The organism is Mesorhizobium sp. B2-4-1, from assembly GCF_006442185.1.
Taxonomy (GTDB): Bacteria; Pseudomonadota; Alphaproteobacteria; order Rhizobiales; family Rhizobiaceae; genus Mesorhizobium.
Genome location: NZ_VFVN01000004.1, coordinates 218,917 through 274,640 on the forward strand (window position 1 = coordinate 218,917; position 55,724 = coordinate 274,640).

The following is a 55,724-nucleotide window of genomic DNA, read 5'->3' on the forward strand; positions in this document are numbered from 1 at the left end:
TCTCCTCCGATCTGTTGAGCGGCTACATCACCGGCCAGGTGATCGAGGTGAATGGTGGCCAGTTGATGCCTTGAGCCGCGACCTGCATACTGACGAACGGTATACTCTTGTCGAAAACGCTGAAGGGAGACGAAGGGATGTACGGTCTGATCGGCAAGATGCGGGCGGCCCGCGGCCAGCGCGACGCTGTCATGGACGTCCTGCGCGCCAGCACCGGCGCCCTGCCCGGCTGCCTGAGCTATATCGTTGCCACCGACCCGGCCGATGCCGATGCCATCTGGGTCACAGAAGTGTGGACTGACCAGGCAAGCCACAAAGCCTCGCTGCAGCTTCCCGAAGTCCAGGCGGCCATCGCCAAGGCGAGGCCCTTCATCGCCGGCTTCGAGTTCCAGGTGGAAACCAACCCCGTCGGCGGCTTTGGATTGGCTGACGACAAGACGGGCTGATCCGGGTGGACGACTCGACGCAGATCGTAAACATTAGCGATGCGAAGGCCAATCTTTCACGTCTCGTTCAGCGAGCCGCCAACGGCGAACCTTTCATTATCGCCAAGGCTGGCAAGTCATTGGTCAAGGTCATTCCTATGGATCAATCGGTGCCAGTACAATCGCGACGGGTTGGCTTTATGGCTGGTCAGTTTTCGGTGTCCGACCGTTTCGATCGCATGAGCGGTGGAGAAATCGAGCAACTGTTCGGCACAGACATCTGAGGCGATCGCTTTTCGATGCAGCGGGGGTTCGCATCCCTTACCGCTCAGTCTAAGACCAGAACATGGATTCCTCGCCCAAGCAGCCGTCTCCTGGCCAGCCGGCCGTCGAGCGCATGGCGCGCATGCGCAAGCCTTGGCAATGGCTGGCCCTCCTCGTCATTTCCGTGCTGTTTGCCGGTGCGCTCGAACTGGCCGCGCTGCCGGCGGCGCTGCTCATCGGGCCGATGCTGGCGGCTATCGTCGCCGGCACCAACGGCGCTACCGTGCGCGTGCCGCGGCTTCTGTTCGGCTCCGCCCAGGCGATCGTCGGCTGCCTCATCGCCGCTTCGATCTCGGCCGACATTTTTCGCGTCTTCTATGCCGAATGGCCGCTGTTCCTCGGCGCAGTGACAGCCACCGTCACGGCGTCCAGCCTGCTCGGCTGGCTGATCAGCCGGTGGCGCATCCTGCCCGGCACGACCGCCGTCTGGGGATCCTCCCCAGGCGCCGCCACCGCAATGGTGCTGATGGCCGGCGCCTTCGGCGCCGACCAGCGCCTCGTCGCCTTCATGCAGTATCTGCGTGTCATCTTCGTCTCGATGACGGCGGCCATTGTCGCCAAGATGTGGGTCGACACGTCAGGCGTCGAAATCCCGCCGATTATCTGGTTTCCGCCGATCGATGCCCAAGCCTTAGCAGCAACCATTGGCATCGCGCTGGTCGGCGGGCTGGCGGGAAGGCTTTGCCGGTTGCCTTCGCCCTCCTTTCTGGGCACCTTCATCTTCGGCGCGGTGATCCACCTTGGCCTCGGCGTGCCGATGCAATTGCCGCCTTGGCTGCTGGCTGTCAGTTACGCCATGGTCGGATGGTCGATCGGGCTGAACTTCACAAGGCCGATCCTGCGCCATGCGACACGTGCCCTGCCGCAGATCGTCGCTTCGATCGTGGCTCTGATCGCCTTTTGCGGCGGCCTCGCCTTCATGATCAGCCATCTGCTCGGCATCGATCCGCTGACCGCCTATCTCGCGACCAGCCCCGGCGGCATGGACAGCGTCGCCATCATCGCCGCCGCCGCCCAGAACGTCGACATCTCCTTCATCATGGCGCTCCAGTCGGCGCGTTTCCTGATCGTGCTGCTTGTTGGCCCGAGCATCGCGCGGCTGGTAGCGCGCGCGGTGAAGGAATAGGCTGCTCCGCCCCGGCTGCCGGCATACTTATGGATCGATCCTAATCCTCGTCGTCGCCCTCGGCCTGCGCGTCGCGACGCCAATAGGCCGTTACCAGGTGCCGGTCGCGGCCCAGGCCCCACTCCTTGCGCACGATCTTGCGGATCTCGCGGAAGTCGGTGAACTCGCATCCGGCCCAGACGTAGAGGCTATCGGCAAGCGCCATGTGGCTGCGCTCGCGCAGGGCGGCCGCCAGCAGGCCGGCGGTGCCGGCCGCGCGGTCGTGCCGGTAAAGCCAGGTGATTTCGATGTTGTCGCCTTGCGCCAGCGCGATGCGGTCGTCCGGGCCATCGACCTCGATGAGCGCCTCGACGCGGGTTGACGGCCGCAGTTCCTCCAGAATCCGGCCAATTGCCGGCAGCGCTGTGTCGTCGCCGACCAGCAGCAGGGTCGGCGCCGTCGGCGTCTCGCCGCCGCTTGGCCCGATCATGCCGATGACGTCTCCCGCCACCGCGTTCTGCGCGAATGTGGCGGCGGGCGTGTCATAGCCGGGGTGCAGCACGAAATCGACATCGAGCCAACCGCTTGTCGGATCCACCGCCCGGATCGTGTAGATGCGCACGGTGAGCGCATCCTCACCGGCAGGCCACACAAGCAGGCCGTCGGCGCCCATCGAGGGCCAAACGGGCGGCCTGCCCCGCGGCGGCAGCAGCAGCCGGATGTGCAGGCCGCCATGAGTAAACCGGCCAAGATCATCGCCTGCAAAGCGCAGGCGCTGCATATGCGGAGAAATCCGCGTTGACGACACAACCGTGATTTCGCGGAAGAAGAGTGGGGTGCCGGTGTCGCTGCCGTCGCCTTGCCAGCGCAGTCCGCTCGTCGTTCCAAGGTGCTGCGCGACGTGGCCGGCGACCGTCATCTTCATGTAGGACAGGCAGGTTTCGTCTACGGCCGAGACGCGGATCAGCATGGAGTCGCCCTCGAGTGCCGCGCTCAGCGAACCGTAGTACAGGCGAAGTTCCCATCGATCGGCAACACCGGTCTCGACCTCGAATTCGCTGTGCTCGGTGCGCAGCCGGTCCATCACCGACCTGATCGCCGCATCGCTGATCCGGGTTTGCGCTCGCAGTTGGTCCATCGTTCGCGTCTTTCGAAACGGTTTGAAGCAATCGGCCGCAGGAGGGCCGCGCCGGCAGCGGCATGCCATAGACGTTCCGAAGTTTCCACAGAAACTTGAATACATAGGTCATCTTATATATTGAACCGCTACGTCCCGTTGGCGGCCAGGTCCGGCCTCGGCCTGTTGGAAGGGCACGCACGTCGGCGACGACGTCAGACGGAACGTGGCCCGGCACGCGCCCGACTGTCGGCATGGCTTTCGGTACGGCTTGCCTCCGGCTGGCCGCTCCTGTATGAAAACCGCCATGAACACGCGCGCCACCACCGCTTCCCGTCAGACCGGCTTTGCCGGCGAGACCGTGCGCGCGCTTGCCTCGACGCTGCTTCTTCTCGGCCTTATCGGCGATCGCCGGGTTCGCTGAAGGAGCGCCCGGCGGTCGAGCCGCCGCGCAAGCGCATGCTCCTTGGCAGTCACATCAAGCGAATGAAAAACTGGTAAAGGCGCCACTCGCCACCCATCCGCCTGAAGGCGGATTCGAGGGTCGCCGGGAGAAACGACGATGAACGCACGAGAAGAAATCCGCGTAAGCGAGGCCCCGGCGGGCCAGCAGAACGGCGGCATGCCGGACGCCGCCCGCAAGTACCAACCCTACCCAATCGTCGGCCTCACCGACCGGACCTGGCCCTCGAAAGTGATCGACAAGGCGCCAATCTGGTGCTCGGTCGACCTGCGCGACGGCAACCAGGCGCTGATCGACCCGATGGGCCACGAACGCAAGGCGCGCATGTTCGCGCTGCTGCTCGACATGGGTTTCAAGGAGATCGAGATCGGTTTTCCTTCGGCCTCGCAGACCGATTTCGACTTCGCCCGCTGGTGCATCGAAGAGGGCAGCGTACCGGCCGACGTTTCGCTGCAGGTGCTGGTGCAGTGCCGGCCCGAACTGATCACCCGCACCTTCGAAGCGCTCAGGGGCGCCACCAACCCGATCGTGCATTTCTACAATTCGACCAGCGAGTTGCAGCGCCGCGTCGTCTTCGAGAAGGACGTCGCCGGCATCAAGCGCATCGCCACCGATGCCGCCAAGATGATCACCGACATGGCAGCGGGTGCCGGCGGCGGCTACCGTTTCGAATACTCGCCCGAAAGCTTCACCGGCACCGAGCTCGAGGTGGCGCTGGAGATCTGCAACGCGGTCACCGAGATCGTGAAGCCGACGCCTGACAACAAGCTCATCATCAACCTGCCGTCGACCGTCGAGATGTCGACGCCCAATATCTATGCCGACCGCATCGAGTGGATGTGCCGCAATCTCGACAGGCGCGAGAACCTGATCATTTCGCTGCACCCGCATAATGACCGTGGCACCGGCATCGCCACCACCGAGCTCGGCCTGATGGCCGGCGCCGATCGCGTCGAAGGCACGCTGTTCGGCAATGGCGAGCGCACCGGCAATGTCGACATCGTCACGCTGGCGCTCAACATGTACACGCAAGGCGTCGATCCGAAGCTGGACTGCTCCGACATCAACCGGATGAAGGATGTCTACGAATATTCGAACCAGCTGAAGATTCCCGAGCGCCATCCCTATGTGGGCGAACTCGTCTACACCGCCTTTTCCGGCTCGCACCAGGATGCCATCAACAAGGGTATGAAGGCGCTGAAGAAGGCCAACACGCCAGTGTGGGAGGTTCCCTACCTGCCGATCGACCCGGCCGACGTCGGCCGCAGCTACGAAGCCATCATCCGCATCAACTCGCAGTCCGGCAAGGGCGGCATCGCCTATGTTCTGCAGGCGGATTACGGGCTCAACCTGCCGCGCAACCTGCAGATCGAGTTTAGCCAGGCAATCCAGGCGATCACCGATGCCGAAGGCAAGGAAGTGCCGGCCAGGCGCATCTATGAGCGCTTCCTCGATACCTATGTCGACCAGCCGGGCGCCAGGCTGAAATTCCTCGATCACCACACCTATCCGGACACCGAGGTAAAGGGCCGGCGCGTTGTCGAGGCCGTCATTCTCGACGACGGCAAGGAGATGACGATATCAGGCACAGGCACAGGCCCGATCGACGGCTTCGTCGATGCGCTGTCGCGTCATGTCGGCGTCGATATGTCGGTGCTCGACTATTCCGAGCACTCGATGCAGCGCGGTTCGAACGCCTCGGCCATTTCCTATGTCGAGATGGAATATCCTGACGGCAAGCTGTTCGGCGCAGGCATCAACACCAACATCGTCGCTGCCTCGCTGGAGGCCGTGGTGTCCGCCGCCAACCGGATTATCGGCAAAAGAGCCGGTTGATACAGGCCTGGAACGACTTCGGGACCATCGTCGTTTAGCGATTGGTCCCGACTTTTGTGTCATTAACCACCGGGAAATTATCCGGTGTGGTACGTGATCGCATAATACGTGTATGCTTGTACGGTGGTGCGGTAACGATATGATCGCGCCTCAACCTGTGCCGACTTCGAGAGGATCGACACTTGCAGCATGCCACGCCTGCCGCCCCCGCAGTGCGCGAGACACTGGAGCGACTGCTTGCCAGCGAAACGTTCGGGAGATCCGAGCGCGCGCGCAAATTGCTTCGCTATCTCGTCGAGCGCGAGCAGGCCGGGGAAGCCGACAGGCTCAAGGGCTTTTCCATCGCCATGGATGTTTTCGGCAAGGACGGCGATTTCGATCCGTCCACCGATGCCGTCGTGCGGGTGCAGGCGGGCCGCCTGCGCGAACTGCTGCAACATTATTTCGCCAATGAAGGCATTGCCGAGCCGGTCCGCATAGCCATTCCGCGCGGCGGTTACGTCCCGGCCTACGAACTCAATGCCATCCGCCTGCCGCAAGCAGCGGAAGCCGCCAGTCACGCAGAGCCGACAGCCAGCCTGCCCGAACAGTCCGGTGCCGCCGATGATGCCGCACCCATGGCGGCCTTGCTCGGCCAGGTTCCTGCGGCGGGCCTCTCGGTGACGCGCCATCTCAGGTTCTTTTGGATCGCGATCGCCGTGGTTATCGCCATGTTGGGCGTTCTGATCCTGCGCCAGGGCGGCGGTGCCTTGCTGGCGGGAGGCGACATCCCGGCAACGTCCGAGACCGCCGGCGAAACCGGCAGCATCACGCCGTCGCCCATGGTCGAAGCGCTGCCGCTCGTCTACATCGCCCTCAGGGCCAACACTCCCAATGCCAGTCGCGTCGCCGCATCGCTGCGTGCCGGCCTGAGCGGCTTTGATACGATCGACTTCATCGGTCGCAACACCGACAAAGCCGATCCGGTCGCCGATGCGACGAGTTTCATTTTCGATATCCTGCCTGGACCAGACGCGGGCGACGTTACCATCGAACTGCAAAGCTTGGCGTCCGGACGGGTGCTGTTGTCGCGCAACCTGACCGCCGCCGACAGCGCACCAACCGTAGTCGAGGATCGCATATCCGGCATTCTCAGTGCGGCACTTCCCGCTTCTGGCACCATCTACAATTACATCGAGCAGTCCGGCGCGGAGACCGGCCTGACGCAGTGCCTGCTGCTCAACGACAAATACTATCTCGACCAGAACGCCAGGACTCACGAGACCGCCTATCGTTGCCTCGAAGCCCTTGCCAACAGTGGCGCGAAATCGTCACTGGTTTATTCGGAACTCGCCTCATTGCATTTGGAGGCCGTGACCGACCACTACGCCTACCCGCCGGACGCAACGATCGAGAAGGCGATGACGTTTGCCCATCGCGCCGTGCAGATGGGGCCGACCAGCCCGTACGCACATCGCTCCTACGGCTACATCAATTCGCGCCTCGGCAATGCCGACGAGGCCCTGCGATGGATGCGCAAGGCCCATGACCTTAACCCCTACGATCTCGCCATGGCCGCCGCCTATGGCTACGGGCTGGTTTTCGCCGGCCGGTACGCCGAAGGAACACCTCTTCTGGCGCATGCCGTGGATGCCTCGAGCGGCCACCCGACCTGGTGGGACTTTGGGCTTTTCGCCGGAGAATTAATGCTGGGCGATACCAGCAAGGCAGCGATAGCCAGCAGCGCTCTGAGAACCACTGCGGCGAAATCGCACTATCTCGCCGCCCGTCTGATCGGCGCCAAGATCGCCGGTCGGGACAACCAGGCACGAAGGCTGCTTGATGAGCTGATAACCGAATTTCCGAAATTCGCCGCCAATCCGCGCGCAACCTTCATCGACAGAAAATATCCCGCCGATCTGACCGAGCGGCTGGTCGACGCCTTGCGTGCCGCCGGGCTCTTCAACGCGAGCTAGATGTGAGCCATTCCAGGGCAGCTAGTGCCGGGTTCCCTTCCGGAGTTGCGTGAAATGAGGACTTAAAGCGGACAGCGAGTCCATCGAATAGTGAAAGGCCCAAAAGCGTTTCGCGTCGAAACGGATTCATGCGACACGCCTTAGGTCTTTTTGCTCGTGCGTGTCGTTCGCCCAAATCGAGGTCGCTTTTGGGAGCGGCATCCACCAGCAGCCGGCTCGCTGTTCGGCCAATCGCCTAATCGCGAAAATTTTACTGGCGAATGCTCTGGACTAGGAGCAATTCAGCCACATTTCCATCGCGCCTTCTCGAATAAAGCCTCAATCTTTCATGACTTCATCACTTTATGCCGACGAACGGGGTGTGGGTTCGAAGACCATCGTCCTGCTGCATGGTTTTGGCGGCAGCCACGATGTCTGGCGCGAGGTGATCTCCTTGCTGCCGCGTTCCGTACGCACATTGGCCTATGATCTGCCGGGACACGGCCTGTCGCTCGACTTTCCGTCGGCCGGACCGGCCAAGGTCGCGGCAAACGCCATCCTTGCCGACCTCTCCGCACGCGCGATCAAGCGCGTCCACCTCGTCGGCCATTCGATGGGCGGCGCGGTTGCCGCGCTGATGGCGTTGGCGGAGCCGGCAAAAGTCGCCTCGCTGACGCTCCTGGCGCCGGGCGGTTTTGGCCCCGAAATCAATGGACCGTTGTTGCGCCGCTTTGCCCGCGCGCAGGACCTGGCCGAAGTCCAGGCCTGCCTCGCCGAAATGTCCGGCCCTCGAGCCGCGCCCTCGCGTCGCATGGCCGAATTGCTTTGCGAAATGCGCGGCCGCCCCGGACAAACCGAAAAGCTCGTCGAGATCGCGGCCGCCATGACCAGGAGCGATCGACAGGGCGTCATCCCGCGCGAGCGGCTCGATGCGCTGAACATGCCGGTGATGGTGGCGTGGGGATCGGATGACGCCGTTCTACCCTTTACCCAAGTGGATAACCCGCCGGAGCGCTTCCATGTGCACCATGTGCTGGAGGCCGGCCATATGCTGGCCGAGGAAGCGCCCGACCTGATCGCCGAGATCATTCGCCGCAACAGCAATCGCCGCGTCGGGCCGCAACGGGTGAAACTGTCCGCCGCGGCCAGCTGACTTCTTCCGTCTGCGCCGCCAACGGCGACCCTTGATGCATTGATCTCGCCAGTGCATTTTGCCGGCGGCTGTGTTAACTCCATGTTAACCAAACCCGCGAGGCCACGCCCATGAAGGATGCAGGCGAAAAGATCATCGACCCGTCGAGAAAATTGTCCGATGCCATTCGCGATGTAAAGAATGCCTTTGCCGATCGCGACGACGTCGTCGTCGACATGCGCGAGGCGCATCGCATGCGGCTCGACCTTCTTGCCACCGAACTCGCGCCCGTTTTTGCCGACGTTCCCGCCGACATGGACAGTTTCGACTTCGTCGTCTCGTCCGGTCTGCAGCCGCGCCTGTGGATCGACGCCGTCAGCCATGTCGCCATGGGACGCGACCGCCGCACCTACCGTTTCCTGAAGGACACCCGCATCGGCCGTGTGGTGCTGGCCGAATCGAGCGAGATGAAGCCGGTTGCCGATTCCGTGACGCGCTATGTCGCCGAGCGGATCGTCGAACGTCAGAGAATGATGGAGGGTGGCGTCGAGGCTGCCGTTCCCGGGATGAAGCGGCACGTGGTGCCGGAAGCCGAGCCGCCTTTGCGATCGCCACCGCGCAGCAAGGGCTGGTCGGCCGTCCTGTCCGGCCTTGGCCTGATCGCCGCAGGCGCGCTGGTGGGACTGGCGGTTTCGATCGTGCTGTTCTGGGACCGTATCGTGGCGCTGGGGCTCAGCTTGCGGCCATAGCCGGTTGCGCCCCGAGCTCGAGCGTCTGCAGATCCGAAGGTGGTATCGCCGGCCCCGTCAAGCCGCGCCGCGTCAGGCGGATGCGCCAATCGCCTTTTTCACCGTCTATGTCGAACAGATTGTACTGCGCCGCCGGAGGCTTGCCGCCGGGAGCCTGGCCGGCCGCGGCGACGCCAACCACCGGGACCTTGGCGTCGCGCGGGCCGATCTGAAACAGCGACGGCAGATGTGAATGGCCATGCAGGACGAGCTCGGCACCGTGCCGGCGAATGATTTTGTGGAAGCGGGCGATGCCGAACAGCCGCTTGTGCTGCGGGACGGCGCCCCGCACCGGCGGATGATGGATCATGATCGCACGGAACAATCCTTGCTTCGCCGTCGCATCGAGTATTTTGCGCAGCCGCTCGGCCTGGCCTTCCATGAAGAAGCCGTTGGCCATGAAGGGTGCCGTGGCACGCGCCGTGGTGATGCCGATCAACGCGACATTGCCGCGCACGCGCAGATAGGGAAACGAATTGCGATCGACCGGACTGTTGACGCCGTCGCCCGTCATCCATGCCGCCCAGGACCGGCACACCTTGTCGAAGGCGCCAGGCACATAGGCGTCATGATTTCCCGGCACCACCGACACGTCATGCGGCGAGCCGAGCGTCTCCAGCCAGTGCTTGGCCATCTCGATCTCGCCATCGAGCGCCAGGTTGACGAGATCCCCGGTAACCGCGAGGTGATCGGGCGCGCTGGCCTTGATATCGGCCACGATGGTGTCGATCACCGCATCGTGCATGTGCCGGCGGCGGTTGCGCTGCCAGTTGACGTAGCCCAGCACCCGCTTGGAGGCGAGATCGCGATAGGTTACTTCAGGGAGTGGCCCCAAATGGATATCGGAAATATGTGCGAGCCTGAACATTTCTCTTTCATAGGCGACGCGCACGCGGCTTTCCACCCACGGTTTCGCGACTGATGACGACCGATCCCGAGAGCACTTTGCGCCAGACCGGCTGGCCGGGGCTGCGAGCCAGGCTGTTCCATCTCTACTTTGTGCTGCGGCGGCCAATGACGCTTGGCGTGCGCGGGCTCATCCACGAAACGGCATCCAACTCCCTCTTCCTCATCCGCCACACCTATGTGCCGGGCTGGCAGCTTCCCGGTGGCGGAGTCGAGATCGGCGAGACGATGGCCGAAGCGCTGGCGCGCGAACTGGCGGAAGAGGGCAATATCACGCTGACCGCTCCGCCGGTGCTGCGCTCGATGCATTTCAACCGCCGCGCCAGCCGCCGCGACCATGTCGGCCTGTACCTGATCGAAAAATTCAGCCAGACAGCCCCGAAACTGCCGGACCGCGAGATCGCCGAGGCCGGTTTCTTTCCGCTCGACCGTTTGCCCCAGGGCACGACGCCGGCAACGCTGCGGCGCATCGCCGAGGTTTTTGGCGGGAAGCCGCCATCACCCTATTGGTAGTTCAGGCAGCCGCCTTGGCGAACCGTGCCCTGTCATGCCCCGCGCCGTAGTTAATTTCCGGCCCCACAGGCACTATACGCGTCGGGTTGATCATTTCGTGGCTGCCGTAATAGTGCGACTTGATATGATGGAGGTTCACCGTGCCGGCTACGCCGGGCACCTGGTAAAGGTCGCGCAGATAGTTCGACAGGTTGGGATAGTCGGCGATGCGGCGCCGATTGCATTTGAAATGGCCGACATAGACCGGGTCGAAGCGCACCAGCGTGGTGAACAGCCGCCAGTCGGCTTCGGTGATCCGCTCGCCGACGAGATAGCGCTGATTCGACAGCCGATGCTCCAGCGTGTCGAGCGCGGCGAACAACTCCCCGAACGCTTGCTCGTAGGCGGCCTGCGTGGTGGCGAAGCCAGCGCGATAGACGCCGTTGTTGATGGCGGGATAGACCAGCGCATTGACCGCGTCGATCTCGCCGCGTAGCGCCTGCGGATAGAAGTCGAGGTTGGCGTCACCCCAAGCGTCGAAAACTGAATTCAGCATCCGGATGATTTCGGAGGATTCGTTGGAGACGATGGTCTCATCCCTTTTATCCCACAGCACCGGCACCGTGACCCGGCCGGAATAGTTAGGGTCGGCCCTGGTGTAGATCTGGTGCAGGAAGTCCAGGCCATAGAGCGTGTCACCTGTGGCTCCGTCCTGCGCCAGGAACGTCCAGCCATCGGCGCCCATGAAATGATGGACGACCGACACGGAGATGATGCCTTCAAGCTTCTTCAGCGCCCGGAAGATCAGCGTTCGGTGCGCCCAGGGACAGGCAAGCGAGACATAGAGGTGATAGCGACCGGGCTCCGCCTTGAAGCCGCGGCCGCGGCCGCGGCCTTCGGCAGGCGCCCCGTCACGAGTGATCCAGTCGCGCCATTGCGACTGCGCCCGCACGAATTTGCCGCCGCTGCCTTTGGTGTCGTACCAGCGGTCCTGCCATTTGCCTTCGACCAGCAATCCCATCGCTTGTCCTTTCCTGTCTAGAACATCATGTAGGGCTCCAAGTCGTTGCATGGAATCGCCGGGCGCTGAACAGATCGTCAAGCACGTCGCGGCGCCCGTTGCTCTCTACCTGCAAAACCGCCGATTGCAGCGGCGGGAAATTGATGCTAGCGGACACTCCGCATGTTCGATTTTGCTTTGATCCGGTTCGACCGACGACGAAAGGGCGCCCACGCTTGATAAAGCGCTGATTGGCGAATGCTGCCGTTTGCAGCAAACCTTTCCTCCTGTACCGGAACGCAAAGACCATGAGCCTTGCCGACGTAGAATACCTGCCGGAAACTCCGGCGCATGACCCTCAGATCGAAGCCATCAATGACGAAGCCTTCGGGCCCGGCCGTTTTGTGCTGGCCGCCTACAAGATCCGCGAGGCCGGCGGGCATGAACGCGCGCTGTCCTTCGTCGCCATGGACGGCGATCTCGTGGTCGCATCAGTTCGCATGACCCGCATCGCCGCAGGCGCCGGACGCGCGCTGATGCTCGGGCCGCTCGCGGTGCGGCCGGCCTTCAAGAATCTCGGCATCGGCCGCCGGCTGGTGGCGATCGCGCTGGAAGCGGCCGCCAAGGCCCGAGCGCCCGCCGTCATGCTGGTCGGCGACGAGCCCTATTATGGACCGCTCGGCTTCAAGCGTATCCCGCGCGGCCAGATATCGATGCCACGCCCCGTCGATCTCGACAGGCTGCTGTCGCACGAGATCATGCCGGGCGCGGTTGCAAGGCTCACGGGCGAGGTCTGCCATGCCGACCAGGCCAGGGTCGCCGAGCACTTTGCCGCGATGGCTTGACCATTCGCGCCGATTGCGCGCCTGATCCACGCCTGATTCTCATGTGAAAGGATGACGCCATGAATCCAAACGGTGAGGTCGCGGTTGTTACCGGCGGCGGCTCCGGCCTTGGCGAGGCGACGGCGCGCGCGCTGGCCGCCAGGGGCGCCCGCGTCGCCATCTTGGATATCGGCGTCGATCGGGCGGCCAAGGTGGCGGCCGAGATCGGCGGCATCGCCGTCCAATGCGATGTCGGCAGCGCCGACAGCGGTGTTGCCGCGCTTGCCGAGGTCGCGGCCAAGCTGGGCGAACCGCGCATCCTGGTCAATTGCGCCGGCATTGCCATCGGCGTGAAGACGATCGGCAAGGATGGTCCCCATCCGCTCGATCAGTACCGCAAGGTGATCGAAGTCAATCTGATCGGCACTTTCAACATGATCCGCCTCGTCGCCGACCGCGCCGCAAAGCTCGACCCGCTGCAGGGCGGCGAGCGCGGCGTCGTCGTCAACACCGCATCCGTCGCCGCCTATGACGGCCAGATCGGCCAGGCCGCGTATTCGGCATCAAAGGGCGGGGTCGTCGGCATGACGCTGCCGGTGGCGCGCGATCTTGCCCGTTCCGGCATCCGGGTCTGCACCATCGCACCCGGCATATTCAGGACGCCGATGATGGCCGGCATGCCGCAGGAGGTGCAGGATTCGCTGGGCGCCGCGGTGCCCTTCCCCTCGCGCCTCGGCGAGCCGTCGGAATATGCGGCCCTTGCCTTGCACATCATCGAGAACCAGATGCTCAACGGCGAGACCATTCGTCTCGATGGCGCCATTCGCATGGCTCCGAAGTAGCACTTGCCAGCCTGGCGCCATCGTCTGATAAGTGGAATAGTCAAATCAACTTAGCAGGGCGAGCATTTTGGCCGATCGAACGAAGGACGTGATCCGCGAGACCGACGCCGAGGCGGTCCGGCAGGCCAAGACACTCATGCGCCGCACCCGCTTCGGCGCCTTGGCGGTGTTGGAGCCGCAAACGGGTTCGCCGCTGGCGAGTCGGGTCGGCGTCGCCACCGACGTCGACGGCACGCCGCTGATCCTGGTGTCGCAGCTTTCGGCCCATACGCCCGCCATACTTGCGGACCCGCGCTGTTCGCTGCTGCTCGGCGAGCCGGGCAAGGGCGACCCGCTCGCGCATCCCCGGTTGACGCTGATCTGCCGGGCAGCGCGGATCGAGCGCGGATCGGACGCGCATGCACGCGCCGAACGCCGCTATCTCAACCACAATCCGAAGGCCAGCCTCTATGCCGGCCTCGGCGACTTTTCGATCTTTCGTCTCGAACCGCAGCGCGCCAGCCTGAACGGCGGCTTCGGCAAGGCCTACCTGCTTGATCGCACCGATCTCATCACCGACGGGCCGATCGTCGAGGAACTGGCAGCCAGCGAGCAATCCGCGATCGACCACATGAATGCGGACCATCTCGACGCCGTCGCCCTCTACGCGCATCATTTTGCCCGGGCATCCGGCGACGGCTGGGTCATCGCCGGATTCGATGCCGACGGCATGGATCTGGCCTCTGGCGACGATGCCGGCAGGGTCTTCTTTCCGCAGCCCTTGGTCACAGCGCATGAGTTGAGGCACGTCTTGGTCGACATGGCCAAGAGCGGCCGGGCGGCAACGTCGCCAAATAACCGCACTTAAATTACGTTTGATCAAAAGCAACGCTTGAGATTTGAATGAAATGTTCTACCCTTTGGCTGTGGCGCTGACTCGTTGGCGACCATTCACAACTGAGTTTATGGATTCAGGCACCATTGCCCCCATGGTGCCTCGATGAGCAAAGAGCATGGGGGATCGATGATCTCGACAAAGCTAATCGCCAACGCCGGATCGGCGGCCGAATTTCTGATGCTGATGGGCAATGAAAAACGGCTTTTGATCATGAGTTATCTGATCGACGGTGAAATGTCGGTCGGAGCCATCGCCGAGAAGGTGATGCTCAGCCAGTCCGCCCTGTCGCAGCATTTGGCAAAGTTGCGGGCGCTGGACCTTGTGGACACCCGCCGCGACCGCCAGATGATTTACTACTCCTGCAAATCCGACGCCGTGCGCGAACTGCTTGCCACGCTCGACGGCATTTTCGGCAGCGGCAAGGATGATCTGTCCCAGATGGCACAAAGGCTGCGCCGCGCCGGAACTTGAACGGCTGGTCGCGTAAACGTTTACGCCACCAGCGGCCTTCCGCAATGTGCGTCCATCCTGGGCGCGCAAAATACACTTTGACACTGCCTCCGTGCATCGTGTTCTTGGCAACCGATTCCGATTGTCAGCCGAGGCTCAGATGATCCTTGTCCACATCGACGATCCGCGGGATCCGCGCGTCGCCGCCTATCTCGACATCCGCGAGCGTGACCTCGCCGGCCGACAGGGCCGCTTCATTGCCGAGGGCAAGGTCGTGCTCGACATGCTACTGTCGGCCGCTCGCTTCCGTGCCGAATCGGCGCTGGTTCTGGAGAACCGCTTGGCCGGCCTCGAAGAAATCCTGCACAAGGCATCTCCTAACCTGCCGGTCTATGTCGCCGCCGGGGCTGTGATGGATGCCATTGCCGGGTTTCACATGCATCGCGGCATTCTTGCCATTGGTCGCAAGGAGACGCCCCAGCTGGCCGAGGCCCTGCTGGACGGCTTGCCTGCCCGAGCATTGATCGTGGTGCTCGTCGGCATCGCCAACCATGACAACATGGGCTCGATTTTCCGCAACGCCGCCGCGTTCGGCGCCAACGCGATCCTTTTGGATGCGACCTGCTGCGATCCGCTCTATCGCAAGGCGATCCGCGTTTCGGTCGGCGCGGCCTTGAAGGTCCCGTTCGCCTCGTTCAGCGACACCGCGCGGTTCGCCGCGACGCTCGACCGGCGTGGCTTTACCCAATTTGCGCTGTCGCCGCGCGGGACATCAGACATACGCGATGCAAAACCGGCCGAACGCCTGGCACTCTACCTCGGGACTGAGGGCCAAGGCCTGCCCGAAAGCCTGCTCGCCCGTCTCAATACTGTTCGGATCAACATGTCGGAAGGCTTCGACAGCCTGAACGTCGCGGCGGCATCCGCCATCGCCCTGCATCATTTCTGCGCTGGCGGTGCCTGAATTCAATCTGCCGCAGCCGCCTTCTGTAATGCCCGCACGCGGTCGGCAAGGCTGCGGCCGCCGCTGTTCGGACGCGCATCCTGCTGCGCCTCCAGCGCCTTGGCGATCGGCGACCCCGGCCCTTCGAGCTTGGCTGTCAAGTTGACGACTTCCGCCGCCAGGTCATTCATCTGTTCGCGCAACATGGAACTTGCGTGGCGTGTATCGCCCTGCGGGCTGGCGGCCTCGGCAGCGGACAGATCCGCCTTCAGCCGCTTGTTCTCGCGTGCCAGTGCCGTCAGTCTGGCCTCCAGCCGCTCACGGTCGGCGTCGAGCCTGGCGATCGCCGTTTCGACGTCGTCGCGCCTGTCCGCCTGTACCTGCCCGCCGATCAACCGCAAGGCCGAGGCGCCGTCCCCGGCCTTCGCTTTTTCGCGCTGCCGCGCCAGATCTTTCTCGCGGCGTTCGAGCTTCTCCTCTCGGTCGGCAAGCGCGGCGAGCAACCGTTCGACTTTCTTGTCCAGTTCGGCGGTTTTTTTCCTCTCGGCCTTCAGCGCCTCACGCGCGGCCTTGCTTTCGGCCGCGATCTCCTGGTTGCGCCTGTCCGCCTCCTTGCGCTGGCCGCGCAGCAGCGCGATATCGCTGGCGAGCTTCTGCAACTCGGATTCGCGCGCCACAAGTTCGATCTGGCGGCTGCTGGAGGAGAAGCTGGCGTCGTCATACATGCGTTCCAGCTTCTCAAGCTCAAGCGCGCGCTTCTCCAGTTTGCGTTCGGTCTCCTTGAGCCGCTCGGACAGCCGGTGCAGTTCATCCTCGCGCTGGTGCAGCGCCGCGTTCTTGGCGGCCAGTTCATCGAGCACCTGGTTCTTGTCCATGCGCTCCAGCGCCAGCCCCTTCAGGGCCTCGCGGCCGCGATTGATCTCGATGAGCTGCTCGGTCGATTTCTCGCGCAGCGCCTTGACGTTCATCTCGAGGCGGCGCGTCGCCATGGCGAACTCCGCCCGGATCCGGTCCTTGTCGGCCCCGATTTCGGCTTGCGTCAGCGGGATCGAGGCTTCGATGCGTTTGCGCGTCAGGGCGACCGCCCGCCGCCAGATGGCCGGAGCCACCATCAGCGCCAGAAAGCCGGCGCAGAGAAAGCCGAGAGCAAAGAACAGGACCGACTGAACCAAGTGACTATCCGTTATCGCGCGCCGACATGCAACAATACGAGGATCAAAAGCCGTCGCGACTTTTGACCGTTACTCTGTTGGCATGACGGAAATCCGGCGCTGCGGCAAGGGCTCGCCGCGGGGCATATGGGTCATCGGATCTGGATTCTCATCGAAAGCGTATACACATTCCGGTCGTGACCTCGGGTCAGAACGGATTCCACGTCGCCCGTTCGGTAAGCTTCAGGTAGCCGAGATTGACGCCGAGCCGGGCGCCGACGCCAGTGCGGATCGGCACCAGCAGCACATTGTTGTTCTTCAGCACGTTGAATCCGACGCCCGCCACCACATAGGCCGAGCCGGCGACGCCGCCATAGCGGTTGTAGAGATTGCCGACGTCATCGAGATTATAGACGAGCATCATCACCCGCGATCCCTCGCCGCCGAAATCCCAGCCCAGCGACGGGCCTTGCCAGAACACTTTGTGGTCGCCGGCATTCTTGGTGTAGAGCGTACCTTCGCCATAGGTCAGGCCGCCGATCAGCGCGCCGGATCCCTCCTCGCCAAGCAGATAGCCATTGGGCAAGCCATAGGAAGCAAAAATCTTCTCCACGACTGTGGCAAGGCCGCCCGATGTCGCGCCGAAGAACTTGTGACCGGAATCGACAATCTCCTGAGCGGTGTACTCCTGGGCCCGCAGGGCCGATGTCGAGAAGACGAGAACGCCCATGAGCGTGATCGCCATTGAGAGGACACGGAGAAAACTCCGGCCGTAGAATCGGGAAAACATGCTTCCAATCTCCGTCAGGGAGCACTTTCGCCGACGCCTCGCACCCGTACGGCTCTTTAGGCGGCCGTTAAGGATGGCTGTTAGGGGCAAACTATGCCGTAATCCTTTTTCAACCATTAAACTCGCACATGAAGATGGCGGTTCGAAGGCTGTTGGGGTCGTTCATACAGGCAAGCAGCCTGCGTGAACGCGCCATAGGCCCCAACGGCGATTTTGGGTTTGTTGCTGCACGCACGGGCGCTGTGTATTCAGAAAGCTCGGGAAGAGAGCGTGATTCGCGTGGGCAGGCGTCGATCGATCGCGCGGCCATGATTTATGGGATTTTTGCAGGGATTTTCGCCGATGTCCGATCTTTTCACCCTTTCCGCACCCGATCTGGCGGCACTTTTGTGCAGCCGGGTCTGCCACGACATCATCTCGCCTGTTGGCGCGATCAACAACGGGCTTGAACTGCTCGATGAAGGCGGCGCCGACGAGGACGCCATGAAGCTGATCCGCCAGAGCGCCCGCAACGCCTCGGCGCGCCTGCAGTTCGCCCGCATCGCCTTCGGCGCGGCGGGTTCCGCCGGCATGCAGATCGACACCGGCGATGCGGAAGCCGTCGCTATCGCCTTCCTCAAGAACGAGAAGCCGGAACTCACCTGGAATGGAAGCCGTGCACTGTTGCCCAAGAACAAGGTCAAGCTGCTGCTCAACCTGATCCTGGTCGCCAACGCTGCCATTCCACGTGGCGGCAAGCTTTCGGTGACGCTGGAGAATCTCGAGACCGAGCCTCGCTTCGCGCTTTCGGCGAGCGGCCCCATGTTGCGGGTGCCGCCGAAATTCCTCGAACTGCATTCCGGCCACAAGCCGGAGGAACCGATCGACGCGCATTCGGTGCAGCCTTACTATACGCTGCTTCTGGCGCGGGAGGCCAACATGACGATATCGATCCATGCGACCGCGGAAGAGATCGTGCTTTCGGCGGCCTGAGATCCGCGCAAACCAGCAGCAAAGTATTTCAGCGCTGTAATATTGGTTGAACGGACCTGTGGGCGAAAGATGAACTTCGCCTGACAGCGCGGGCCAAAGCATCTGCAAGGAAAAGCTTGCAAATTGGCATCTTTGCAAAAATTTTACCTAATGGCTTTTCGGCTTCTTTACCAGATCGGCCTATGCTGTGCGGCAGATACCCCGACGCGACCGGATTGCCACAAGGCAAAGAGGACCCGGAAATGAAACGCTGCATGTTCGTCGACGATTCTAGCGTCATCAGGAAAGTTGCGAAGCGCATCCTGGGCGGTTCCGACATGATGGTCATCGAAGCCGCCAGCGGGCTTGACGCGCTGGAGATGTGCGCCGCCGATATGCCTGATATCATCGTCGTCGACGGTGCACTGCCGGATGTACAGGCGGTCGACCTGATCCGGCGCGTGCGCGCCATGGAAAGCCCGACCAAGCCGCAGATCCTGATCTCGCTGGTCGAACTGGACATCGCCTCGATCATGCGAGCCAAACGCGCCGGCGCCCAAGGCTATCTGTTGAAGCCGTTCAACCGCCCGCAGCTACTCGAGCGCTTTCGCACACTGAAGATCGCTGCCTGATCCGTCGGATCGCGGTTACCACCGGTCTATGACGCAAAAAACCCGGCTGACGCCGGGTTTTTGTTTGGAATTTCGATCGGGCGGCCGTCGCTCAGGCGCTGACGCGGATGTCTTCAGGTTCGCGCAGCACATAGCCGCGGCCCCAGACCGTCTCGATATAATTCTGGCCGCCGGACGCAGCATCGAGCTTCTTGCGCAGCTTGCAGATGAAGACGTCGATGATCTTCAGTTCCGGCTCGTCCATGCCGCCATAGAGGTGGTTAAGGAACATTTCCTTGGTGAGCGTGGTGCCCTTGCGCAGCGAGAGCAGCTCCAGCATCTGGTATTCCTTGCCGGTAAGGTGCACGCGCTGACCGCCGACTTCGACGGTCTTGGCGTCGAGATTGACCACCAGGTCGCCGGTGGTGATGACCGATTGGGCATGTCCCTTCGAACGGCGCACGATGGCATGGATGCGCGCCACCAGCTCGTCCTTGTGGAAAGGCTTGGTCATGTAATCGTCTGCGCCGAAGCCGAGGCCGCGCACCTTGTCCTCGATGCCAGCCATGCCGGAAAGGATGAGGATCGGCGTCTTCACCTTGGAGAGACGAAGCGTTCTCAAGACCTCGTAGCCGGACATATCGGGTAGGTTGAGGTCGAGAAGGATGATGTCGTAGTCGTAGAGCTTGCCCAGATCGACACCCTCTTCGCCGAGGTCGGTCGTATAGACGTTGAAGCTTTCCGATTTCAGCATCAGCTCGATGCTTTGTGCGGTTGCACTGTCATCTTCTATCAGCAGAACACGCATTTCATTCCCCTTTTCTGCTGCCGGACCATCTTGCGACCCATCCGGGACCGGAGCAGTGATTGCCTGGTGCAGAGGCTGCCATGGAATGGTTAACAAAACCTAATTCCGCGTCGATGACGGTACCAGATTTTTTAACCACTTTCTACACCCTCTTGAATTTAATACCGAATCACAGGACCAAACCGCTAATGCAACACATTAAAAACCTGGACTAAGTGACTCCAGGGACTCATCGACATCGCTTCCATGTCGCCAGCCGGATTTTTACCCGGCCTTAAGTCCTGACCCGTATGATTAACAATGCCCGTAAACGAATGGTTACCGTCGGCAAAAAACTTTAGGGTTTTGTTTCCCATAGTGCGGGGAAAGCCGGTGGACACGGGCAGCGCTTGGGCCTTTCCAAGTGGTTTGGACGATATGTGCAGGTGTGCGTTTCCGGGAGTACCGAATCATGAAGTCACGTGAAAACCTCGTTCGGCTGAAACAGTTTCAGGTGAATGAGAAGCGGCGGCAGCTGCTGCAGCTCGACATGATGATCGCCGAATTCGAACGCATGGCCGCCGAGCTGGAGCTTCAGATCAGCGCCGAGGAAAAGAAGGCCGGTATCACCGACATCAATCATTTCGCCTATCCGACCTTCGCCAAGGCGGCCCGTTTGCGCCGCGACAACCTCAGAAATTCGCAAGGCGACCTCGCCCAGCAGCGAAGCGCCGCCGAATCATTACTCGGCGAAGCTGAAGCGGAGCTTTCCAAGGCGGAAATGCTCGAATCGCGCGACACCAAGATTCGCGAGGCCGAAACTGGCGGTCGTAGCGCGATGATCGGCTGAACCGCCCGATATCCGCGTCTTTGAGCACGTCCAAGCGGGCGCGCAACGCATTGGGCGAGCGCTAAACGGCCCACTCCCCTTCATTCACGGCCGCAGCTCGCGCCCGGGCCTCCTTGATGTCGGGAACGTGTTGTTCCGACCAGGATCTGATCTGGTTGAGCAATCCCGCCAGATTCTGGCCAAGTTCGGTCAATTCATATTCGACCCGAGGCGGGACGACCGCGAACACCTCGCGCCGCACCAGGCCGTCGCGCTCGAGCACGCGCAACGTCTGCGTCAGCATCTTCGGCGTAATGCCTTCGAGCTTGCGGGCAAGCTCGCCATTGCGCTGCCGGCCTTGGCGCAGCGCACAAACAACCAGGTAAACCCACTTGCTGGCCAGCGTCTCCAGCACCGTGTGCGAGGGACAGGTCCGCCGGAACGCATCATAGCCGTAGGGGGAGTCGAGATCACTATCCATACGGTGCCTATATATCAAAAAGGTATATACTGGACAAGAGACTATTACTCTCCAAATGATAGTGGGACCGGTCAATCAGGAGAAATCTTATGCGTGCCATTATCCAGAATTCCGTCGGCGGACCCGATGTCCTTGTCATCGCCGAGCGCCCGGCGCCCTCGCCCAACGCCGGCGAAGTGCTGGTCCGCATCAAGGCGGCCGGGATCAATCCGGTCGATGGCGCCGTGCGCGCCGGCTATTACCCGCTGCTCGGCGAACCACCCTTCATCCTCGGCTGGGACCTTTCGGGAACCGTCGAGGCGCTGGGGCCTGGTGTCAGCGGCCTGAATCCAGGTGACGCGGTGTTCGGCATGCCGCGCTTCCCAAAGCAGGCGGCAGCCTATGCCGAACTGGCCGCGGTGCCCGCCGATGAAATCGCGCGCAAGCCCGCGCACGCCGATTACGTCCAGGCAGGCGCATTGCCGCTGGCCGGCCTCACCGCCTGGCAAGGCCTCGTGCGTCATGGCGCGATAAAAGCCGGCCAGCGCGTGCTGGTCCACGCCGGGGCCGGCGGCGTCGGCCATCTGGCGGTGCAGGTCGCCAAGGCGGGCGGCGCCTGGGTTGCCGCCACCGCCAGCACGGAAAAATTGGATTTCGTCCACAAGCTCGGCGCCGACGAGGTCATCGACTACACCAAGGATGATTTTACCGACAAGGCGAAGGACATCGACCTGGTGCTCGAGACGGTGGGCGGCGAGCACGCCCATCAATCGTTGAAGGTGCTCAGGGACGGCGGCGTGCTGGTGTCACTGCTCGACATCAGCGACAAGACCAGGGCGGATGCCAAGGCGCGAAGCATCCGCGTCGAACGCATGTCCGTTGTTCCCGACCGCGAAGGCCTGCTGGGACTTGGCAAGCTCGTCGATGCGGGAAAGCTTACCGTGCATGTGGCAAAGACCTTCCCGCTAGAACAGGCCGGCGCCGCGCACGCTTTCCTCGCCAGCAAGCCGGTCGGCAAGGTGGTGCTGACGGTCTGAAACGCGCAAATGCTGTCAAGAAACCAAAAGGGCGCGAACTTCGCGCCCTTTTGCAGATTCTTGAGCGTCAGTGCCGGTATTGCTGGATGCGCGTCGTGCGCAGCCCGGCGAGGCCGTATTCGTCGATCGAGGCCTGCCAGGACAGGAACTCCTCGGTGGTCAGCTTGTAGCGCTGGCATGCCTCCTCGAGGCTCAAAAGCCCGCCGCGCACCGCTGCAACCACTTCCGCCTTGCGCCGGATAACCCAGCGACGTGTATTCGTCGGCGGCAGATCGGCAATTGTGAGAGGGCTGCCGTCAGGCCCGATAACATATTTGACTCGCGGTCTAACCAGATCGGTCATCGTACTCTCTACAAAAAACTCAAAGACCCAATCCCCACCACGTTACCGCCACAGCTTTAAAAATTGCCTAAGCAGACCCTAACAGCTAGGTAATGATCATGAACGCCGCGTTAGTCTTTTCGCAAACATTTGAAATATCTGCCGGGAAGTTCCGGATTCGCTCGAAAAATCTGCGCGGTCACCGGGCCGGCAGTTGCCCGCCGATCGGTCCCGCAAGCTGGCGCAGCCGCCAAGCTTGACCTATATTCGCGTCATTGGCATGCAAGCGCCGCGCAGAACGAAAGAACCATGAACAGCCTCGATCTTCCCGGACGTCCCGAAAACACCCGTATCGTCGTCGCCATGTCGGGCGGCGTCGATTCGTCCGTCGTCGCGGGTCTCTTGAAGCGCGAGGGTTATGATGTCGTCGGCGTCACCTTGCAGCTTTACGATCATGGCGCCGCGACGCACCGGGCCGGGTCCTGCTGTGCCGGGCAGGATATCGATGACGCCCGCCGCGTTTCCGAGACGCTCGGCATTCCGCATTATGTGCTCGACTACGAAGAGCGCTTCCGCAAGGCGGTCATCGATCCCTTCGCTGAGAGCTATGTCGCCGGCGAGACGCCGATCCCTTGCGTTTCCTGCAACCAGACGGTGAAGTTCGCTGATCTGCTGGCCACCGCCAAGGATCTCGGCGCCGACGCGCTGGCCACGGGCCACTACATTCGCTCCGGCGCCAATGGCGCCCATCGCGCGCTCTATAGGCCGGTCGACGCCGATCGCGACCAGAGCTATTTCCTCTTCGCCACCACGCAGGCGCAGATCGATTATCTGCGCTTTCCGCTCGGCGGCCTGCCGAAGCCGCAGGTTCGCGCCATTGCCGAGGAGATGGGCCTGACGGTAGCCGCCAAGCAGGACAGCCAGGACATCTGCTTCGTGCCCCAGGGCAAATATTCCGACATCATTGCCAAGCTGAAGCCGACGGCCGCCAATCCGGGTGACATCGTCCATATCGACGGCCGGGTGCTCGGCCGCCATGAAGGCATTCTGCGCTACACCATCGGCCAGCGCCGCGGCATCGGCGTGGCCTCCGGCGAGCCGCTCTATGTCGTCCATCTCGACGCCGAGCGCGCCCGTGTCGTGGTCGGGCCGCGCGAGGCGCTGGAGACGCACAAGATCTACCTGCGCAACATGAACTGGCTTGGTGACGGCGCGCTGGCCGACATGCCCGCGGGCGGGCTGGAACTGTTCGCCAAGGTCCGCTCGACCAGGCCGCCACGCCCGGCGATGCTGCGTCACGAGGCGGGCGTCACATCGGTCGAATTGGCCGATGGCGAGTCCGGTATCGCGCCTGGACAGGCTTGCGTGCTCTATTCCGACGACGGCAACGAGGCCCGCGTGTTCGGCGGCGGCTTCATCGAACGCTCCGAGCGCGGCGCCGAGGCCGAGGCGATGTTGAGCCGACTTGCCGCGTCACCGGCGCAGGTTCCCGCCGAGTAGGCAACGATCTCTCCGCCCCGACGCGGCCCGATCTTCTTCAGGGATTGGATTTGGTGTGCGTGACCGTACCCGCGGTCAGGATGCGCAGCACCCGGATTGCCTCCTCGCCGCTGGTGCGCGGTTCGGCCCGCGTTTCGATGCAATGGATGAAGTGCTCGAGTTCGCGCGTCAGCGGCATGCCTTGGCCAACCGCGACATAGGAGGGCTCATTGGTGGTGAACGCCCATTGGCCGCTGTCCTGCCAGACCGCGTGGCGATAGACGGCGAGCTTGCGCTCCCATGGTTCGACATCGTCGAAGACAGCCATCGCCTTGGTGCCGACCACGGTCAGCCGCCGTTCGCGGTAAGGGTTCAGCCGCGAGGCGAAGAGATGGCTGCGCAAACCGTTGGGAAAGCGCATGTGCAGATGCGCGAAGTCGCTGAGATTGTCGAGCAGCGCCGCCCCTTCGCCGCGCACCTCGATCGGTTCGGTGCCGGTGATGGCCAGGATCATCGACAGGTCATGCGGCGCCAGGTCCCATAGCGCATCGTTCTCGGTGTGGAATTTGCCGAGGCCGAGCCGGTGCGAATGGATGTAGCGGACCTCGCCGAGCTCGCCCTTGTCGATGAGCGCCTTCAGCGTCTCGAATGCGGGATGGAAGCGCAAGACGTGGCCGACCATGAAGACGCGGCCCTTGTCCTTCGCCGCCTGCACCGAGCGCTCGGCATCGGCAACCGTCAACGCGATCGGCTTCTCCACCAGCACGTCCTTGCCGCTTTCGGTGGCGCGCACCGCCATCTCGGCATGAAATTGCGGCGGCAGCGCCATGACGATGGCGTCGATGTCATTGCGGACGAACAACTGGTCCGGTTCGATCGCGAGGCAGTCCTGTTCGCTGGCAAAGCCTTCGGCGCGGGCACGGTTGGCGTCGGAGACCGCGTGCAGCGCGCCGAGCGCCTTGAGGGTGCGGATGTGGTTGGAGCCCCAGTATCCGCAACCGAGGACTGCAATGCGCGGCTTCATCTGTTCTCAAACTCTAAAAACTCGTGGCCGAGACATAGCGACGTGCCTCTTCGAACTCAACCCCGGCGGCTGCAACCAATTATCGGCGCGGCAAAGCTTTTCGGCAGCGAGAATAAGCGCCCCTGCCGAGCGGTTCGAAGCTTGACAGGCTCACCCTCCCAACCTTATATCCGCGCGACCTTGGCGAACGCCTCGAAATGCCTTGCGATTTAAGGCGGATTTCGGGCCTTTCGCCGCCCTGGCGGGGTAGCTCAGTTGGTTAGAGCACGGGAATCATAATCCTGGGGTCGGGGGTTCAAGTCCCTCTCCCGCTACCACCTCTCACCTGTACGGCCCGGAGACATAGGTAACAGACTGTACCTAAGACATGGGTGACAACCTCGTGCTGAACGGGTTGGACAGGCCCGCGCTGATGCGGGTCGCGTTGGGAGGAACGTCTACACCTCTTCCGTCTCGAGCACGAACGTCCCGGTGGGGATGCGGTTGGTGATCATGGCGCGGATGCCGACATCGATGGCGGGGTCAGTTTCATCGAATAGGCCGCAGGCCTGCAGCGCCTTGCGCTGGTCGACGGAGCGGCCGAGATATTCCAGAAGCACGACCGAGGCTGCGGGTCTCCGCCCTCGTAAAAGGGGCATGCCCGTCTGGATGCCGACCAGATAGGCGACGCTCGTCTGGTAGCTCGGATAGAGGATCACCTGGGTGATGCTGGTCTTGAGCAGGGTTTCGGATTCGAGCGCGAATATGCGATCGCCGAGCAGCAGCAGGGCGGCCGAATATTTCGAGGTCTTTACGCCATATTTGCCGAAATGGACGAGCCTTTCCATGCATTTCCAGAAATAGCGGCCTTCCTTTTCATAGATTACGACCAGGCATTTGATGATCTTGCCGGCATAGCCGAACGAGTAGAAATAGCGGAAATAGTAGCCGACATAGCGCCCGAGATCGCCGGAACGCTGATAGAGCTGCTCCATATGCACCAGCATGTCCGATGGCGCATGGACGCCGAGCGGGCGGCGGCGCAGGCCGACGATCTCGGCAAAGCGCTGCTGGTCCATCAAAAGCTCGCCTTCGCTCACGCCGAAGAAATCGCAGATCTTGCGCATGTTGCGGCGGGACGGCCAGGTCTGGCCGCTCAGATACTTGTTGAACTGCTGGCGGTTGATCTGCAGGCGCCGGCACACGGCGGCAATCGACGGATAATAGCTGCACAGGAAGGCGAGGTTCTGGGGAAGCGGTTCGGTCTGCATGACCTAATGCATACTGACGCCAGAACAGTGTCAAGTCGCGAAGGGTCGCGAAATTGTGCGGCACCGCCGATTTGCCCAAGGTGGCGTTCTCCAACAGAGGCCTCGTCATGCGCACAGTGTCCAACTTCCCCCATCCGATCCGCTCGGTCGACCATTTCGAGATTCCGATGCCGGACGGCTGCCGGCTTGCGGCGCGCATGTGGCTTCCCGAGGGTGCCGAACAAAAGCCGGTGCCGGCGATCCTGGAATACATCCCCTATCGCAAGAACGATCTGACCGCCGCGCGTGATGTCGTCATGCACCCCTACGTGGCCGGCCACGGCTACGCAGTGGTGCGCGTCGACCTGCGCGGAACCGGCGATTCCGAAGGGCTGATGCTCGACGAGTACCTTCAGCAGGAGCTTGACGATGGCTGCTCGGTCATCGAATGGCTGGCCTCCCAGCCCTGGTGCGACGGCAACGTCGGCATGATCGGCATCTCCTGGGGCGGCTTCAACGGATTGCAGATCGCGGCCATGCGGCCGCCTGCGCTGAAGGCGGTGATCAGTTGCGCCTCGACCGACGACCGCTACGCCGACGATGTCCACCACATGGGTGGCACGCTGCTCATCGACAATCTCTCCTGGGCGGCGATCATGTTCGGGCGCAACACGCTGCCGCCCGACCCACGCAACAAGCCGCACAATTGGCGCGCTTTGTGGCACAGTCGATTGAAGGAAAGCGGGCTATGGCTGAAGAACTGGCTGGAGCACCAGCACCGCGACAAGTTCTGGAAACACGGTTCGGTCTGCGAGGATTTCGGTGCAATCACCTGCCCGGTCTACGCCGTCAGCGGCTGGGCCGATGGTTATTGCCGCTCGGTCTTCCGCCTGATGGAAAAGCTGCAGGGCCCGCGCAAGGGGCTGGTCGGGCCATGGGCGCACACTTATCCCCATATCGGCAAGCCTGGTCCTGCCATCGGCTTTCTGCAGGAATGCGTCCGCTGGTGGGATCAATGGCTGAAGGGCCGTGACACCGGCATCATGGACGAGCCGATGCTGCGCCTGTTCATGCAGGATAGCGCCCCGCCGCAAACTTCCTACGAGACGCGCGCCGGACGCTGGGTCACGGAGCCGGCATGGCCATCGCCGAACATCGAGCGGCAGTCCTTCTTCCTTTCCGGCAATGGGCGCCTGTCCCTGCGTCGGGCAGACGATGCGGCCGGAACGCAGACGGTCCGCTCGCCCTTGTCGGTTGGCCTGCGTGGCGGCAAATGGTGCTCCTATGCCGTGCCCGGCGACCAGCCGGCTGACCAGCGCGGCGACGATGCCGGCAGTCTGGTCTATGAGACGCAAGAGCTGGCGCACGATGTTGAGATCGCGGGCGACGCAATGCTCGATCTTGTCTTCGAAAGCGACAGGCCCGTCGCCATGGTGGCCGTCCGTCTTTCGGATGTCGCCCCCGATGGCGCGACGACGCGCGTCAGCTACGGCCTTTTGAACCTGACGCATCGCGATAGCCATGAGAGGCCCGAACCGCTCGAACCGGCAAGGCGCTACCGCACCTCTGTCCCCTTCAAGCACGTAGCACAGCGCTTCAGCGCGGGGCATCGCATACGCCTTGCCATCTCGACAAATTACTTCCCGATCGCTTGGCCTTCGCCCGAGCCGGTCACGCTCACCGTCCATCCGGCGGATTGCCGCCTTGAACTTCCGGTCCGCGTCGGGGGCGCCGGAGATCCGGCACCGGCGCCTTTTGCCGAACCCGAAGGGGCGCCGCCCTTACGGGTGGAGACGATCTCGAAGCCGCAAAAGGATTGGACGATCACGGAGAATCTGGCAGTCGCTTCGACCGTCGTTGAGATCGGCGAAGGCGCCGGCACCTATCGCATCGTCGACAACGACCTAACCATTACCTCGCTCGGCCGCGAACGCTATTCCTTCCGCGGCGACGATTTCGGGTCGGCCAGGGCCGAGGCGAAATGGGAGTTCGAATTTTCGCGCGCTGATTGGCGCATGCGTTCTGTGACCGAAACGACCATGACCGCGACGCCATCGCACTTCCACGTCGAGGCGCATCTCGAGGCATGGGAAGGCGACGAGCTTGTCCACGAACAGAAATGGACCGAGGCGATAGAGCGTCGCCTGCTGTGACATTCGCGAACTGACGCTAATCTCGCTCACATCTGCGTCGGCAGCGAAATTGACCGGCTTGCCGGCTGAATTGAAGAATGCGCCGTCCGAACTCGCGGCCCCATCAGGCGGCGCGGTACCAAAAAGAGGGATCCCGGCAATCGTCGGGAAACCCGCTCAGTTGAAAGGGGAACGAAACCGTGAATGGAATGAAATTGAATCGCAGGCATTTCCTGCAGGCAGGCGCCGGCCTCGGCGCGGGGATCATCGCCTCCGGCCTGCCCTTGTCGCAGGCCGTATGGGCGGCCGAAGGCAAGGTGCTCAAGGCCCGCGCCTATTCCGATATCGACAAGCTCGATCCTGGCTTCTACCAGAACGCGTACAATGTCGACGTCATGAACTGCATCTACACCAAGCTTACGCGCTATAAACCGGGTTCGGAGTGGGGCTGGGAACTCGAGGCCGCCGAATCCGTCGAGCAGATCGATCCGACGCACATCCGCTTCCGCCTGAAGAAGGGCATCAACTTCACTGGCGGATTTGGCGAAATGACCGCCGAGGACGTGAAGTTCTCGTTTGAGCGCGTCATCCAGCACAATTCTCCGGTCAAGGGCGACTGGGGTCCGCTTGACCGCATCGAGATCGAGGACGACCATACTGGCGTGATCGTGCTCAAGACGCCTTTCGTGCCGCTCTGGAACATCACTCTTCCCTATGGTTGCGGCCACATCGTCTCGAAAAAAGCGGTGACGAAGGCAGTTGCCGACGGCGGCGATTTCGGCATGAAGCCGCCCTGCTATTCAGGTCCCTACGTGTTGTCGGACTGGAAGCCGAACCAGCTCGTCCTGTTGACCCGAAATCCCGAATGGAAAGGCCCTAGGCCGGGCTTCGACGAAATTCATATCCTGCCCATGAGCGATATCAAGACCGCCGAGCGCGCCTATCAGGCAGGCGACATCGACTTCACCGATTTCAGCCTCGATTCGCTGGCCACGTTGAAGGACAGCCCGCCCGAAAACACCAAGATCGAAGAAAAGCCTTCGCTCTACTATGTCTATATCGGCATGAACTCGGACCATCCGAAGCTGAAGGACGTCAATGTCCGCAAGGCGATTCAATGGGCCATCAATGTGCCGCAGATCATGGACGCGGCCTATTCAGGCCAGGCCCAGGTCGCGACCGGCCTTATCGCTCCAGGCTTGGTGGGACACCGGGAAAAAGCGCTGATACCGCCGGAGGGCGATCTCGAAAAGGCGAAGCAGTATCTTGAGAAGGCCGGCATCACCGAACTCAGCCTCACCATCGACGCGCTCAACGTGACCACCTTCTCCACGATCGCGGAAATGGTCCAGGCGCAGCTGTCGCAGATCGGCATCACGGTCGAGGTCAATGTTCAGGATTCCGGTTCGTTCTGGACCATCGGCATGGAATCGGAAGGCGAACGTTGGAAGGACATGCAGCTGATCGTGCAGCGTTTCTCGATGGTGCCGGATCCCTATTACGCCACCACCTTTTTCGTGCGCGACCAGGTCGGTGTGTGGAACTGGGAGCGCTTCCGCAGCGAGCGCTTCGACGAGCTCAACGCCAAGGCGGTAACCGTCGAAGACCCGCAGGAACGGGCCAAGATGTATTATGAGATGCAGGACATCATGGAAGATTCCGGCTCCTACCGGTTCCTCACCCATGAAGGCTCGCCGATCATGTACCGAACGACGCAACTCGAGGCCGAGACGCGCCCAGACGGGCGGCCGCTCTATCTCGGCTTTGAGCCGAAATCGGCCTAGGGCATTCTAGGAAAAGTGCGTAGCGGTTTTCCGTCCGGAATTGCGAAAAAACAAAGGGTTAGAGCGGGTCGGCGATTCTATCAAACGCTGAACCGCTCTGACGCGGTCGCTGGGACAGGCTGAGTCAAAACATGTGGTTATATCTTGGCAAGCGTATTGTGCTGGCGGCGGCAATTGTCGTCGTTGCCGTCACGCTGCTGTTCCTGATGATCCAGGCCGTTCCCGGCGATCCCGCCGCGGTCCTGCTCGGACCGCGTGCGACGCCGGAACTGAAGGCGCAATTGCACGAGGAAATGGGCCTCGACAAGCCGCTGCCCGTGCAGATCGTCTCATTCTTCGGGGGGCTGCTGCACGGTAATCTCGGCACCGATGTCTTTACCCAGCGCCCTGTCGCGGCCATCGTTTTCGAGCAATTGCCTTACACGATCGAACTCATCCTGGTTTCGATCGCCTGGGCCGTTATCGTCGGCGTGCCGCTCGGCTGCTATTCGGCGCTGCGCCGCAACTCCGTGATCGACAAGGTCGTGGGTGTATTCGCGGTCGGAACCATCGCCATCCCGTCCTTCGTCATGGCGATCTATGCGCTGTTGATCTTCTCGGTCGGCCTGCGCTGGCTGCCGGCCATCGGCGCCGGCTCAGGCTTCCGCGACGGGTTCGTCCATCTCATCCTTCCAGCCTTCGTCGTCGGTATCGGCTGGGTGGGCTACATCTCGCGCATCGTGCGCGCCTCCATGCTGGAGATTCTTGGCGAGAACCACATTCGCATGGCGCGCTCCTTCGGCCTTTCGGAGCGGCGCATCGTGGCGCGCTACGCGCTGCCGCTCGCGATCCTGCCGACAGTGACGATCATCGGCGTCGGCATGGCGCACCTGCTCTCGGCGGCGGTTTTCGTCGAGGTGGTCTTCGCCCGGCCCGGCATCGGCGCGCTGATCGTCAAGGCGGTGGACTCGCGCAACTATCCGATCGTCATGGGCACGGTCCTCGTCACCACCGTTCTGTTCGTCATCTCCACGACGCTCGCTGACCTCGTCAACGCGGCGCTCGATCCAAGAATCCGCGAGAATTTGTAGCGTGTCCGAAGTTCAACTCATTCGCGAGGCGGTCGATGAACGCCGCGGGCCGGGCGCGGCCGCCATGTTCCTGCGGCAATTGCGCAAGTCTCCGCTCGGCATGATGGGCGCCGTGCTGGTGGTGCTGATGGTGGCGACTGCGGTCTTCGCCACCTGGATCGTGCCTTACGATCCGATCAAGATCATGGTTGGGCCCCGGCTGGCGCCGCCCTCTTTGCATTTTCTTCTCGGCACCGATCAGTTGGGACGCGATGTCTTCTCGCGGGTCGTCATGGGCGGAAGGATCGCGCTGCTCGTCGCCTTCGTCTCGTTGGGCGCCTCGCTCAGCGCAGGGCTTGTGCTCGGCCTCATCGCCGCCTTCGGTCCGCGCCGGCTGGACAATCTGCTGCTGCTGGTCTTCGACACGATCCGCTCCTTTCCGGTCATCATCTTCGCCTTGGCAGTGGTGACGCTGCTCGGGCCGAGCCTTGCCAGCGTCATCTTCGTCGTCGCGATCACGTCCGTGCCGATCTATGCGCGCGTGGTGCGCACGCAGGCCCACGCACTGCGCGAGAGCGAGTTCATCACTGCGGAGCGCGCCATGGGCGCCGGCATCGTGCGCATCCTTGCCGTGCACGTGCTGCCCAATGTGATCGGGCCGCTGCTGATCCTGGTCAGCATGGATGTTCCGCTGGTCATCACGCTGGAGGCCGGCATGAGCTTCCTAGGCATGGGTGTCCGTCCGCCGACGCCGGACTGGGGAACCATCCTCAGTGACGGCTATGGCTATATCCACAAGACGGTGTGGCTGGTGATCGCCGGCGGCATCCCGATCGTCATAACCACGCTGGGCTTCACTTTCCTCGGCGAGGCGCTGCGCGACATTTTCGACCCCAAGCTTCGGAAAGACCTATGAATCCCGGCGCTCAGGCAGGACATTCTCCAAACCGCGACCCGCTTCTGGCGATCCGTGGTCTGTCTCTCGATTTCGGCACGCCGCGCGGTCGCGCCCATGCACTGCGCGATATCCATATCGACGTGCCGGCGGGCGAAGTGGTCGGCATCGTCGGCGAAAGCGGTTCGGGCAAATCGACGCTCGCCTATGCCGTGATGGGGCTGCTGGCGGAAAATGCCGAGATGGTGAACGGCGCCATCCTGTTCGAGGGGCGCGACCTGCTCGGCATGGCTCCGGCGGAGCGGCGCGGCTTACTCGGCAACCGCATGTCGATGATCTTCCAGGATCCGATGACGGCGTTGAACCCTGTGCGCAGCATCGAAAGCCAGATGATCGATATCCAGCATCACGAGGGCGGCTCGCACCGGGCCAAGCGCCAGCGCGCCCTGGATATGCTCAATCGGGTCGGCATTCCGGACCCGGAGAGCCGCATCGGCGGCTATCCGCACGAGTTTTCCGGTGGCATGCGCCAGCGTATCTGCATCGCCATGGCGCTGCTGGTGAAGCCGGCGCTGCTCATCGCGGACGAACCGACCACAGCGCTCGACGCGACGCTGGAGGTGCAGATCATCCATCTGTTGAAAGAGCTGCAAAAGGAGATCGGCTGCTCGATCCTGTTCGTCTCTCACCACCTCGGCGCTGTCGCCGAGCTCTGCGACCGGGTGGCGGTCATGTATGCGGGCGAGGTGGTCGAATACGGCACCGTGCGCGACATCTTCCGCCAACCGGGGCATCCCTATACGCGCGCGCTGCTCGAATGTGATCCCGGACGCATCAGGCAACGCACCCGCCAGTTGCCGACGATCCCAGGCGAGGTGCCGAGCCTCCTCGGTACCCAGGCGGGTTGCATCTTCCGTCGGCGCTGCCCGCAAGCCTTTACCCGGTGCGTGGATGACAGTCCTGTCCCGTGCGCTATCGGCGCAACGCACACCGCACGTTGCCATCGTCTCGACGACACGCTGGTGGCGCCGGTATGAGCCCCCTGCTTTCTGTCGAGGATCTTCGCGTACGCTTCCGCACCATGGGCGCGCTGAAGGCGCTCGCCAGCGGCGTTAAGAACCCGTTCGTGGACGCCGTCTGCGGCGTTTCCTTCGAGATCCGCAAGGGCGAAACGCTCGGCCTCGTCGGTGAAAGCGGTTCGGGAAAATCCACCATCGCCCGCGCCATCATGGGCCTGCGGCCGCCGACGGGCGGCACGATACGCTTCGATGGTCAGGTGCTGAACGGCCTCGCCCCGACGGAGCGCAAGCCGCATCTTCGGCGCATGGCGATGATGTTCCAGGATCCGGTCGGATCGCTGTCGCCGCGGCTCACTGTACGCTCGCTGCTGATGGAGCCTTTCCGCATTCACGGCATTACCGGCCGCGACCCCGCCGCCGAAGCGGAACGCCTGCTCAACATGGTCGGCCTGCCCGCCGACTTCGGGCGGCGATATCCACACCAGCTTTCCGGAGGCCAGGCGCGCCGCGTCGGCGTGGCGCGGGCCCTTGCATTGCAACCCGATCTTATCATCGCCGACGAGCCGACCGCGGGACTGGACGTGTCCGTTCAGGGTGAAGTCCTCAATCTGCTTGGACGCTTGCAGGGCGAACTCGGCATCGCCATTCTCATCATCACGCATAATCTCAATGTCGTGCGCCACATGACCGATCGCATGGCGATCATGTATCTCGGCCGCTTCATCGAGGTCGGCTCGACTGAGCGGATATTCGCGCAGCCGCGCCACCCCTACACGGAGGCGTTGCTGTCGGCCAATCCGGAACCCGACCCGGACGCCGTGCTCGACAGGGTCGAGCTCAGCGGCGAGGTGCCGAGCCTGATGACGCGCCCAGCGGGCTGCGAGTTTCACACCCGCTGCCGCTATGCGCAGGGCATCTGCAAAAGCGTCTTCCCGTCCCGGGCAGCCGACCGGGAAGATCCCCGCCATGTCTTCAATTGCCACTTCCCGCTATCGGAACGTGCGCTCGCCGGAGCCACCAATGTCTCGTGAAATTCTCGATGTTCCTCTTGCCAACGGCACGCCGGGCAGCCAACACAGCGTGCGCATCATCCGGTATGGTGCCGCCGACGCGCGCCCGAAAGCCTACATACATGCCGCGCTGCATGCCGATGAAGCGCCAGGGCTGCTGGTATTGCACCATCTGGTCGAGCAGCTTGACGCCGCCGAGGCGCGCGGCGAAATCCGGGGCCAGATCGTCGTCGTTCCCTACGCCAACCCGCTCGGCCTGGCGCAGTTCGTCAATGGCGATCATCTGGGGCGTTACGATCTGGCCAGCGGCCGGAATTTCAATCGCAAATGGCCTGATGTCGCCGGCGAATTGACCATCCGACTTGCCGATCGGCTCGGAAGCAGCGCCGACGACAACACGGTGCTCATCCGCAGCACGATTCGCGAAATTCTCGACGAACGCGGCGCAGGGCAGCCTGTCGATTCCCTTTACACCGCCTTGGCACGCGAGGCTTTCGATTCCGATCTTGTGCTGGATCTGCACTGCGACGACGAAGGACTGATGCATCTGTTCGTGCGGCCCGAGATCTCGGCCGAATTGTCCGACCTTGCGCGGGAACTCGGTTGCCGGGCGGTGTTCTCACAGGGTTCGTCGGGCGGCTCAACCTTCGCCGAAGCAAGCGTCGAGCCCTGGATCAGGCTTGCGGCTGCCCTTCCCGATAAGGGGATCCCGATCGGCTGCCTCGCCGCGACGGTGGAACTGCGCGGCTTCATCGACATCAGTGATGAGATGGCGTCGGCTGACGCTTCCGCCTTGCTCAACGTGCTTCGCCGCCGCGGCTACGTCGCGGGGCAAGCGGGCCTGCCGCCCGCCGCGCTTTGCGAGATCACCGGCTTCGATGCGTGCGATGTGGTTCGCACGCCCGCTTTCGGTGTCATCGTCTACCGCGCCGAACTGGGTGAACGCGTCACTTGTGGACAGCCGATCGCGGACATCATCGTGCCTTCTTCGCTGGGCCGCGAGGCGCGCGTGACGGTACGGGCGCGCACCGACGGGCTCGTGGTGACACGAAGGCTGAAGAAACTCGTCGCCGCCAATCAGGTCATTGCCAAGGTGGTGGGCCAAAAGCCCCTCGCCCACCGGACAGGCTATCTGCTGGAGGATTAGACCAATCAGCAGGCACTTCTTGACCGCAGATCGATGATGGCGAAAGGAAGTCCGTTCGATCTGATCCGTCCCGGGCTCTAGGCCAGGGGCCGACCGCCGTCGACCGGAATGATAACGCCGGTCACGAAACGGAGATGGGTCGCAGCCGCCAAAACCGCCTCGGCGACATCGTCGGGCGTGCCCAGCCGCCCCAGCGGCGTTCGGTTTGCCTGTTCGTCCCGCCAGGATTCGTCACGGCCCTTGATGAAGTCGGTGTCGACCACGCCGGGCGAGACCGAAACGACCCTGATTCTCGGGGCTAGGGCACGCGCCAGCGACTTGGTCAGATTATCGACAGCGGCTTTCGACGCACAATAGGCGACGTTGCTTCCCATGGCGGTGACCCCTGCGATCGACGAGATGTTGACAACAACCCCGCTGCCGGTGCGATCGAGCAGCGGCCGCATGGCCCGCGTCGCAGCAATCACACCGCGCACGTTGACGCTGAAGATGCGGTCGATCAATTCATCGTCCAGGCTGTCGAGATCCGGATGTGGCACGAAGCGGGTTGTCCCGGCGCAATTGACCAGGACATCCAGCCGGCCAAAGCTTTTCTCGATCTGACCAGCGAGGCGCGCGAGGCAATCGCTGTCCGTCACGGTCGCCTCGGCGACGAAGTGATCGCCGTACGCCAATGACGAAACCAGATCGTCGGCCGCCTGCCGCGAACGGTTGTAGCCGATGACAACCGAAGCCCCTTCCGCAGCAAGCCTGGATACGATCCGCGCGCCGATGCCGCCGGTTGCTCCAGTGACCAGGGCAACCTTGCCTGTGAGTGTGGCTGTCATGGCCGTCTCCTGAGTGTCAACCCCCGGTGCTTCGCTTATGGGCGGCCAGCGCCATTAGATTGCGGTCGCGCCAGGCGCTGCGTTCGGCGAGTTGGGATGCTGACAACTTTTCGCGGCGCGCTTCCTCGGCCTTGGCAATCAGCCCTTCCGGCCAGGGGGCCGGATCGCGCCTGGCGAGGGCGATCGAATGGTAGAGCGGTCCCAGACGTCTCGCGTAGTCCGCGATCCCGCCGGGCGCATTCAGATCGATCGTCTCGAAAGGCCCCATGAAGGACCACCGGTAGCCGAGCCCATGCGACACCGTAAGATCGATATCGGCGGCACTTGCCACGCCCTCCTCGAGCAGGGCCCAGGCTTCGTTCAGCAATGCCCCCTGAAGCCGGTTGAGGACGAACCCTTCGACTTCCTTGCGCACGATGACAGCCGCCTGCCCCACGGCCTGCATCTGCACTCGAAGCCACGCAACGGCCTCCGCGTCGGTCCAGGGCGCCGGGACCAGTTCCACCAACGGGATCAAATGCGGTGGATTGAGGGGATGAGCGACGAGAAAACGCCGGCGGTTGGCACAGGACCCGGTGAAGGCCGAGGCCGGAATGCCGGAGCTGGAGCTGCCTACGACCGCGTCGGGCCGCATCGCCCGGTCAATCTCCAGACAGACCGCCTCCTTGATGTCGCGCACTTCCAGCACCGACTCCTGGATGTAGTCGGCATCCGCTACCGCACCCTCCAGCGTATCGACAACGTTCAGCCGCCGCATGACTGCATCGACGGCATCTACCAGCCCGGCCTCTTGCATATCGGCAAGGCTGGCCCGGATCTTGTCGAGCACCGCGGCGCGGATGTCGGCGCTGCCGTCATAGATGGTCACATCATGGCCGGCCCGGGCGAAGACGATCGCCCAGCCACGGCCGACCAGTCCGGCACCGACAATGGCGACTTTGCGGATTGCATCCATCATTGCACCCGTGACGTCTCGCCGTCCGCGAGGCAAATTTCGGTGATCCGCAGGCCATCCTGAGTGATGCGGGATGGGAACCGGTCCTTCAACCGCTCTTCGTGGATGGGAATGACCCGCCGTGCCTCGTGGCCCACCTGCTTCATCATCTCCTCGGTGGCGAGAACGAGATTGGTCTGGCTGCCGACCGCAAGCCCCACCGGAACGTAGAGCGTCTCGATATCGACGGCAGCTCCCGAGCCCTCGATGTTATCGAAGACGTAGACCAGATCGCCAGCCAGCACCCAGGTGTCGTCCTTGCCGTTGCGCACGGTGACCCACATCGATCCGTAGGTATGGCTGTCAAAGGCGGCATGGAGATCGATGTCGGGCAGGACGTCCTGTTTCGCTCCGTCGATCGTCACCAACCGCTTCTGACGGGCCAGGTCGACGCCGCGCACGATGTCGCCCGGGTCGACGGCTACGTTCATCCAGCGCATGCGATCCGGCAGCGACATCGCCCAGACCCACTTCGCGATCTCCCTCTCCTGGATGTAGAAGGTCGCATTCGGGAAGTCCTCGACATTGCCGAAATGGTCGAAATGCGCGTGCGTGACGAAAACCGTGTCGACGCTCTTTGGCGAGAGGCCGATTTCGCCAAGAACGGCCTCGGGCGAGTGCCAGTTCTCGACGCCAAATTTGTCGGCGAGATGCTTGCCGTAGTCCTTGTTGTTGTAGCCGACATCGACCATCGCAACGCGACCGTTGCCCTTGATCAGCGCGTAGCAGTAGGGAAGCTTGACGTAACCCTGGTTGTGGGCGCCGTAGAGCACGCCGCTCTTGTGGTAGTTGCTGACGTAGCTGTACTCAAGCACCCAGATCGAATATTGGCTCATTGCTTCCTCCCTGTTGTCGCCAACGCTGCGCACAGCTGCAGCAGGCGTGATTGAAATCGACCGGCGTCATACCGGCCCGCGGTTCCGACGCCGCCTGCAGCCCGGCGTAGGCGCGTTTGATCCTCTCCCCGGCCCGGTCGAGCTCCTGCTGCCAGTCGCGCCGCAGTCGGGCCGAACCGAAATCGTCCAGGACCTCGCCCAGCATTGCATGGGCGGCCCCCAGACGCGCGCAATGGCTTTCGAGCCCATGCGGCGCGTGCAAGGCGCCCAGCCGCTGCTCCACCTCCGTCCACCGTTCGCGGGCCACCGGAATGTCAGGCAGATCGAGCACGTCGCGGCGTCCGCCGGCCTGAGCCAGGACCAGCAGGCCAGCGAGTTGGCCGATCAGCCGGCGCAGGCCTTCGTAGACGGGGCGGGTTGCCACGACGTAGCGGACGATGGCTTCGTCGGTCAACGCGGCATCGTTGACGGTGGCGACGGGTTCCTCGCTTCCGGTGACGGAGACATGGGGCGCCGCGACGACCTCGCAGTCATAGCGGTGGACGCTTACCGCCCGCTCGAAGAAGCGCTTTCCCGGGATATCAGCCATGGTGCCTTTTTCGCGTCGTCGCGCGCTCGATCACCGCGCCGGGCGGGATTAGTTGAACGATCGGCTCCCGGCCGGAATTCGTGCTCAATTCCTTCGCCAGGCTGACCGTGGCCTCGAGCATCTGGTCAATGGGCTGCCGGACGGTCGTCAGCCCGTGCGAAGGCCAGTGGGCCATCTCGATATCGTCGAAGCCGACGATCGAAATGTCGTCCGGCACGCCGAGCGCCAGCTCTCGCCGCACGCCGTCGAGAAAGCCAATGGCGAGAATGTCGTTGGCGCAAAAGACACCGTCGGGAACCTCTTTCAGGTCACGCAGCTTGCGCGCCGCTTCGTAGCCGGCGTGATAGCTGAACTGGCCTGCCTCGATAACTATCGGCGCGGCGAGGCCACGCTCGACGGCGCGTTCGCTGAAGCCCCTGTGGCGTGCGACATTGGTGGAGGCATCGGGCAAGGCGGCGATGTAGGCCAGGCGCCGGTGGCCGGTATCGACGAGATAGTCGGCGATGCTGCGGCCGCCGAGTATATTGTCGCAGGAAATGCCGAACGCGTGGTCGTCGGCCGAGAGTCGGTTGAAAAAGATCACCGGAGTGCCGGCCCTACGGCATTCCTGCGCGGCCGCCGAAGACAGGGTGGCCGCCAGGATGATGGCAAGATCTGGCTGGTAGTTGAGCAGCAGGCGTAGCGCCTGGTCGACGTCTCCCGACTGGTCGGCGGCGACGAGCATCACGTTCATGTCGATGGCACGAAGGGCGGTGGTCAGCCGCGTCAGCACTTCCGGATAGAACGGGTTCTTGATGTCCGCGACGACAATACCCACGATACGCGTCTTCTTGGTGATGAGGCTGCGCGCGAAAGGGTTCGGCGAATAGCCGATCTCCCTCGCACGGTTCAGCACCAGGTCCCGCGTATTCTTGGCGATCACGGCATCGGCGTGAAAGGCCCTGGATACGGTCGAAACAGACATGCCGAGATCGCGCGCCAGATCCTTCACGGTCAGGCGGGGCTTGCTGTTCTTGTTGCGGGCGATGATCGACATGAAAACTCCGTTGGCGCGCTGGCTTAGGCCTGGTTGCGACCTCCATAGCGGCGGACCCGGATGTTGGCCTGCTCGGCATGCCCATAGAATCCCTCGAGGACACACAGGCGCGAACAGTACTCGCCTATCATGGCGCTCGCTTCGTCGGTCAGAACGCGCTGATAGGTGCAGGTCTTGATGAACTTGCCAACCCACAAACCGCCTGTGTAACGGGCCGCCTTCTTGGTCGGCAGCGTATGGTTGGTGCCGATGACCTTGTCGCCATAGGCAACATTCGTACGCGCTCCCAAAAACAGAGCGCCGTAATTGCGCATGTTGTCGAGGAAGTAGTCCGGATCGCGCGTCATGACCTGGACGTGCTCGGATGCGATCCGGTCGGCCTCGGCGACCATCTCCTCATAGGAAGCGCAGACGATCACTTCGCCATAGTCCGCCCATGCCTTGGCGGCGATCTCGGCGGTCGGCAGGACCTTCAGCTGCCGCTCGATCTCGGTCAGGGTGTCGCGCGCGAGCTTCTCCGAATTTGTCAGAAGCACGGCGGGACTGGTCGGACCGTGCTCGGCCTGGCCGAGCAGATCGGTCGCGCAGATCTCGCCGTCGACACTGTCGTCGGCGATGACCAGCGTCTCGGTCGGGCCGGCGAACAGGTCGATGCCGATACGGCCGTACAATTGCCGCTTGGCCTCAGCGACGAAGGCATTGCCAGGACCGACGAGCATGTCGACGCGCCCGATGGTTTCGGTTCCGAGCGCCATGGCGCCAACGGCCTGCACACCGCCCAGAACGTAGATCTCGTCCGCGCCGGCCATGTGCATTGCGGCCACGATAGCCGGATGCGGACCGCCCTGGAATGGCGGCGCACAGGCGATGATCTTCTTCACGCCGGCGACCTTGGCCGTCACCACGCTCATATGCGCGGAGGCGACCATCGGGTATTTCCCGCCCGGCACGTAGCAGCCGACTGTTTCCACGGGAATGTTCTTGTGGCCGAGGACAACGCCGGGAAGCGTTTCCACTTCGAGGTCCTGGAGGCAGGCGCGCTGCTTCTCGGCGAAATTGCGAACCTGGGCCTGGGCGAAGCGAATATCCTCGATGTCGCTTGCCGACACCTTGGACATCGCCTGCTCGATCTCGCTGTCGCTGAGCCGGAAGCTTGGCGGCGACCATTTGTCGAAACGCTCCGACAACTCCCGGACAGCGGTATCGCCTCGCTTTTCTATGTCGGCAAGGATCGTCTCGACGGTCGTCCGGACGGCCGCATCGCTCTGGGCGACAGCTTCGGGATCCCTGCCCCGTTTCAGAAAAGTCGGCATATTCTCATCCTTATGTTGAGTCAGGTGGGCGGCAGGATGCCGTCCACCTGTTGCATTGCTGATCGTCAGGGTTTTACCGTCGGCTCGATCTTGGTGAGCTTGTATTCGTCGGCCGGAGCCTTGCACGATGAGCAGTTGATGCCAGGGGCATCGGGCGCCTGCTTCACGTCCGCGGGCAATGCCTGAATGGTCGCTCCTGGTGTTGGCTTGCCCTCGAGCGCCGACCGCAGCGACAGTTCCGGCAGCAAATCGGGATTGAAGACCTCGGTGACGAAGGAACTCGGAACCTTGTCGGACGGGAAAACGTTGCACCCGTCGGCGAAGGTATCGCCCTTGCAAGGCTTGACTTGATCCGCTGGCACCCAAGGCAACGGGTACTCGATGTTCATCGGTTTCAGGTCGCGCTTCTTGGTCAGGATCTCCATCATCAGCTTGAAGGCATAGCCTGACGTAGCAGGCGGCGAACCGGCGGACACACCCTTGAGACCCATGCCTTGCATCTTCGGGTCTGCCAGTCCGAGACGAAAACCGTCCGAGTTCTCGCCGGTCATCGGAACCAGTTTGTTGCCCTTGTCGAGCAGCGCTTGAACGGCGCCATATTCGCCTGCCTGAGCCCAGATGCCGTCAACATCGGGATGCGCAGCGAGAGCCTTGGCCGTCTCCTGCTGTGTGGTGCGGTCATCCCAGTAGGAGTAGTATTCCGCGACGACCTTGATGCCGGGATACTGGTTGAAAATGTGCATCGCGCCGTCGGTGTGGCGCTTATCCACCGAGTTGCCCGGGACGCCACGGCTCAGGAAGATCTTGCCCTTGCCTCCCAGGATATTGACCAAGGCCTGGGCGGTGTTCTCGCCGAAGCCTGCGGTGATATAGCTGACATTGTAGGCGCAAGGCTCGGTCACCGTGGCGTCGTACATGAAGAAGAGCACGCCCTTCTGGCAGCCGCGATGGACCGTGCGGTTCAGCGCCGTCGACGAGATCGGGAAGCTGATGATGCCGTCGGCGCCAGCCTGTATCATGCTTTCATAGGCCGAGATCTGAGCCTGGGGGTCGGTTCCCGAGATGACTTCCTTCAGCTCCACCGTCTTGTCGTAGGGCGGCGTCTGCGCCAACGCCTTGACGATGTTCGCGGCCTCCGACTGCCACGAATTGCCGCTGTAGCTCAGCGACAGATATATCGTGAACTTCTTGTCCTGCGCTTGGGCATGGTCGACAACCGCCCCAACGCCCATGGCGGTGGCAAGCGTCAGCGACGCGGCCAGTCCCAGTCTTTTTAACAGCCTCATTTCGATCAACCTCCCGTTGGAATTTGGCCCTTGCAGGTGCCGGACCAGAGCTTGTGAGAACGTTCTCACAATTGGACAAAACCCATTTCACGCACAGGCATGGTCACTTCCTCCGCGTCAGCATTCGATTTCCGAGATCGGCTAGGAATTCGCCGCGCAGCACCAGCAGGGCGGCGACAATGATTGCGCCCTCTATGACGGTGCGCCATCCTTCGTTGAGGCCGATAGCGGAGATAACGGTGCCAAGCGTCGTCAGAAGAATTGCGCCGCCGACCGTCCCGATGAAAGTTCCGCTGCCGCCGAGGATCGAGGAGCCGCCGACCACGACGGCAGCGATGGAAGGCAGCATGTAGCTGTCGCCCATCCTCAGCGTCGCCCCGTTCGAATAGCCCACCAGCATCATGCCGACGAAGCCTGCGCAAGCGGCACTGATCGCATAGGGGACGAGCTCGAGCCGATTGACAGCGACGCCGGCGATGAGAGCGGCGTTCCTGTTGGTGCCAAGGGCGTAGAGCCGGCGGCCGAGCGCAGTGAAATTCTGCAAGAACCAGCCGAACAGGATGAAAGCGACGGTGAAGTAGATGACCAGCGGCACGCCGAGGAACCATTCCTTCATCAGCCACAGCAAGGCGGACGGAGAACCGCCGCGCGGCGTCCCGCTGGTGTAGCCCAGCGCCACCGATGCCACGACGATCGAGGTCGCCATGGTCATGATGAAGGGAGGAACCTTCAGCCAGACAATTCCCAGTCCGCTGATCGTGCCGACCAGCGCGCAAATGACCAGAATGGCCGGCAGCATGTACCAGATGCCGGCATCGCCGCTACCAATCCACGTCGTCGTCAACACGCCGCCGAGCGTGATGAGGGCGGGGACCGATAGGTCGAGCCCACCGATCAGGATGACGAGCCCTTGCCCAAACGACAACACGATCAGGAAGGACGCGAGGATGAGAACCGTCAGCACCTGATCCCAGGAACCCAGCGCCGGACTGATGAAGCGCGAGCACACCACAAGCACGATACTCAGCCCAAACACGACAAGCGTATTGACCACCTCCCGGTCGAGCCTTTGCCTGCCGCGCCGGTCGGAGTTGGCCTCGAAACGCGTCGCAACGTCCTTATGCGCGTTCACCGGATCTCTTCCTTCTTGAGCAGGCGCGCCACGGCGCTGCCGAACACGATCGCAAGCACCAGCACGAAACCTTGGAATATGCCGGTGTAGAAGGACGAGACCCCACCCGAGAAAAGCACCTTCTGCAAAAGCATCAGCGTACCGGCGCCCAGGATCGAGCCAACGAGGCTGCCCCGGCCGCCACTCAACGGCGTGCCGCCGAGCGCCACTGCGGCAAAGGTGAGCATCAGGAATGGCGTGCCGGCTGTCGGATTTCCTGTCGCCGTCTGGGCGCTCAGCATGAAGCCGGCGACGCCGTAAAGGATGCCGGCGCCGACAAAGGCCGTGATGCGTACCCCTGCCACGGGCACGCCGGAGAAGCGAGCCGACTGCTCGTCGGCGCCGATCGCATAGAGGCCGATCCCGGTATTGGTCCGCCGGAAGGCAAGCCAAAGCGCGATGGCGGCAACCAGAAACAGCCCGGCGATCGGGATGATACCGAACAGGGTGTCGGTCAGCGTATAGGTGACGAAGTCGGCAACCATACCGCCAGGCGCGTCCAGGATAACCAGCGCAAGTCCCTGGCAGACGATCATCGTGCCGAGCGTCGCCGCGATGGTCTGCAGCCCAAGCCTGGCCACGAGAATGCCGTTGATTGCGCCGACGGCACCACCGATCGCACAGCACATCAGGAGGCTGGCCAGCGCACCGCCCGGACCATCGAACGGATAGACCGCCATCAGCACATTGGTCAGCGAGACGACGCCTGCGACGGACAAGTCGAAGCCGCGGCTGATGACGACCAGCGTCTCGCCCGCTGCCGCGAGCGCCAATGGCGTCGAGTTGTTGACGAGATCGGTGAAGGTGTAGACCGAAAGCGCATCCGGTTGCCAGAACGCGTAGAGCGCATAAAGCAGGACATAGATCAACGCCACGATGCCGGTGCCGCTGATGACAGCCCTCCATAACGCGGAGCGGCGGGGCGCGGGATTTGCCTGGACCGCGGTCATGCGGCCACTCCATTCACCGCGCCCGCAGCGTGGCCGATCAGCGCGCCGACGATAGTCGGCTCATCGATGGCATCGCCCTGATATTCGGCGAAGACGCGGCCGCCATAGAGCACCATGCAGCGATGCGCGAGATGGACGAGTTCCGGCAGTTCGGACGAGTAAAAGAGCACCGAGCCGCCATCGGCAGCGAACTTCCGGATCGCCTCGTAGATCGACTGCTTGGTTCCGACATCGACTCCACGCGTCGGATCGAAAAGCAGTAGAGTGCGCGCACCCGTCATCATGACGCGCGCCAGAAGCGCCTTCTGCTGGTTGCCACCGGAAAGCTCATCGATCTTGAACTGCAGATAGCGCTCCTGCAGTTCGACCGCCTCAGCGGTTTTTTTCGCAATGCGACGCTCGCTGGCCGGCCAGACGACGCCACCCTGCGCGATACGCGAAATGATAGGCAACACCATGTTGCTGGCGGTGCTGAGGCCGGCGAAAATCCCTTCCGACTTGCGGTCCTCCGGCAGGTAGGCAAGGCCGTTGCCGAAATGGAGCGCGGCGCCCGGGCTGGCGATCTGGGCGGGCACGCCGTCGATCTCGATGCCGCCGCTTTTCGCCTTGGAGAGGCCGATCATCGTCCTGAACAGGTCGCGCTGGCCCTGCCCCTCGAGCGCGGCGATGCCGACGATCTCACCTCGCCTGACATCAAACGACACGTCGCGCAAAATGCCGCCGGAGAGGCCCCGAACGCTGAGCGCGACGGGCGCGGTGTCGGCGACCAAAGGCTGCGAGGCGGTCGTCTCACGCGCGCTTCGGCCGACCATCATCTCGAAAATGTTCGCGTCCGAAGCGCCGGACAACTCGACGGTGCCGATGCTGCGGCCATTGCGCAGGATGGTGGCGCGCGAACACAGGGTGCGCACCTCGCCGAGGCGGTGGGAAATGTAGAGGATGGCGGTCTGCAGGTTCTTCTGCCGGCGCACGAGCTCAAACAGCCATTCGACGTCCGCCAGCGCGGCCGTCGGCTCATCGAGGATCAAGAGCTTCGAGGCATGGGTGAAGGCGCGCACGATCTCAAGCCGCTGACGATCCGAAAGCGAAAGCACGCCGACGGGCGTGTCAGGATCAAAGTGGGAGAGAGCGTAGTCGTTAAGAACCTTGCCAGCTGATGCCGTGGCGGTGCGGCGCGAGACGAGACCTAGCTTTCCCTTCGGCATTTTCGGCAGCACGAGATTCTCGGCGATGCTGAGATTCGGCAGCAGGCTGAGTTCCTGAAAGGCCGTCGCCACGCCCTGCGCCCGCGCATCGATGATGCCACGCGGCGCATAAGGCTTGCCGAAGATCGACATGGATCCGCCGTCAGGCGTCACGACGCCGCTGAGGATTTTCACGAGCGTCGATTTGCCGGCGCCGTTCTCGCCCAACAGCGCATGGACTTCCCCTGGCCGCAGATCAATGGAGACGGAATCGAGTGCGACTGTGGGTCCGTAGGATTTTGCAATATTCGCGATGCGAACAGCCAGCCGGATCTCGTCGGTACCCATACCTCCTCCCAAAAGGTAAGTCCGCCGCAGCGGTGAGAACGTTCTCTGAGAACGTTCTCACTAATCCACAAGCACCGCCGGCTTGTCAATTGTGAATCGTTCATTTCTTGTCGAACGCACCAGGCTCCCGGCCTCCGGGCGGCACTTGGCCGTCTTTTGAGTGCTCAGAAGTGGCTGAGCCGGCGCCTTTTCTGGGCGGCTGGTCGGGGGGCGCCCGCCGGGATGGATTCTGCCCCTCGGACTGATGCGTTTTCTCATTCACCTCGCCTGAAGGGCGCGTCAGGCCTTGCCCGGACGCCGGCGGCTTGTTGCCTGCGGCGTCCTGGGAGAATGAATCGGCGGGATCGCCGTCGCTCCTGGCCGGATATTTGGTGGCACCAGTCTCGCGGCGATTTTCGCTTCCAGTCATGGCCGGTCCTCCTTTGGCACAGTCATTAACCTGGGTTCGACCGGCAGGTTCCAGCGGCTAGGCCGGAAGCGCAGATTTGAATCCGCCGCCGCTCCTATGGCCGGAAACCAATTTGGCGGCGCTGCGTTGACCCCGCAGGATCAGATCCCCCAACAGCTTCGGAGAAAATTCATGCTCGACCGCAGCGGAAGCGCCGTCCTGACGACCGACAGTCTCTGACAACGGGCAGCAACATGGCTCGCATCGAGCGCGGACATTGTTTCTGCGGTGCCGTCACGGCGGTGATGGAAGGAGAGCCCTTCTGGACCTGCTTCGACCATGACGACGATTGCCGGCGGGCGATCGGCGGACCTATGACCATCTGGATCGGCTATCGTCCGCACCAGGTCGAGCTGACCGCCGGGAAGCCGAAGACCTTTTCGAAGACGAAGGGGGTCGTCCGCTCCTTCTGCGCCGATTGCGGTACCTCGATCTTCTACGCCGACGAAGGCCTGCGTGACGAACTCTATGTCTCGATCGGCTTCATGGACGCTCCGGAGCGGTTTCCGCCACAGGCACAGGCCTATTGGGATATGCGCCTGCCATTCATCGAAATGGCCGACGGCTTGCCCCGCGTCGACGGCTACACGAGGCGCCGCGATCCAGCCTTGGGCAATCCGCGTGACCGTTGATGACGCGCGCCACACTAGGCCCCGCAGGCTATTGCCCGATCAGGGTCAGGCCAAAGAGAATGGCCAGCCACAGGCCCACCGCCGCGACCGCGAGCCTGGGGAGGATGCCCTCGCCCGCCAGATGCATGAACAGCAGCGCGATCACCACTGTCTTGGCAGCCGCCGCGGCAAGGTTGATCGCGGAATTGAACCCACCGAGGTCGACAAACGAAGAGCCGACGGTAAGCGCCAGCAAGGCGAGCAGCGCGAGATAGGCGAATGTGAGCTTGGCGAGGTCGCTCATCGTCATCAGGCCCGGTTGATCAGATAGAGGACCGGGAACAGGAACACCCAGACGATGTCGACGAAATGCCAGTAGAGTCCGATCGCCTGCACGCGGCGCGCCCGGCTCGCCTGCGCGGTCCTCGGCCAGAGCAACAGCATGCCGGCAATCACCGCGATGCCGCCTATCAGATGCAGCGCGTGCAGCGATGTCATGGCGAAATAGAGCGCGAAGAAGAATTCGGCATGGGCCGGATCTGGGCCTGCGAAGCGGAACGACGCGCCGAGCACCGGCGCCAGGCCCTCGCTGAATTCCTTGCTGTATTCGACGGCCTTGATCACCAGAAAGATGCAGCCAAGCAGGCTCGTGGACATCAAGGCCCAGAAGGCGGGCCGCCAACGCCGGGCAGCCGTGAACATATGGGCAAGCGCCATCGCGAAGCTGCTGGTGATCAGAACCGCCGTATTCAGCGTGCCGAGCGGCAATGACAGATGTTGCGACGCCGCGGCGAATGCCGCGCCATAGCTCAATCGGGCGTAGAGGAACACCAGCACGATCGCGCCGAACAGCATCGCCTCGGAGCCGATGAAAATCCACATGCCGAACGCATCGGCCGCCTTCTCGCGGGCCCGTGTATCGAAGGCAATGCTTTCGGTCGGCCCGCTCATGAGGCTTCGTCCCTGTGCGGGCTGAACGTCTCGTGCCTCAGGCCTTTCATGGCATAGTCATAGGCCGGCCGCTTGACCACGGGCATGGTTTCGAAATTGTGCGGGGGCGGCGGCGAAGCCGTCTGCCATTCAAGGCCGGTCGCGCCCCACGGATTGGCCGGCGCCCGCGCGCCGCGAAACAGCGACCAGCCGAGATAGAGCAGCGGCATAAGGTAGCCGACGGCCAGAACGACCGCGCCGGCCGAGGACAATACGTGCCAGAACTGAAACTCCGGCGGATAGGTGTGATAGCGCCGCGGCATGCCGAGAAAACCGAGCACGAATTGCGGAAAGAACGTCAGGTTGAAGCCGAGGAAGGTCACGGTCGCGGCGATGCGGCCCCAGGTTTCGGAATAGACGCGACCGGTGATCTTCGGCCACCAAAAATGCAACCCCGCCATGTAGGCCGTCACCATGCCGCCGACCATGATGTAATGGAAATGCGCCACGACGAAATAGGTGTCATGAACGTGGACGTCGACGGCGAGAGCGGCCAGGAACAGGCCGGCCAGTCCCCCGAAAGTGAACAGCGCCAGGAAAAACAGCGCATAAAGCATGGGCGTCTCGAAAGTGATTTCGCCCTTGCGCAGCGTCAGCGTCCAGTTGAACACCTTTATCGCCGAGGGGATCGCGACGCAGAACGACAGGAACGAGAACACGATGCCGGCATAGGCCGACTGGCCTGATACGAACATATGGTGACCCCAGACCAGGAAGCCGAACACGGCAATCGCCATCGAAGACATCGCCACCGCCTTGTAGCCGAACAGCGGGCGCTTGCTGAAGCAGGGCAGCACTTCGGAAACCACGCCCATGCCGGGCAGGATCATGATGTAGACCGCGGGATGCGAGTAGAACCAGAACAGATGCTGGAACAGCAGCGGGTCGCCGCCCAGAGCGGGATTGAAGATGCCGATGCCGAAGGCACGCTCCAGCACGATCAGGATCAGCGAGGCGGCCAGCACCGGCGTCGCCAGCACCATGACCAGCGCGGTCGCATACATCGTCCAGACGAAGATCGGCAGCCTGAACCAGGTCAGCCCCGGCGCGCGCAACGTGTGGACGGTGACGATGAAGTTGATGCCGGTCATGATCGTCGAGAAGCCGACGATGAAGACACCCAGCGCGGCCATCGAAACGAAGCCGTTGGCATAGAGCGTCGAGAGCGGCGTGTAGAAGGTCCAACCCGTGTCGACACCGCCGGCGAGCACCGCGGCCAGGGCAAAGGCGCTGCCGAAGATGAACACGTACCAGCTGGCGAGATTGAGCCGCGGAAAAGCGAGATCGCGCGCGCCGATCATCAGCGGCAGCAGGAAATTGCCGAGCGTCGCGGGGATCGACGGCACCAGGAAGAACCACACCATGATGATGCCATGCAGGGAAAACAGCCTGTTATAGACATCGTCCGACACCAGATCGCCCGCAGGCGACGCGAGTTCGATCCGGATCATCACGGCAAAGGCACCGCCAAGAAAAAAGAACGCCGTCAGCGACATCAGGTAGAGCCAGGCGACGCGCTTGTGGTCGGTGGTCAAGAGCCAGGCGGCAGGTCCGGCCTCCCCATGCAGATAGCTCGAAGGCGCCAAGGCTTGCCTGCTCATTGGGTCGCCCCGCTTTCCGTGGTTGCTCGCGGCGACAGGGATTTGAGATACGCCAGCAGCATCTGTAGCTCCTGCTCGTCGACAAGGCCGTCAAAGCTCGGCATCACGGGTTCATACCCGGCGGCGATCTCCTTCTTCGGATTGAGGATGGAATCGCGCAAATAGCGGTCGTCGGCAATGACGGTCTGTTGATTGTCCAGGGCCACCGGCCGTCCGAAGACCCCAGCCAGATCCGGCGCCCTCACCTTGGTGGAATTGCCGTGGCAGCCGGAGCAGCCGAGCGCGCGGAAGAGTTTTTCGCCGTCGGCCGCAAGCGTTTCACCCTGGCCCTGGTTGCCCAGCCACGCCGCATATTCTTGCGGCGGCATCACGGTCACCCAGCCGCCCATCTCCGAATGCTGGGTGCCGCAATATTGCGCGCAGAACAAATGATACCGCCCGGGCTCGCTGGCGATGAACCAGACATGCGTGGTGCGCCCCGGCACCGCGTCCTGCTTGACCCGGAAGGCAGGTACGAAGAATGAGTGGATCACGTCCTGCGATGCCAGCGACACGATCACCGCCTTGCCGACCGGCACATGCAGTTCGTTGATTTCACGCTGGCCGCCAGGATGACGGAACTCCCACATCCATTGCTTGCCAAGGCCGGCGATCTCGAGTGCGTCAAGGGGCGGGTGTTCGCGGCGCAGGAACAGCACGGCTCCCCATCCGAAGATGGTGAAAGCGATCAGCAGGCTGGCGACTGTCCAGGTCACCTCGAGCGGCGTGCTGCGCGCACGCTCCCCCGTTCGCTCCACCTTGGAGCCGGCGCGATATTTGATGGCGTAGAAAACGACCAGGCTGGTCAGGAAGACGCCCAGCGCGACGGTGAAGGCAAGCAGCACGTAGAACAGGGCGTCGACACTGCCGGCAATCGAGGAGGCCTGCGGCGGCGTAAAAGGGATGCCGAACGTCAAATCGGCCTCCTTCGCGACAGAACGAGGATGGTGGCGCCAAGGCCAAGCAGCGTCGCCATGCCAGTCACCTTCACGACTGCCCAGACCGCTGGCGTGTACTGGCCCTTTGATGCATCGAAGCCGGCACACAGCAGAAAGACGTGATCGGCGATGGAGCCAAGCCGCCCGGCCGACGCCTCGACCAGGGCAAGCCTGAGATCTCGCGGCTCGAAACTCAGCGCCGGAAGCACTTGCGCGATGCGGCCTTGCGGCGTCAGCGCGATGACCGCGATCGGGTGGACATATTGCGAGATCCGGTCGCGCCGGTCGAATGTGATGCCGGCCTCCGCGGCAAGGGCGGCGCCAGCGCCATCCTCGCTGGTCAAGAAGCGCCACGCGGACAACCCTGCCTGACCGGCGGACCGCGCCACTTCGGCTTGGATGGACGCCGCATCCGCGACGGTCTCGGAAGCATCTATCGAGACGAAGAGAGCGTGGTAGGTCGCGGGATCGAGGCCGGTCTTGTTCAGATCCGAGGCAACCGCCTGCTGGGTCACGCCGCAGAGGTTGGGGCATTTGTCGTAACCGAAGATGAGCAGCGCCGGCCGCCCGCCGAGAATGCCGGAAAGCGTCTGCCGTCCGCCCGAAGCCTCGCGGAAGACTGTGTCGAGGCTGAGCTGCGCGCCGATCTGCGGTTCGAAAACCGGCCGCGCGCGCACGCTGGCGGTCATTGCAGCCAGGAGCACGAGCGGCAGGACCAAACGCCTCATGGCCTCGCCCCCATGGCCGGTGCGGCCTGGCCCTGCTGCGGCGCCCTGGCGTTTGGCTGCGCCGCGTCCGCTCGGGCGCGGCAAATGCCGGCCTGCGGCGCGCGCGGAACCTGGCCTTCGAGCAAGGCGCAGTCCTCACCGGCCGCAGCGGGCGTTACCGCCTCCGGCAGTCCCTGCGCGGCGATCAGCTTCATGGCGTCGTCGATCGGAATGCGCGCGATGCCACCATTGCGGTCGACCCATGCAAGCATGCCGAGTTCACGATCTTCCTGCTGACGGAACGCGGCAAGATCGGCCCCGGGGAAATCCTGCAAGGCGGGACCTGCGGCGCTGCCGTTCATCTGCGTGCCCGCAAGTGGCCAGAACGGGGCCGTATCGAAAATCAGTCTCAGCCCAAGCGCGGCGAGCGCCAGGAAGACAAGCAGGCCGAGGCCAATGAGCACGAGCGCCCTCGGCCAGACATCGCGTGTTTCGGGATGACGCACGACCTTAGCCACGGGCCAGCCTCCCGCGCCAGACGACGATGCGATCAGGCCTGGTCCAGATATAGACGAAGCACCCGAACCAGATGCCGCCTGCGCCGACCATTGCCGCGAGGTCCGGCCACGACACTCCTGCACCGAGGGCGGACAAAGCCGGCCGGACGCGCCAGGCGACATCGGCGAAATGTCCGGCCAGCAGGAACGCGCCGAGCCCTATCAGGCCAACGCGGCTGCGCTTGACGGAGCGGTTCAGGAAACCGGCGAAGGGCAAGGCAAATTGCAGCGCGATCAGCAGCCAAAGCAGATACTGCCAGCCATTTCGACCACGGATGACATACCAATGGATTTCGTCGGGCAGGTCGCCGCCCCAGACGACCAGCCACTGCATGAATGCCAGATAGGCCCAGATGAGCATGAAGCCGAACATCATGTTGGCGAGGTCTTCGCCGAGCGCCACGTCCTCCTCGCCCCCCGGCGCCGACTCGATCGCACGGCCGGCCGAGAGCACCGCCAGCGCCAGCCCGCACACGCCGACGACCTCGGCCGCCGCTTCGAGCATCGCATAGATGGTGGAGGAAAAATCCGGCTCTATCGACATCATCCAATCGATGGCAAACACCGTCACGGCAAAGCCGTGCGCGACGAGCCCGATGGCGTAGCCGCCGCCGGTCCTGCTTGCGGCCGAACCGGGCGCCGTCCAGCCAAGTACAAGCCAGGCCAGCGCCAGCCAGACGACAGCATAGACGATGAAACGAACGACGAAGAATGGCACGTTGAGATAGGTCATTTTCTGGCGCACCGCTTCCGTCAGCGCGGAGTCGGCTCCTGCCCAGGGAAAGACCAGATCGAGCCGCGCAAGCACCGGCAGCATCAACAGCAGCGCGACAGGCAAGGTCGCGACGGCGGCCCGCAGCGGCGGCCGCAACGCGTCGCCCCAGCGCCCCCCGGTCAGCCCGTGCACCATGAGCAGGGTCATTGCGCCAAGCGGCAATCCGAGCAGGAACACCGCCGTCATCAGCCAGCCGGCCAGTGTCGCGCGCGGGGCGACGAACAGCCCGGCCGCGCACAGAGAGAGCCCTGCGGCGGCGGCTGCGAGCAGCAGGACGAGGTGGTCGTCGGGCCGGGCGGCGCGCTTCATCGTGCCGCCTCGGCATCGAGTTTCGCGCGAAGAGATTCGGGCAGCGTGCCGGCCGCAGCATGACGCGAATATTGCAGCGCCCGGATATAGGCCACGATCGCCCAGCGGTCCCGCGGCTCGACACGCGCGGCATAGGAATACATCGCACCGTAGCCGTCGGTGATGACGTCGTAGAAATGCCGGTCCGGCGCCTTGCGCAGCGCATCTTGATGGTAGGTCGGCGGCGGCGGGAAACCACGCCTGACCACCATCCCGTGCCCGTCGCCGGTGCGGCCGTGGCAGGGAGAGCAGAATATATCGAAGCGTTGCTGCCCACGCTGAAGCAGCGCCATGGTGATCGGGTACGGGAATTTGTCCGGCGTCGCCGCCAGGTCGGCGTCGCGCGTCACCGTGCCTTCGACCGGTGTCCTTGCCGACATACCGTCGGCGAACTCTCTGCTGGTTTCGAGCGGATCGTAGCGAGGCTGGTCGGCCATGTCCTGCTTGCAGGCGCCGAGGAGCAGGCAAACCGGCAAAAGCAGCCGCGGGTTCATGTCGCCACCTCCTCGACCGTCTCGGCGCCAAGCCGTGTCAGCTGCCCCTTGGTGACGCCCTTGCGGTATTTCGGATCGGTGGCCTCGATCAGCAGGTAGAACTTGCCGCCGCTCGCGTAGGTGAAGCTCTCGGCGTTGAAGACGGGGTGATAATATTGCGGCAGCCGGTTCTCGGCCAGCATGCCGAAGAAGCCGGCAAACACGCTGGCCAGGATCGCGGCTTCGAAGGCGATGACCGTGAACGGCGGCCAGGAATGCAGCGGCCGGCCGCCGACATTGACCGGATAGTCGATCTCGACGGAATAAAGGATCAATGCATAGACCAGCACGCCGCCGGCGACGCCACCCGCCAGCATGACCCATGGCAGCCGTGTCTTTCGCATGCCCAATATGTCTGTCAGGCCGTGCACCTCGAACGGCGAGAACGCATCCATATGCCGGTACCCCTTGTCGCGCATCGCTTGCGCCGCCCTGGTCAGCGCATCCGGATCGGCGAAAGCCGCGATGACGCCATGGACGCTCATGCCGCGCCGCCTTTCTGCTCGGCCAGTTCCTCGACCTCGAAGATGGTTATCGCCGGCAGGATGCGGATAAACAGGAAGACCAGCGCGAAGAAGGTGCCGATCGATCCGAACAGGATGCCGAAATCGAGCCAGGTCAGCGACTGCTCGCCCCAGGACGACGGCAGGTAGTCGCGGCTCGGGCCGGTCACCACGATGATGTAGCGCTCCAGCCACATGCCGATGTTGATGACCAGAGCGATCGAAAACAGCAGCGGCATATTGGATCGCACACGGCGAAACCAAAGCAGTTGCAGCACCGCGCAATTGCAGAAGAGCATGGTCCAGAACAGCGGCGCATAAGGGCCGACGGCGCGCTGGACCATCATCGCGCGCTCGTAAGGCTCACCCGAATACCAGGAGAAGAACGCTTCCGATGTATAGCCGTAAATGACGACCATGCCGGCCGCGATCATCAGTTTGGCGGCGTTGTCCATGTGGCGCGGCGTGATCAGGTCTTCCACAGCGAATGCCCAGCGCAAGGGAATGGCTATGGTCAGCACCATGGCGAAGCCGGAGAGGAGCGCGCCGGCGACGAAATAGGGCGGAAAGATCGTCGAATGGAAGCCCGGCGTGATGGCGAAGGTGAAATCGAGAGCGACGATCGAATGAACCGAAACGACCAGCGGTGTTGCGAGTGCCGCCATCAGGAAATAGACCGTTCGGTATCGCGCCCAATGATAAGCCGAGCCGCGCCAGCCAAGCGCGATGACGCCGTAGAAAAGTTGCCCGCCACGCGACTTCGCCCGGTCGCGCAGCACGCCGAGATCAGGCAGCAATCCCGTGTACCAGAACAGCAGCGAGACGGTGGCGTAGGTGGAAATCGCGGCGAAGTCCCAGACCAGCGGGCTGCGCCATTGTGGCCAATGCATGTGGGTGTTGGGCAGGGGCAGGAGCCAATAGAAGAACCACGGCCGGCCAAGATGCAGGATAGGGTAGAGGCCGGCCATCGCCACGGCAAACAGCGTCATCGCCTCGGCGAAGCGGTTGATCGAGGCGCGCCAGGGCTGGCGCAGCAGCAGCAGCACCGCTGAGATCAGCGTACCGGCATGGCCAATGCCGATCCACCACACGAAACTCGAGATCATCGTGCCCCAGACCACGGGAATGTTGACCCCATAGGCGCCAACGCCGACCGAGACCAGGTAGGTGATGGAATAGAGGAACAGCAATACGAATGCGAAGCAGACGAAGAACGCCGACCAGAAGAACCGCGGCAACTTCCCTTGCAGGACCACCGCGCTGATACGGCCGCTGATCTCTGGAAAATCGTGACGCCCGCGCAGCACAGGTGTCATGCCTTTGCTCGTCCTGCGGGCGGCCACGTCAGCCATCGCCGCCCTCCGAGCCGGATGTCGCGGCGAGCCTGTCGCTAGGGTTGCTGACCTTGCCCAGATAGGTGGTGCGCGGTCTTGTGTTCAGTTCTTCGAGCAGCGCGTAATTGTGTGGCGAGGCCTTTTCCTGGACGACCTGCGAATCCTTCCTGTTGAGATCGCCGAAGGTGATGGCTTTTGTCGGGCACGCCTGCTGGCAGGCGGTGACGATCTCACCGTCCTCGATCTCCCGGTTCTCGATCTGGGCGCGGATCCGTTTTTGCGAAATGCGCTGTACGCAGTAGCTGCATTTTTCCATGACGCCGCGCGAACGCACGGTGACATCGGGATTGTGGACGGCCTGCTCCGGTCCCGCGCTGTCCTTGTCGAACTCCTGGTACTCCAGGAAATTGAACCGCCGCACCTTGTAGGGACAGTTCTGCGAACAGTAGCGCGTGCCGATGCAGCGGTTGTACACCTGCGCGTTCAGACCGTCATGCGTATGGATGGTCGCATTGACCGGACAGACGACCTCGCAGGGGGCCTTCTCGCAATGCATGCACGGCACTGGCTGGAAGAACATGTCCGGATCGTCGATCCCGCCCGCATAGTAGCGGTCGACGCGCAGCCAGTGCATTTCGTGTC

At 63.0% G+C, this 55,724-nt stretch carries 58 protein-coding genes and 1 tRNA gene (2 of these 59 only partly in view); 28 read left to right on the forward strand and 31 right to left on the reverse strand.

Features of this window, described 5'->3' with window-relative positions; translation table 11 throughout:
• The 4 genes from FJ949_RS12750 to FJ949_RS12765 all read left to right on the forward strand — a co-directional run.
• Positions 1–74, forward strand: partial view of an SDR family oxidoreductase gene (locus FJ949_RS12750; RefSeq protein ID WP_140496082.1) — the 3' portion only. 718 nt of this gene lie to the left of the window's left edge; 74 of the gene's 792 nt are visible here — the last part of the coding sequence; its start codon lies beyond the left edge, outside the window; it ends in the stop codon at positions 72–74.
• Positions 75–137: 63 nt separating this feature from the next.
• A complete protein-coding gene (locus FJ949_RS12755) occupies positions 138–446 on the forward strand; it encodes a putative quinol monooxygenase (RefSeq protein WP_140496083.1) in 309 nt (102 codons plus the stop codon).
• 5 nt (positions 447–451) lie between these two features.
• A complete protein-coding gene (locus FJ949_RS12760) occupies positions 452–709 on the forward strand; it encodes a type II toxin-antitoxin system prevent-host-death family antitoxin (RefSeq protein WP_140496084.1) in 258 nt (85 codons plus the stop codon).
• Between the two features lie 62 nt (positions 710–771).
• Positions 772–1,875 (forward strand): AbrB family transcriptional regulator, encoded by a 1,104-nt coding sequence (locus tag FJ949_RS12765; protein ID WP_140496085.1) that lies wholly within the window; start codon positions 772–774, stop codon positions 1,873–1,875.
• A gap of 40 nt (positions 1,876–1,915) precedes the next feature.
• On the opposite strand, the gene FJ949_RS12770 is transcribed toward FJ949_RS12765, so the two are convergent.
• Positions 1,916–2,992, reverse strand: a complete 1,077-nt coding sequence (locus FJ949_RS12770; protein WP_140496086.1) for a siderophore-interacting protein — start codon at positions 2,990–2,992, stop codon at positions 1,916–1,918.
• Positions 2,993–3,533: 541 nt separating this feature from the next.
• Here FJ949_RS12770 and leuA point away from each other — a divergent pair.
• The 4 genes from leuA (at position 3,534) to FJ949_RS12795 (ending at position 9,085) form a co-directional block, all read left to right on the forward strand.
• Positions 3,534–5,270 carry a 2-isopropylmalate synthase gene (gene leuA, locus FJ949_RS12780; RefSeq protein ID WP_140496087.1) on the forward strand — a complete coding sequence of 579 codons (1,737 nt, stop codon included), beginning with the start codon at positions 3,534–3,536 and terminating at the stop codon, positions 5,268–5,270.
• Between the two features lie 182 nt (positions 5,271–5,452).
• Positions 5,453–7,225 carry a hypothetical protein gene (locus tag FJ949_RS12785; protein ID WP_140496088.1) on the forward strand — a complete coding sequence of 591 codons (1,773 nt, stop codon included), beginning with the start codon at positions 5,453–5,455 and terminating at the stop codon, positions 7,223–7,225.
• Positions 7,226–7,553: 328 nt separating this feature from the next.
• Positions 7,554–8,357, forward strand: coding sequence for an alpha/beta fold hydrolase (locus FJ949_RS12790; protein ID WP_140496089.1), 804 nt, complete (start codon positions 7,554–7,556; stop codon positions 8,355–8,357).
• Positions 8,358–8,467: 110 nt separating this feature from the next.
• A complete protein-coding gene (locus FJ949_RS12795) occupies positions 8,468–9,085 on the forward strand; it encodes a hypothetical protein (RefSeq protein WP_140496090.1) in 618 nt (205 codons plus the stop codon).
• On the opposite strand, the gene FJ949_RS12800 is transcribed toward FJ949_RS12795, so the two are convergent.
• A complete protein-coding gene (locus FJ949_RS12800) occupies positions 9,069–9,992 on the reverse strand; it encodes a metallophosphoesterase (RefSeq protein WP_140496091.1) in 924 nt (307 codons plus the stop codon). The two genes, FJ949_RS12795 and FJ949_RS12800, sit on opposite strands and share 17 nt — an antisense overlap.
• A gap of 53 nt (positions 9,993–10,045) precedes the next feature.
• Between FJ949_RS12800 and FJ949_RS12805 the strand changes: the two genes are divergently transcribed.
• Positions 10,046–10,543 (forward strand): NUDIX domain-containing protein, encoded by a 498-nt coding sequence (locus tag FJ949_RS12805; RefSeq protein WP_140496092.1) that lies wholly within the window; start codon positions 10,046–10,048, stop codon positions 10,541–10,543.
• Between the two features lies 1 nt (position 10,544).
• Here FJ949_RS12805 and FJ949_RS12810 read toward each other — a convergent pair whose 3' ends face one another.
• Positions 10,545–11,543, reverse strand: a complete 999-nt coding sequence (locus FJ949_RS12810) for a glutathione S-transferase family protein (RefSeq protein WP_140496093.1) — start codon at positions 11,541–11,543, stop codon at positions 10,545–10,547.
• Between the two features lie 287 nt (positions 11,544–11,830).
• Between FJ949_RS12810 and FJ949_RS12815 the strand changes: the two genes are divergently transcribed.
• The 5 genes from FJ949_RS12815 to FJ949_RS12835 all read left to right on the forward strand — a co-directional run bounded on the left by FJ949_RS12815 (position 11,831) and on the right by FJ949_RS12835 (position 15,479).
• Positions 11,831–12,367 (forward strand): N-acetyltransferase, encoded by a 537-nt coding sequence (locus FJ949_RS12815; RefSeq protein WP_140496094.1) that lies wholly within the window; start codon positions 11,831–11,833, stop codon positions 12,365–12,367.
• A 59-nt stretch (positions 12,368–12,426) separates the two neighbouring features.
• Positions 12,427–13,188, forward strand: a complete 762-nt coding sequence (locus FJ949_RS12820) for a 3-hydroxyacyl-CoA dehydrogenase (protein WP_140496095.1) — start codon at positions 12,427–12,429, stop codon at positions 13,186–13,188.
• Between the two features lie 67 nt (positions 13,189–13,255).
• Entirely contained in the window at positions 13,256–14,035 is a 780-nt protein-coding gene (locus tag FJ949_RS12825) for a HugZ family protein (protein WP_140496096.1), read from the forward strand.
• 156 nt (positions 14,036–14,191) lie between these two features.
• Positions 14,192–14,536 carry a metalloregulator ArsR/SmtB family transcription factor gene (locus FJ949_RS12830; RefSeq protein WP_140496438.1) on the forward strand — a complete coding sequence of 115 codons (345 nt, stop codon included), beginning with the start codon at positions 14,192–14,194 and terminating at the stop codon, positions 14,534–14,536.
• 139 nt (positions 14,537–14,675) lie between these two features.
• A complete protein-coding gene (locus tag FJ949_RS12835; protein ID WP_140496097.1) occupies positions 14,676–15,479 on the forward strand; it encodes an RNA methyltransferase in 804 nt (267 codons plus the stop codon).
• Positions 15,480–15,481: 2 nt separating this feature from the next.
• On the opposite strand, the gene FJ949_RS12840 is transcribed toward FJ949_RS12835, so the two are convergent.
• Positions 15,482–16,630 carry a hypothetical protein gene (locus FJ949_RS12840; protein WP_140496098.1) on the reverse strand — a complete coding sequence of 383 codons (1,149 nt, stop codon included), beginning with the start codon at positions 16,628–16,630 and terminating at the stop codon, positions 15,482–15,484.
• A 187-nt stretch (positions 16,631–16,817) separates the two neighbouring features.
• Positions 16,818–17,354, reverse strand: a complete 537-nt coding sequence (locus tag FJ949_RS12845; RefSeq protein WP_224518884.1) for an EipA family protein — start codon at positions 17,352–17,354, stop codon at positions 16,818–16,820.
• Positions 17,355–17,741: 387 nt separating this feature from the next.
• Between FJ949_RS12845 and FJ949_RS12850 the strand changes: the two genes are divergently transcribed.
• Positions 17,742–18,371, forward strand: a complete 630-nt coding sequence (locus FJ949_RS12850) for a histidine phosphotransferase family protein (RefSeq protein WP_140496099.1) — start codon at positions 17,742–17,744, stop codon at positions 18,369–18,371.
• 242 nt (positions 18,372–18,613) lie between these two features.
• Positions 18,614–18,982, forward strand: coding sequence for a response regulator (locus FJ949_RS12855; RefSeq protein ID WP_140496100.1), 369 nt, complete (start codon positions 18,614–18,616; stop codon positions 18,980–18,982).
• Between the two features lie 91 nt (positions 18,983–19,073).
• On the opposite strand, the gene ctrA is transcribed toward FJ949_RS12855, so the two are convergent.
• Complete coding sequence (gene ctrA / locus FJ949_RS12860) at positions 19,074–19,769, reverse strand: cell cycle two-component system response regulator CtrA (protein ID WP_006203583.1); 696 nt, start codon at positions 19,767–19,769, stop codon at positions 19,074–19,076.
• A gap of 451 nt (positions 19,770–20,220) precedes the next feature.
• On the opposite strand from ctrA, the gene FJ949_RS12865 reads away from it, so the two are divergent.
• Positions 20,221–20,598 (forward strand): flagellar export protein FliJ, encoded by a 378-nt coding sequence (locus tag FJ949_RS12865; RefSeq protein WP_140496101.1) that lies wholly within the window; start codon positions 20,221–20,223, stop codon positions 20,596–20,598.
• 61 nt (positions 20,599–20,659) lie between these two features.
• Here the strand turns inward: FJ949_RS12865 and FJ949_RS12870 are convergent, their stop codons facing one another.
• Entirely contained in the window at positions 20,660–21,058 is a 399-nt protein-coding gene (locus FJ949_RS12870) for a helix-turn-helix domain-containing protein (protein ID WP_140496102.1), read from the reverse strand.
• 89 nt (positions 21,059–21,147) lie between these two features.
• Between FJ949_RS12870 and FJ949_RS12875 the strand changes: the two genes are divergently transcribed.
• Positions 21,148–22,074, forward strand: a complete 927-nt coding sequence (locus tag FJ949_RS12875; protein WP_140496103.1) for an NADP-dependent oxidoreductase — start codon at positions 21,148–21,150, stop codon at positions 22,072–22,074.
• Between the two features lie 67 nt (positions 22,075–22,141).
• On the opposite strand, the gene FJ949_RS12880 is transcribed toward FJ949_RS12875, so the two are convergent.
• Complete coding sequence (locus FJ949_RS12880) at positions 22,142–22,417, reverse strand: DUF1153 domain-containing protein (protein WP_006203587.1); 276 nt, start codon at positions 22,415–22,417, stop codon at positions 22,142–22,144.
• Positions 22,418–22,705: 288 nt separating this feature from the next.
• Between FJ949_RS12880 and mnmA the strand changes: the two genes are divergently transcribed.
• Positions 22,706–23,896, forward strand: coding sequence for a tRNA 2-thiouridine(34) synthase MnmA (mnmA, locus tag FJ949_RS12885; protein ID WP_140496104.1), 1,191 nt, complete (start codon positions 22,706–22,708; stop codon positions 23,894–23,896).
• Positions 23,897–23,933: 37 nt separating this feature from the next.
• On the opposite strand, the gene FJ949_RS12890 is transcribed toward mnmA, so the two are convergent.
• Positions 23,934–24,899, reverse strand: coding sequence for a Gfo/Idh/MocA family oxidoreductase (locus FJ949_RS12890; RefSeq protein ID WP_140496105.1), 966 nt, complete (start codon positions 24,897–24,899; stop codon positions 23,934–23,936).
• Between the two features lie 240 nt (positions 24,900–25,139).
• Here FJ949_RS12890 and FJ949_RS12895 point away from each other — a divergent pair.
• Positions 25,140–25,216, forward strand: a tRNA-Met gene (locus tag FJ949_RS12895).
• A gap of 120 nt (positions 25,217–25,336) precedes the next feature.
• Here the strand turns inward: FJ949_RS12895 and FJ949_RS12900 are convergent.
• Entirely contained in the window at positions 25,337–26,149 is an 813-nt protein-coding gene (locus tag FJ949_RS12900) for a helix-turn-helix transcriptional regulator (protein WP_140496106.1), read from the reverse strand.
• A gap of 107 nt (positions 26,150–26,256) precedes the next feature.
• Between FJ949_RS12900 and FJ949_RS12905 the strand changes: the two genes are divergently transcribed.
• From FJ949_RS12905 to FJ949_RS12935, 7 genes are all read left to right on the forward strand, one after another.
• Positions 26,257–28,281 (forward strand): CocE/NonD family hydrolase, encoded by a 2,025-nt coding sequence (locus FJ949_RS12905; protein ID WP_140496107.1) that lies wholly within the window; start codon positions 26,257–26,259, stop codon positions 28,279–28,281.
• A 188-nt stretch (positions 28,282–28,469) separates the two neighbouring features.
• Positions 28,470–30,044, forward strand: a complete 1,575-nt coding sequence (locus FJ949_RS12910; RefSeq protein ID WP_140496108.1) for an ABC transporter substrate-binding protein — start codon at positions 28,470–28,472, stop codon at positions 30,042–30,044.
• Positions 30,045–30,175: 131 nt separating this feature from the next.
• Complete coding sequence (locus tag FJ949_RS12915; RefSeq protein WP_140496109.1) at positions 30,176–31,114, forward strand: ABC transporter permease; 939 nt, start codon at positions 30,176–30,178, stop codon at positions 31,112–31,114.
• A 1-nt stretch (position 31,115) separates the two neighbouring features.
• A complete protein-coding gene (locus tag FJ949_RS12920) occupies positions 31,116–32,009 on the forward strand; it encodes an ABC transporter permease (RefSeq protein WP_224646421.1) in 894 nt (297 codons plus the stop codon).
• Positions 32,006–33,025, forward strand: coding sequence for an ABC transporter ATP-binding protein (locus FJ949_RS12925; protein ID WP_140496110.1), 1,020 nt, complete (start codon positions 32,006–32,008; stop codon positions 33,023–33,025). The genes FJ949_RS12920 and FJ949_RS12925 overlap by 4 nt, the downstream gene beginning before the upstream one ends.
• Positions 33,022–34,038, forward strand: a complete 1,017-nt coding sequence (locus tag FJ949_RS12930) for an ABC transporter ATP-binding protein (protein ID WP_140496111.1) — start codon at positions 33,022–33,024, stop codon at positions 34,036–34,038. Before FJ949_RS12925 ends, FJ949_RS12930 begins: the two co-directional genes overlap by 4 nt.
• A complete protein-coding gene (locus FJ949_RS12935) occupies positions 34,028–35,164 on the forward strand; it encodes a succinylglutamate desuccinylase/aspartoacylase family protein (protein ID WP_181172131.1) in 1,137 nt (378 codons plus the stop codon). The genes FJ949_RS12930 and FJ949_RS12935 overlap by 11 nt, the downstream gene beginning before the upstream one ends.
• A 77-nt stretch (positions 35,165–35,241) precedes the next feature.
• Here FJ949_RS12935 and FJ949_RS12940 read toward each other — a convergent pair whose 3' ends face one another.
• From FJ949_RS12940 to FJ949_RS12985, 10 genes are all read right to left on the reverse strand, one after another.
• Positions 35,242–35,991 (reverse strand): SDR family oxidoreductase, encoded by a 750-nt coding sequence (locus tag FJ949_RS12940; protein ID WP_140496113.1) that lies wholly within the window; start codon positions 35,989–35,991, stop codon positions 35,242–35,244.
• A gap of 16 nt (positions 35,992–36,007) precedes the next feature.
• Positions 36,008–36,949: a 3-hydroxyacyl-CoA dehydrogenase gene (locus tag FJ949_RS12945; protein ID WP_140496114.1), complete on the reverse strand. Its 942-nt coding sequence runs from the start codon at positions 36,947–36,949 to the stop codon at positions 36,008–36,010.
• Positions 36,946–37,821 carry an N-acyl homoserine lactonase family protein gene (locus FJ949_RS12950; protein WP_140496115.1) on the reverse strand — a complete coding sequence of 292 codons (876 nt, stop codon included), beginning with the start codon at positions 37,819–37,821 and terminating at the stop codon, positions 36,946–36,948. The genes FJ949_RS12945 and FJ949_RS12950 overlap by 4 nt, the downstream gene beginning before the upstream one ends.
• Positions 37,793–38,410 (reverse strand): hypothetical protein, encoded by a 618-nt coding sequence (locus FJ949_RS12955; RefSeq protein WP_140496116.1) that lies wholly within the window; start codon positions 38,408–38,410, stop codon positions 37,793–37,795. The genes FJ949_RS12950 and FJ949_RS12955 overlap by 29 nt, the downstream gene beginning before the upstream one ends.
• The gene (locus FJ949_RS12960; RefSeq protein ID WP_140496117.1) at positions 38,403–39,446 is read right to left on the reverse strand and encodes a LacI family DNA-binding transcriptional regulator; all 1,044 of its coding nucleotides are present in this window, start codon (positions 39,444–39,446) and stop codon (positions 38,403–38,405) included. Before FJ949_RS12960 ends, FJ949_RS12955 begins: the two co-directional genes overlap by 8 nt.
• 23 nt (positions 39,447–39,469) lie before the next feature.
• Complete coding sequence (gene hisD, locus FJ949_RS12965; protein WP_140496118.1) at positions 39,470–40,759, reverse strand: histidinol dehydrogenase; 1,290 nt, start codon at positions 40,757–40,759, stop codon at positions 39,470–39,472.
• 65 nt (positions 40,760–40,824) lie between these two features.
• A complete protein-coding gene (locus tag FJ949_RS12970; protein WP_224646425.1) occupies positions 40,825–42,045 on the reverse strand; it encodes a sugar ABC transporter substrate-binding protein in 1,221 nt (406 codons plus the stop codon).
• A gap of 103 nt (positions 42,046–42,148) precedes the next feature.
• The gene (locus tag FJ949_RS12975) at positions 42,149–43,177 is read right to left on the reverse strand and encodes an ABC transporter permease (RefSeq protein ID WP_181169642.1); all 1,029 of its coding nucleotides are present in this window, start codon (positions 43,175–43,177) and stop codon (positions 42,149–42,151) included.
• Complete coding sequence (locus tag FJ949_RS12980; RefSeq protein ID WP_140496120.1) at positions 43,174–44,166, reverse strand: ABC transporter permease; 993 nt, start codon at positions 44,164–44,166, stop codon at positions 43,174–43,176. The genes FJ949_RS12975 and FJ949_RS12980 overlap by 4 nt, the downstream gene beginning before the upstream one ends.
• Positions 44,163–45,698: a sugar ABC transporter ATP-binding protein gene (locus FJ949_RS12985; RefSeq protein ID WP_140496121.1), complete on the reverse strand. Its 1,536-nt coding sequence runs from the start codon at positions 45,696–45,698 to the stop codon at positions 44,163–44,165. Before FJ949_RS12985 ends, FJ949_RS12980 begins: the two co-directional genes overlap by 4 nt.
• Before the next feature lie 642 nt (positions 45,699–46,340).
• Here FJ949_RS12985 and FJ949_RS12995 point away from each other — a divergent pair.
• Positions 46,341–46,778 carry a GFA family protein gene (locus FJ949_RS12995; protein WP_140496123.1) on the forward strand — a complete coding sequence of 146 codons (438 nt, stop codon included), beginning with the start codon at positions 46,341–46,343 and terminating at the stop codon, positions 46,776–46,778.
• 28 nt (positions 46,779–46,806) lie between these two features.
• Here FJ949_RS12995 and FJ949_RS13000 read toward each other — a convergent pair whose 3' ends face one another.
• The 11 genes in view from FJ949_RS13000 to FJ949_RS13050 are tightly spaced (at most 5 nt apart) and all read right to left on the reverse strand, a layout consistent with a single transcriptional unit that may run on beyond the window.
• Positions 46,807–47,061 (reverse strand): cytochrome C oxidase subunit IV family protein, encoded by a 255-nt coding sequence (locus tag FJ949_RS13000; RefSeq protein ID WP_140522223.1) that lies wholly within the window; start codon positions 47,059–47,061, stop codon positions 46,807–46,809.
• 5 nt (positions 47,062–47,066) lie between these two features.
• Positions 47,067–47,708 carry a cytochrome c oxidase subunit 3 gene (locus FJ949_RS13005; RefSeq protein WP_140496125.1) on the reverse strand — a complete coding sequence of 214 codons (642 nt, stop codon included), beginning with the start codon at positions 47,706–47,708 and terminating at the stop codon, positions 47,067–47,069.
• A complete protein-coding gene (ctaD, locus tag FJ949_RS13010) occupies positions 47,705–49,348 on the reverse strand; it encodes a cytochrome c oxidase subunit I (protein WP_140496126.1) in 1,644 nt (547 codons plus the stop codon). Before ctaD ends, FJ949_RS13005 begins: the two co-directional genes overlap by 4 nt.
• A complete protein-coding gene (coxB, locus tag FJ949_RS13015) occupies positions 49,345–50,304 on the reverse strand; it encodes a cytochrome c oxidase subunit II (protein ID WP_140496127.1) in 960 nt (319 codons plus the stop codon). The genes ctaD and coxB overlap by 4 nt, the downstream gene beginning before the upstream one ends.
• Complete coding sequence (locus tag FJ949_RS13020; protein ID WP_140496128.1) at positions 50,301–51,053, reverse strand: SCO family protein; 753 nt, start codon at positions 51,051–51,053, stop codon at positions 50,301–50,303. Before FJ949_RS13020 ends, coxB begins: the two co-directional genes overlap by 4 nt.
• Positions 51,050–51,550, reverse strand: coding sequence for a hypothetical protein (locus FJ949_RS13025; protein ID WP_140496129.1), 501 nt, complete (start codon positions 51,548–51,550; stop codon positions 51,050–51,052). Before FJ949_RS13025 ends, FJ949_RS13020 begins: the two co-directional genes overlap by 4 nt.
• Positions 51,543–52,673 carry a hypothetical protein gene (locus FJ949_RS13030; protein ID WP_140496130.1) on the reverse strand — a complete coding sequence of 377 codons (1,131 nt, stop codon included), beginning with the start codon at positions 52,671–52,673 and terminating at the stop codon, positions 51,543–51,545. The genes FJ949_RS13025 and FJ949_RS13030 overlap by 8 nt, the downstream gene beginning before the upstream one ends.
• Positions 52,670–53,206 (reverse strand): cytochrome c, encoded by a 537-nt coding sequence (locus FJ949_RS13035; protein WP_140496131.1) that lies wholly within the window; start codon positions 53,204–53,206, stop codon positions 52,670–52,672. The genes FJ949_RS13030 and FJ949_RS13035 overlap by 4 nt, the downstream gene beginning before the upstream one ends.
• The gene (locus FJ949_RS13040; RefSeq protein WP_140496132.1) at positions 53,203–53,730 is read right to left on the reverse strand and encodes a DUF3341 domain-containing protein; all 528 of its coding nucleotides are present in this window, start codon (positions 53,728–53,730) and stop codon (positions 53,203–53,205) included. Before FJ949_RS13040 ends, FJ949_RS13035 begins: the two co-directional genes overlap by 4 nt.
• Positions 53,727–55,100, reverse strand: coding sequence for an NrfD/PsrC family molybdoenzyme membrane anchor subunit (gene nrfD, locus FJ949_RS13045; RefSeq protein ID WP_140496133.1), 1,374 nt, complete (start codon positions 55,098–55,100; stop codon positions 53,727–53,729). Before nrfD ends, FJ949_RS13040 begins: the two co-directional genes overlap by 4 nt.
• Positions 55,093–55,724 carry the 3' end of a TAT-variant-translocated molybdopterin oxidoreductase gene (locus FJ949_RS13050; RefSeq protein ID WP_140496134.1) on the reverse strand. It continues 2,344 nt past the right edge of the window, so only the last 632 of its 2,976 coding nucleotides appear in the window; its start codon lies off the right edge, out of view; the stop codon is at positions 55,093–55,095. Before FJ949_RS13050 ends, nrfD begins: the two co-directional genes overlap by 8 nt.

Excerpts from the sequence above, each read along its gene's own strand:
- FJ949_RS12970 (WP_224646425.1), bottom strand. The coding sequence starts at position 42,045 with ATGAGGCTGTTAAAAAGACTGGGACTGGCCGCGTCGCTGACGCTTGCC.
- FJ949_RS12910 (WP_140496108.1), top strand. The coding sequence starts at position 28,470 with ATGAAATTGAATCGCAGGCATTTCCTGCAGGCAGGCGCCGGCCTCGGC.
- FJ949_RS12755 (WP_140496083.1), top strand. The coding sequence starts at position 138 with ATGTACGGTCTGATCGGCAAGATGCGGGCGGCCCGCGGCCAGCGCGAC.
- FJ949_RS12865 (WP_140496101.1), top strand. The coding sequence starts at position 20,221 with ATGAAGTCACGTGAAAACCTCGTTCGGCTGAAACAGTTTCAGGTGAAT.
- FJ949_RS12800 (WP_140496091.1), bottom strand. The coding sequence starts at position 9,992 with ATGTTCAGGCTCGCACATATTTCCGATATCCATTTGGGGCCACTCCCT.
- FJ949_RS12950 (WP_140496115.1), bottom strand. The coding sequence starts at position 37,821 with ATGAGCCAATATTCGATCTGGGTGCTTGAGTACAGCTACGTCAGCAAC.
- FJ949_RS13000 (WP_140522223.1), bottom strand. The coding sequence starts at position 47,061 with ATGAGCGACCTCGCCAAGCTCACATTCGCCTATCTCGCGCTGCTCGCC.
- FJ949_RS13035 (WP_140496131.1), bottom strand. The coding sequence starts at position 53,206 with ATGAACCCGCGGCTGCTTTTGCCGGTTTGCCTGCTCCTCGGCGCCTGC.
- FJ949_RS12820 (WP_140496095.1), top strand. The coding sequence starts at position 12,427 with ATGAATCCAAACGGTGAGGTCGCGGTTGTTACCGGCGGCGGCTCCGGC.
- FJ949_RS13030 (WP_140496130.1), bottom strand. The coding sequence starts at position 52,673 with ATGAAGCGCGCCGCCCGGCCCGACGACCACCTCGTCCTGCTGCTCGCA.
- FJ949_RS12850 (WP_140496099.1), top strand. The coding sequence starts at position 17,742 with ATGTCCGATCTTTTCACCCTTTCCGCACCCGATCTGGCGGCACTTTTG.
- ctaD (WP_140496126.1), bottom strand. The coding sequence starts at position 49,348 with ATGAGCAGGCAAGCCTTGGCGCCTTCGAGCTATCTGCATGGGGAGGCC.
- FJ949_RS12815 (WP_140496094.1), top strand. The coding sequence starts at position 11,831 with ATGAGCCTTGCCGACGTAGAATACCTGCCGGAAACTCCGGCGCATGAC.
- leuA (WP_140496087.1), top strand. The coding sequence starts at position 3,534 with ATGAACGCACGAGAAGAAATCCGCGTAAGCGAGGCCCCGGCGGGCCAG.
- FJ949_RS12805 (WP_140496092.1), top strand. The coding sequence starts at position 10,046 with ATGACGACCGATCCCGAGAGCACTTTGCGCCAGACCGGCTGGCCGGGG.
- FJ949_RS12790 (WP_140496089.1), top strand. The coding sequence starts at position 7,554 with ATGACTTCATCACTTTATGCCGACGAACGGGGTGTGGGTTCGAAGACC.
- FJ949_RS12945 (WP_140496114.1), bottom strand. The coding sequence starts at position 36,949 with ATGATGGATGCAATCCGCAAAGTCGCCATTGTCGGTGCCGGACTGGTC.
- FJ949_RS12810 (WP_140496093.1), bottom strand. The coding sequence starts at position 11,543 with ATGGGATTGCTGGTCGAAGGCAAATGGCAGGACCGCTGGTACGACACC.
- FJ949_RS12830 (WP_140496438.1), top strand. The coding sequence starts at position 14,192 with ATGATCTCGACAAAGCTAATCGCCAACGCCGGATCGGCGGCCGAATTT.
- FJ949_RS12845 (WP_224518884.1), bottom strand. The coding sequence starts at position 17,354 with ATGGCGATCACGCTCATGGGCGTTCTCGTCTTCTCGACATCGGCCCTG.
- FJ949_RS12995 (WP_140496123.1), top strand. The coding sequence starts at position 46,341 with ATGGCTCGCATCGAGCGCGGACATTGTTTCTGCGGTGCCGTCACGGCG.
- FJ949_RS12795 (WP_140496090.1), top strand. The coding sequence starts at position 8,468 with ATGAAGGATGCAGGCGAAAAGATCATCGACCCGTCGAGAAAATTGTCC.
- FJ949_RS12880 (WP_006203587.1), bottom strand. The coding sequence starts at position 22,417 with ATGACCGATCTGGTTAGACCGCGAGTCAAATATGTTATCGGGCCTGAC.
- ctrA (WP_006203583.1), bottom strand. The coding sequence starts at position 19,769 with ATGCGTGTTCTGCTGATAGAAGATGACAGTGCAACCGCACAAAGCATC.
- FJ949_RS12980 (WP_140496120.1), bottom strand. The coding sequence starts at position 44,166 with ATGACCGCGGTCCAGGCAAATCCCGCGCCCCGCCGCTCCGCGTTATGG.
- FJ949_RS12765 (WP_140496085.1), top strand. The coding sequence starts at position 772 with ATGGATTCCTCGCCCAAGCAGCCGTCTCCTGGCCAGCCGGCCGTCGAG.
- FJ949_RS13040 (WP_140496132.1), bottom strand. The coding sequence starts at position 53,730 with ATGAGCGTCCATGGCGTCATCGCGGCTTTCGCCGATCCGGATGCGCTG.
- FJ949_RS12955 (WP_140496116.1), bottom strand. The coding sequence starts at position 38,410 with ATGGCTGATATCCCGGGAAAGCGCTTCTTCGAGCGGGCGGTAAGCGTC.
- FJ949_RS13020 (WP_140496128.1), bottom strand. The coding sequence starts at position 51,053 with ATGAGGCGTTTGGTCCTGCCGCTCGTGCTCCTGGCTGCAATGACCGCC.
- mnmA (WP_140496104.1), top strand. The coding sequence starts at position 22,706 with ATGAACAGCCTCGATCTTCCCGGACGTCCCGAAAACACCCGTATCGTC.
- FJ949_RS12890 (WP_140496105.1), bottom strand. The coding sequence starts at position 24,899 with ATGAAGCCGCGCATTGCAGTCCTCGGTTGCGGATACTGGGGCTCCAAC.
- FJ949_RS13005 (WP_140496125.1), bottom strand. The coding sequence starts at position 47,708 with ATGAGCGGGCCGACCGAAAGCATTGCCTTCGATACACGGGCCCGCGAG.
- FJ949_RS12900 (WP_140496106.1), bottom strand. The coding sequence starts at position 26,149 with ATGCAGACCGAACCGCTTCCCCAGAACCTCGCCTTCCTGTGCAGCTAT.
- FJ949_RS12770 (WP_140496086.1), bottom strand. The coding sequence starts at position 2,992 with ATGGACCAACTGCGAGCGCAAACCCGGATCAGCGATGCGGCGATCAGG.
- FJ949_RS12985 (WP_140496121.1), bottom strand. The coding sequence starts at position 45,698 with ATGGGTACCGACGAGATCCGGCTGGCTGTTCGCATCGCGAATATTGCA.
- FJ949_RS12870 (WP_140496102.1), bottom strand. The coding sequence starts at position 21,058 with ATGGATAGTGATCTCGACTCCCCCTACGGCTATGATGCGTTCCGGCGG.
- FJ949_RS12960 (WP_140496117.1), bottom strand. The coding sequence starts at position 39,446 with ATGTCGATCATCGCCCGCAACAAGAACAGCAAGCCCCGCCTGACCGTG.
- FJ949_RS12835 (WP_140496097.1), top strand. The coding sequence starts at position 14,676 with ATGATCCTTGTCCACATCGACGATCCGCGGGATCCGCGCGTCGCCGCC.
- FJ949_RS12925 (WP_140496110.1), top strand. The coding sequence starts at position 32,006 with ATGAATCCCGGCGCTCAGGCAGGACATTCTCCAAACCGCGACCCGCTT.
- FJ949_RS12875 (WP_140496103.1), top strand. The coding sequence starts at position 21,148 with ATGCGTGCCATTATCCAGAATTCCGTCGGCGGACCCGATGTCCTTGTC.
- FJ949_RS12940 (WP_140496113.1), bottom strand. The coding sequence starts at position 35,991 with ATGACAGCCACACTCACAGGCAAGGTTGCCCTGGTCACTGGAGCAACC.
- FJ949_RS12905 (WP_140496107.1), top strand. The coding sequence starts at position 26,257 with ATGCGCACAGTGTCCAACTTCCCCCATCCGATCCGCTCGGTCGACCAT.
- FJ949_RS12855 (WP_140496100.1), top strand. The coding sequence starts at position 18,614 with ATGAAACGCTGCATGTTCGTCGACGATTCTAGCGTCATCAGGAAAGTT.
- nrfD (WP_140496133.1), bottom strand. The coding sequence starts at position 55,100 with ATGGCTGACGTGGCCGCCCGCAGGACGAGCAAAGGCATGACACCTGTG.
- FJ949_RS12915 (WP_140496109.1), top strand. The coding sequence starts at position 30,176 with ATGTGGTTATATCTTGGCAAGCGTATTGTGCTGGCGGCGGCAATTGTC.
- hisD (WP_140496118.1), bottom strand. The coding sequence starts at position 40,759 with ATGCCGACTTTTCTGAAACGGGGCAGGGATCCCGAAGCTGTCGCCCAG.
- FJ949_RS12930 (WP_140496111.1), top strand. The coding sequence starts at position 33,022 with ATGAGCCCCCTGCTTTCTGTCGAGGATCTTCGCGTACGCTTCCGCACC.
- FJ949_RS12935 (WP_181172131.1), top strand. The coding sequence starts at position 34,028 with ATGTCTCGTGAAATTCTCGATGTTCCTCTTGCCAACGGCACGCCGGGC.